Raw genomic sequence first — 54,304 nt, forward strand, 5'->3', positions numbered from 1 at the left:
TTCCACTACCCCGGCCCGACCGTGGCCGAGGACTTCAGCGCGGGGCTTGGGAGATGAGCTTGGCAGCCCTGGGCTTCGCCGTGCGCTCCAAGCTGGCCGGCATCGGCCAGAGCACGCGCCTCTTCCTGCGGCTGGTGGCCTTGTTCGGCCCCACGCTGCGCCGGTTCGGGCTGGTGCGCGACCAGATCCACTTTCTCGGCAACTATTCGCTGGCCATCATCACGGTGTCCGGCCTGTTCGTCGGTTTCGTGCTCGGCCTGCAGGGCTACTACACGCTGCAGCGCTATGGATCGGCAGAAGCGCTGGGCCTGCTGGTGGCGCTCAGCCTGGTGCGTGAGCTGGGCCCGGTGGTCACCGCCTTGCTGTTCGCGGGGCGAGCGGGCACCTCGCTGACGGCGGAGATCGGCTTGATGAAGGCCGGCGAGCAGCTCTCGGCCATGGAGCTGATGGCGGTGGATCCGGTGCAGCGCATCCTGGCGCCGCGCTTCTGGGCCGGCGTCATCACCATGCCGCTGCTGGCGGCGGTGTTCAGCGCGGTCGGCATCATCGGCGGCTGGGTGGTCGGCGTCCTGCTGATCGGCGTCGATCCCGGTGCCTTCTGGAGCCAGATGCAGGGCGGGGTCGACGTGCTGAAGGATGTCGGCAACGGTGTGGTCAAGAGCATGGTGTTCGGCATCACGGTCACGTTCGTCGCGCTGCTGCAGGGTTTCGCGGCGCATCCCACGCCCGAGGGCGTGTCGCGCGCGACCACCCGCACCGTGGTGGTCGCGTCGCTGGCCGTGCTGGGGCTCGACTTCGTGCTCACGGCACTGATGTTCAGTATCTGAAAGAGGCGAGCAAATGGAACACTCCAAGAACGATGTCTGGGTCGGCCTGTTCGTGCTGGTGGGCGCAGCCGCACTCCTGTTCCTGGCGCTGCAGTCGGCGAACCTGTTGAGCTGGAGCTTCCAGTCGAGCTACAAGTTGGGCGCGCGGTTCGACAACATCGGCGGGCTGAAGCCCAAAGCGGCTGTGAAAAGCGCCGGGGTGGTGGTGGGGCGAGTCGAATCCATCGGCTTCGACACCAAGACCTTCCAGGCCAATGTCCAGCTGGCTTTGGACAATCGTTACCAATTCCCGAAGGACAGTTCGCTGAAAATCCTGACAAGCGGGCTCCTGGGCGAGCAGTACATTGGGATCGAAGCGGGCGCCGACGAGAAGGTTCTGGCGCCGGGCGATACCATCACGACCACCCAGTCGGCCGTGGTGCTGGAAAATCTGATCGGCCAGTTCCTCTACAACAAGGCGGCGGAAGGGCCGGCCAACCCAGGGACGTCTCCCAAGAAATGAACACCATTCGCACATTCGCACGGCGTGTCGCCGGCCCGCTGCTCGCCGCAGCCCTGTTGCTCGGACTGGGCGGTTGCGCCACCGTTTCGGGAAAGCTGACGGCGCGCGATCCCTGGGAGCCCCTGAACCGGGGCGTGAGCCAGTTCAACGACGGCCTCGATGCCGTGCTGCTGAAGCCGGTGGCCACGCTGTACAAGCAGGGCGTGCCGCCGCTGGTGCGCACGGGGGTGGCCAACTTCTTCGGCAACCTGAGCGATGCCTGGTCGTTCGTCAACAACCTGTTGCAATTCAAGCTGCTGAACGCCGAGGAGAGCCTTGCCCGCTTCCATATCAACACCATGTTCGGTGTATTCGGCATCTTCGACGTCGCGAGTGAATTGAACATCGACAGGCATACCGAGGACTTCGGCCAGACGCTTGGCCACTGGGGCGTGCCCGCGGGGCCCTACCTGGTGCTGCCGTTTTTCGGGCCCTCGACGCTGCGCGATACCGCGGCCATGCCGATCGACCGCCGGCTCGACCTGGTGCAGCGCATCCATCCGGACAGCACGCGCAACGCCACCTATTTCCTGCGCGCGGTGGACAAGCGGGCCAACCTGCTGCGCGTGGGCGACGTGGTGGAGGAGGCCGCGCTGGACAAATACAGCTTCGTGCGTGATTCGCACCTGCAGCGCCGCCGCGCGCAGGTGTTCGAACGGGAAGACGATCCGCGCGCGATCCCGCCTCCGCTCCCGGAGGAGCAGACGGGGACGCGTCCCGCAACGCCCAATCAACCTCCGGCCACTCCCGCGCGTTGAACGGGAAGCCAGCAAAGGAAATCCATGCAACGACGATTCATCGGCCGCCTGGCCGCCGCCACTTTCGCCTTCAGCCTGTTCGGCGCACTCGTGCCTGCGGTTCACGCGGCCGACGAAGCGCCCGAGGCGATGATCAAGCGCCTCTCCGACGAGACCTTGAACGCCATCAAGGCCGACAAGAGCATCCAGGCGGGTGACATCGCCAAGGTGATCGCGCTGGTGGACAGCAAGATCATGCCGAACGTCAATTTCCAGCGCATGACGTCCGCGGCTGTCGGCCCGGCCTGGCGGCAGGCCACGCCCGAGCAGCAGAAGCGCCTGCAGGAGGAATTCAAGATCCTCCTGGTGCGCACCTACTCCGGCGCGCTGGCGCAGGTGGACGACCAGGTCATCAGCATCAAGCCGATGCGCTCCGCGCCGGCCGACACCGAGGTGGTCGTCCGTTCGGAAATCCGTGGCCGCGGCGAGCCGATCCAGCTGGACTACCGGCTGGAGAAGACCCCGGGCCAGGGGACCGGCTGGAAGATCTACAACCTGAACGTGCTGGGGGTCTGGCTGGTGGAAACCTACCGCAGCCAGTTCGCGCAGGAGATCAACAACAAGGGCATCGACGGCCTGATCGCGTCCCTGGCGGAGCGCAACAAGTCCAATTCCCGCAAGGCTTGAGGGCGCAGGCTTCATGCTCGTCCTGCCGGCGGAACTGACCCACGCCCAGGCGCCCGCCTGCGTGCGCATGCTCGCCGACGCCTTGCGGGCCGAGCCGGGGCCGCTGGCGGTGGCCGATGCCAGCGAACTGAGCTCCTTCGATTCGTCCGCGCTGGCCGTGCTGCTGGAGTGCCGGCGCGAGGCGCTGGCCCTGGGCAAGGGCTTCGCGGTCCAGCGCCTGCCGGCACGCCTGCGCGACCTGGCCTCGCTCTACGGCGTGGCCGAACTCCTGCCTGCCGCGCCGTAGGGCCTCCCGGCGCCCCGCGGCGCGTCCTTGGGGGCCGCTCGCTAAAATCGCGGGTTGCCTTCCATGCCCGCCATCTCGTTCCAGTCGGTCGCCAAGACCTATGCCACCCCGCGCGGGCCCTTCCAGGCACTGGACGGTGTCACCTTCGACATCGAGCCGGGCGAGTTCTTCGGCCTGCTCGGCCCGAACGGTGCCGGCAAGACGACCCTGATCAGCATTCTCGCCGGGCTCACCCGGGCCAGTGCCGGCCAGGTGCTGGTGCACGGCCACCATGTGCAGGACGATTACGCGAAAGCTCGCCGCCAGCTCGGCGTGGTCCCGCAGGAACTTGTCTTCGATCCCTTCTTCACGGTGCGCGAGGCCCTGCGCATCCAGTCCGGCTATTTCGGCGTGCGCAACAACGACGCCTGGATCGACGAGCTGCTGGCCAGCCTGGGGCTGGCCGACAAGGCGCAGTCGAACATGCGGCAGCTCTCCGGCGGCATGAAGCGGCGCGTGCTGGTGGCGCAGGCGCTGGTGCACCGGCCGCCGGTGATCGTGCTGGACGAGCCCACCGCCGGGGTCGACGTCGAGTTGCGCCAGACGCTGTGGCAGTTCATCGCCCGCCTGAACAAGCAGGGGCACACCGTGCTGCTGACGACGCACTATTTGGAAGAAGCCGAGGCGCTGTGCGGCCGCATCGCGATGCTGAAGGCGGGCAAGGTGGTCGCGCTGGAGCGCACCAGCGAGCTGCTGAAGGCAGCGTCGAGCAATGTGCTGCGCTTCAAGCTGGATGGCGCGCTGCCGCGGGAATTCGAAGGCAAGGCGCGCGTCACCGGGCGCATCGTGCAGTTGCCGGCCCACGATGCCCACGAGATCGAGCAGCACCTGGCCGTCATCCGCCAGGCCGGCCTGCGGGTGGAAGACGTCGAGATCCGCAAGGCGGACCTGGAAGACGTGTTCATCGACGTGATGTCGGCCGGGCATGAGGCAGCAGCGGCATGAGCCGCCGGGCCGCCCCAAGGCGAATTCCGCAGCGCGCAGCGCGGAGGACGTTCGAATGACCGGTTGGCAAACACTCCTCTACAAGGAAGTCCTGCGCTTCTGGAAGGTCGGCTTCCAGACGGTCGCCGCGCCGGTGCTCACGGCCTTGCTGTACCTGCTGATCTTCGGCCACGTCCTGTCCGACCACGTGAAGGTCTACGACAGGATCAGCTACACCGCGTTCCTGGTGCCCGGCCTGGTGATGATGAGCGTGCTGCAGAACGCTTTCGCCAACAGCTCGTCGTCGCTGATCCAGAGCAAGATCATGGGCAGCCTGGTGTTCGTGCTCCTGACGCCGCTGTCGCACTGGAGCTGGTTCGTGGCTTACGTCGGCTCGTCGATCGCGCGCGGCCTCGCCGTTGGCACGGGCGTGTTCCTGGTGACCATGTGGTTCGCGGAGGTGCGCTTCGCCGCCCCGCTCTGGATCCTGGTATTCGCCTTGCTGGGCGCCGGCATGCTGGGTGCACTGGGCGTCATCGCCGGCCTGTGGGCCGAGAAGTTCGACCAGATGGCGGCGTTCCAGAATTTCGTGATCATGCCCATGACCTTCCTGTCCGGCGTGTTCTATTCCATCCATTCGCTGCCCGCGTTCTGGCAGGGCGTGAGCCACCTCAACCCGTTCTTCTACATGATCGACGGCTTCCGCTATGGCTTCTTCGGGGTGAGCGACGTGTCGCCCTGGTTGAGCCTGGGGATCGTGGCGACCGCGATGCTGTTCGTGAGCGCCATTGCTGTCCATTTGCTGCGCATCGGCTACAAAATCCGGAGCTGAAACCATGACCGCCGAAGAACTCCGCACCATCATCGCCGCCGGCCTGCCTTGCGACCACCTCGAGGTCGAGGGGGACGGGCGCCACTGGAGTGCGGTGATCGTGTCAGCCGACTTCGCCGGAATGCGTCCGGTCCAGCGGCACCAGCGTGTTTACGCCACCCTGGGTGCGAGAATGCATACCGACGAGGTGCATGCCTTGTCGATGAAGACATTCACGCCCACGGAGTGGGCGGCCCACCCTCACTGACACCTGCCCATGGACAAGCTCTTGATTCGCGGTGGCCGGCCGCTTGCCGGCGAGGTGCGCATTTCCGGTGCCAAGAACGCCGCCCTCCCGGAGCTGTGCGCCGCGCTGTTGACTGACGAGCCGATGACGCTGCAGAACATCCCGCGCCTGCAGGATGTGGCCACCATGCTCAAGCTCATCCGCAACATGGGCGTCACGGCCGAGTTCCGATCCGACAACAGCGTGCTGATCGACTCGAAGGAGCTGCACTTCCCGGAAGCGCCCTACGAAATGGTGAAGACCATGCGCGCCTCGGTGCTGGCACTGGGTCCGCTGCTGGCGCGCTTCGGCGAGGCGACCGTCTCGCTGCCCGGCGGCTGCGCCATCGGCTCGCGGCCGGTGGACCAGCACATCAAGGGCCTGCAGACCATGGGCGCCGAGATCGTCGTCGAACACGGCTACATGATCGCCAAGCTGCCCAAGGGCCGGGAGCGCCTGAAGGGCGCGAGCATCACCACCGACATGATCACGGTCACCGGCACCGAGAACTTCATGATGGCCGCGTCGCTCGCGGAGGGCGAGACGGTGCTGGAGAACGCGGCACAGGAGCCGGAGATCACCGACCTGGGCGAGATGCTGATCGCCATGGGCGCCAAGATCGAGGGCCACGGTACCAGCCGGATCCGCATCCAGGGCGTCGACAAGCTGCACGGTGCCACGCATCGCGTGGTGTCGGATCGCATCGAAGCCGGCACGTTCCTGTGCGCCGTGGCGGCGACCGGTGGTGACGTGTTCGTGCGCGATGCCCGTGCCGATCACCTCGGTGCGGTCATCGATCTGCTGAGGGCCGCCGGCGCCGAGATCCAGGCGGTGGAGGGTGGGATTCGCGTGCGCGCCTCCGGCCGCCTGAAGGCGCAGAGCTTCCGCACCACCGAATACCCCGGCTTCCCGACCGACATGCAGGCGCAGTTCATGGCGCTGAACATCATTTCGGAAGGTCCTGCCGAAGTCACCGAGACGATCTTCGAGAACCGCTTCATGCACGTCAACGAGATGGTGCGCCTGGGCGCGCGCATCCAGGTGGATGGAAAAGTCGCCGTGAGCGAGGGCGTCGAGCGGCTCTCGGGCGCCACCGTCATGGCGACGGATTTGCGGGCTTCGGCCAGCCTCGTCATCGCCGGCCTGGTGGCCGACGGCGAGACGCTGGTGGACCGCATCTACCACCTGGACCGGGGCTACGAGCAGATGGAGCACAAACTGCGACAATTGGGTGCCGACATAGAGCGAATCAAATAGGGCCTGCTAATGCTATTTTTGGCGATGCGAACGTGTCTAAAACCGCGCCAGGCTAGGCGCACGACGACGCCAAGGCTTCTCGCCTTGGCTAGGAGTGGAACGACGCATGGCGCGGTTTTAGGCACGTTCCCTCCGGGTTGCGGCCAAAAAGGCCATGCGCCGCGTTACGAGTCCTTGACGCAGGTCACTGCGTCTGCGGACTCGCGCCTTGCGCATGACCTTTTTGGCGAGCAACGCATCGCTAAAAATAGCACTAGCAGGCCCTAACTTGATCACCCTGGCCCTCTCCAAGGGTCGCATCTTCGACGAAACCCTGCCGCTGCTGCAATCGGCGGGGATCGAGATGCTGGACGACCCCGAAAAATCCCGCAAGTTGATCCTGGCCACCAGCCAGCCGGACTTGCGGGTCGTCGTCGTGCGCGCGACCGACGTGCCCACCTATGTGCAATACGGCGGCGCCGATCTCGGCGTGACCGGCAAGGACACGCTGATCGAACACGGCGGCCAGGGCCTGTACCAGCCGCTGGACCTGCAGATCGCCAAGTGCCGCATCAGCGTGGCCGTGCGCGCCGATTTCGACTACGCCAGCGCGGTCCGCCAGGGTTCACGCCTGCGCGTGGCCACCAAGTACGTGGGCATCGCACGCGAGTTCTTCGCCGCCAAGGGTGTGCACGTGGACCTGATCAAACTGTACGGCAGCATGGAACTGGCGCCACTGACGGGCCTGGCCGACGCCATCGTCGACCTGGTCTCGACCGGCGGGACCCTGAAAGCCAACGACCTGGTCGAGGTCGAGCGCATCATGGACATCAGTTCGCGGCTGGTGGTGAACCAGGCGGCGTTGAAACTGAAGCAGGAGCCGATCCGCAAGCTGATCGACGTGTTCGCCAATACCGTTGCCGCGACGGCTTGAGACGATGACGTTCGCGGCCCGCCCACTGCGTCTTTCCACCGCCGATGCCGGCTTCGACGCCGCGCTGGCGCAGCGCCTGCATTGGTCGGCCGAGGTCAATGCGCAGGTGGAAGACACCGTCACGACCGTGTTGGCCGAAGTGCAGCGGCGCGGCGACGCGGCGGTGCTCGAATTCACGGCCCGCTGGGACCACCTGGAAGCCACCTCCGTGGCCGGGCTGGAGCTCACGCAGGCCGAACTGAAGGCCGCGTTCGACGGATTGCCCGCGGCCCAGCGCGCCGCGCTCGAAGCTGCCGCCGCGCGCGTGCGGACCTACCACGAGGCGCAGAAGAAGGCGAGCGGCGAAAGCTGGAGCTACCGCGACGATGACGGCACGCTGCTCGGCCAGAAGGTGACGCCGCTGGACCGCGTCGGCATCTACGTGCCCGGCGGCAAGGCGGCCTACCCGTCGTCCGTGCTGATGAATGCATTGCCTGCCCACGTGGCCGGCGTCGGCGAGATCATCATGGTCGTGCCCACGCCGCGCGGCGAAAAGAATGCGCTCGTCCTGGCGGCGGCGCACCTGGCGGGCGTGACACGGGCTTTCACGGTGGGTGGCGCCCAGGCTGTTGCCGCCCTGGCCTACGGCACGCAGACCATCCCCGCCGTCGACAAGATCACCGGTCCGGGCCGGGATTACGTGGCCGCCGCCAAGCGCCGGGTCTTCGGCCTGGTCGGCATCGACATGATCGCGGGCCCCAGCGAGATCCTGGTGCTGGCCGACGGCAGCACGCCGCCCGACTGGGTGGCCATGGACCTGTTCTCCCAGGCCGAGCACGACGAACTGGCGCAAAGCATCCTGCTGTGTCCGGACGCCGGCTACATCGCCCAGGTGCAGGCCGCGATCGACCGCCTGCTGCCGGAGATGCCGCGCGCGGAGATCATCGCGGCCTCGCTGAACGGGCGCGGCGCACTGATCCAGACGCGCAGCATGGAAGAAGCCTGCGAGATCAGCAACCGCATCGCGCCGGAGCACTTGGAAGTTGCGAGCGCGGACCCGCACCGCTGGGAACCGCTGCTCAAGCATGCGGGGGCGATCTTCCTGGGCGCCTTCACCAGCGAGTCGCTGGGCGACTACTGCGCCGGCCCCAACCACGTGCTGCCGACCAGCACCACGGCCCGCTTCTCCAGTCCGCTGGGCGTTTACGATTTTCAGAAGCGAAGCAGCATCATCGAAGTCAGCGAAGCGGGCGCTGACAAACTCGGTCGCATCGCGTTCGAGCTGGCCTGTGGCGAAGGTCTGCAGGCGCACGCCCGTGCCGCGGAAATGCGCCTGAAGCGCTGACACGAATTTCGTGTTGCACGAAGTTCGTGTAGCATGGCGGCATGAAGAACGTCACGATCACCGTGGAAGAACCCGTGCTGGAATGGGTGCGGGTCGAGGCTGCCAAGCGCAATTCGAGCGTCTCGCGTCTGGTGGGTGAGATGCTGGCGGAGAAGATGCGGCACGAGGACGCGTACGAGCGGGCGTACCAGGCCTGGCTGAACGACGACCGCACGTGGCGTTCCGACGGTACGCCATATCCCAAGCGCGACGAACTGTACGACCGCGCGTACGGCCGCAAATGACCGGCACCGTATTCGTCGACTCCAATGTGCTGATCTACGGGGAAGATCCGGTCGACAAGGCGAAGCAGGACGCCGCGCTCGCCTGGCTGGATGTTCTGTGGCAGCGGCGCATCGGGCGGCTGAGCACCCAGGTGCTCAACGAGTTCTATGTCAACGTCACGCGGAAGATCTCCCCTCCCATGCCCCGAGGCGATGCCCGCGCCAAGGTGCGCCGCTATGTGGACTGGAATCCCTGGCCGGTGGATGCGGCCACGCTGGAGTCCGCCTGGGCGATCGAAGCGCGCTTTCAACTGCATTTCTGGGACAGCCTGGTCGTCGCCGCCGCGCAGCACATGGGTTGCAGCCTGTTGTTGAGCGAGGACCTGGGTCACGAGCAGCGCTATGGACACGTCCAGGTGATCAATCCTTTTCTCGTCTCGCCAACCTTGCTGGACCCCGCATGACCGACCTCATCGCCCGCCGCATCCGCCAGGACGTGCAGTCCATGCACGCCTACGCCATCCAGGACAGCCGCGGGCTGATCAAGCTCGATGCGATGGAGAACCCGCACACGCTGCCGCCGGAACTGAGGCGCCAACTCGGTGAACGGCTGGCAGAACTCGCACTGAACCGCTACCCGGGCGACCGTGTGAACGATTTGCGCCGCGCGCTGGCTGCCCACGCCGGCATGCCGGACGGCTTCGACATCATGCTGGGCAACGGCTCGGACGAGCTGATCTCGCTGCTGGCCATGGCCTGTGACGTGCCCGGCGCGTCCATCCTGGCGCCGCTGCCCGGCTTCGTGATGTACGGGATGAGCGCCCAGTTGCAGGGCCTGAAGTTCATCGGCGTGGACCTCACGCCCGACTTCGAGCTCGATGAGCGCGCCATGCTGGCCGCGATCGAGCAGCACCGGCCGTCCGTCGTCTACCTGGCCTACCCGAACAACCCCACGGCCAACCTGTGGGACGACGCGGTGATCGAGCGCATCGTCACCGCGGCACCCGGCCTGGTGGTGATCGACGAGGCCTACCAGCCGTTCGCCGGCCGCAGCTACATCGACCGAGTGGCGAAGCATCCGCATGTGCTCCTGATGCGCACCATGAGCAAATTCGGCCTGGCCGGCGTGCGCATCGGCTACATGATGGGTCCGCGCCAGCTGATCGCCGAGGTGGACAAGGTGCGGCCGCCGTACAACATCAGCGTCCTCAACTGCGAGGCGGCGCTGTTCGCCCTGGCGCACCAGGACGAATTCGCCCGGCAGGCCGAAGACATCCGGCGCCAGCGGCAGGTGATCCAGGCCGTGCTGGCGGCCATGCCCCAGGTGAAAGCCTGGCCCAGCGACGCCAACATGATCCTGGTGCGCGTGCCCGACGCCGCGAAGGCCTTCGATGGCATGAAGTCGCGCGGCGTGCTGGTCAAGAACGTTTCTAAAATGCATCCATTGCTGGCGAACTGCCTGCGCCTGACGGTCGGCACCGCCGGCGAGAACGAGCGCATGCTGGCCGCCCTGCAAGCCTCCCTATGACCGAACGCATCGCTACCGTCGCCCGCAACACCGCGGAAACCAAGATCACCGTCCGGGTCAACCTCGACGGCACGGGTGTGGCCAAGCTCGCCACCGGCATCGGTTTCTTCGACCACATGCTCGACCAGATCGCCCGCCACGGGCTGATCGACCTGGACATCCACGCGGACGGGGACCTGCACATCGACGGCCATCACACGGTGGAGGACGTCGGCATCACCTTGGGCCAGGCCGTCCTGCAGGCCGTCGGCGACAAGAAGGGCATCCGCCGCTACGGCCACGCCTACGTGCCGCTGGACGAGGCGCTGTCGCGGGTGGTGATCGACTTTTCCGGCCGCCCGGGGCTCGTCATGAACGTGCCATTCAAGAGCGGGATGATCGGCACCTTCGACACCCAGCTGGCGCACGAATTCTTCCAGGGCTTCTGCAACCACGCTTTCGTGACCTTGCACATCGACAACCTGAAGGGGGAGAACGCCCATCACCAGTGCGAAACGGTGTTCAAGGCCTTTGCCCGGGCGCTGCGTTCGGCGCTGGAATTCGACCCGCGCGCCGTGGGTGTCATTCCTTCGACGAAGGGCAGTCTTTGACCAGAACCGTCGCGGTCGTCGACTACGGCATGGGCAACCTGCGCTCGGTGTCGCAGGCCGTGCAGCACGTGGCGCAGGGCAGCGGCCTGCAGGCCATCGTCACCTCGCGCCCCGAAGAAGTGCGTGCCGCCGAACGGGTGGTGCTGCCGGGGCAGGGCGCCATGCCGGACTGCATGCGGGAGCTGCGCGAGTCCGGCCTGCTCGAATCCGTGCTGGAAGCCGCCGCCGCCAAACCCCTCTTCGGCGTCTGCGTGGGCATGCAGATGCTGCTGGATCGCAGCGACGAGGGCCCGACGGACGGTCTGGGGCTGATCCATGGTGCCGTGCGCAAATTCGAGCTGGCGGGCCGCCTGCAGCCCGATGGCAGCCGGTTCAAGGTGCCGCAAATGGGCTGGAACCCGGTGCATCAGTCCGGGGCGCACGCCCTCTGGGCGGGCGTTCCGGACGCCAGCTACTTCTATTTCGTGCACAGCTTCTACGCGCGGCCGTCTGATGCGCGCCACAGCGTAGGGGAAGCCGAGTACGGGACGCGCTTTACCGCGGCGGTGGCACGCGATAATATTTTCGCGACGCAGTTCCATCCCGAAAAAAGCGCCGACCAGGGACTCACCCTCTACCGCAACTTCCTTCACTGGACCCCCTGACGCCCCTTCCCGGCGCGTCGCCCGGGCGGCGCCGGCTCTTCCCTCTATGCTTCTGATTCCCGCGATTGACCTGAAAGACGGGCACTGCGTGCGCCTGAAACAGGGCGACATGGACCAGGCCACCACCTTCAGCGAGGACCCGGCTTCCATGGCGCGCACCTGGCTGGAACGGGGGGCCCGCCGCCTGCACCTGGTCGACCTGAACGGCGCCTTCGCCGGCAAGCCGCAGAACATGACGGCCATCCGGCAGATCCTGAAGGCGGTGGGCGACGACATCCCGGTCCAGCTGGGCGGGGGCATCCGCGACCTGGACACCATCGAAAAATACATCGACGCCGGCCTGCGCTACGTGATCATCGGGACGGCGGCGGTCAAGAACCCCGGTTTCCTGAAGGATGCCTGCACGGCGTTCGGTGGCCACGTGATCGTCGGTCTCGACGCCAAGGATGGCAAGGTCGCCACCGATGGCTGGAGCAAGCTGACCGGCCACGAAGTGGTCGACCTGGCCCGCAAGTTCCAGGACTGGGGCGTCGAATCCATCGTCTACACCGACATCGGCCGCGACGGCATGCTCACCGGCATCAACATCGAGGCCACGGTCAAGCTCGCGCAGTCGCTGACGATCCCCGTCATCGCCTCCGGCGGGCTGTCCAACATGGCTGACATCGAGAAGCTGTGCGCCGTCGAGGGCGACGGCATCGAGGGCGTCATCTGCGGTCGCGCCGTCTACTCGGGCGACCTGGATTTTGCCCAGGCCCAGGCCCGCGCGGACGAATTGAACGGCTGACGGGCGGAGCGGCCGGGCGTGCTGCGGACCCTGGCCATCGCCAACTACCGCTCGCTGCGGCAGCTGCTGGTGCCGCTCGGGCGGCTCACCCTGGTCACGGGGCCCAACGGCAGCGGAAAATCCAGCGTCTACCGGGCCTTGCGGCTGCTCGCGGAAACGGCACACGGCGGTGTCACGCGTTCCCTGGCGCGGGAAGGCGGGCTGGAATCGGTCCTGTGGGCCGGGCCGGAGCAGATCTCCCCCGCCATGCGCCGCGGCGAAGTGGCGGTCGAGGGCGCACGGCGCCGCCATCCGATCCAGCTGCGAATGGGCTTCGCGGGCGAGGCGGCCGATGACTATGGCTACGCCATCGACATCGGCCTGCCGGTGCCGATTCCCGGCGGCTCGTTGTTCGACCGCGACCCGGAAATCAAGACCGAAGCCGTGTGGAGCGGCCCCTTGCTGCGCCCCGCCACCAGCCTGGTCCGGCGGCACGGTGCCCTGATCGAGACGCGTGGTGACAAGGGTCGCTGGAATGGCGTGGAACGCCTCGTGCCACCCTACGCGAGCATGCTGGCGGAGTTCGCCGACCCGCGCACCGCGCCCGAAATGCTCACCTTGCGCGAACAGATCCGCGGCTGGCGCTTCTACGACCATTTCCGCTCCGATGCGCTGGCGCCCGCCCGTTGGCCGCAGGTCGGCACGCGCACGCCGGTGCTGGGGCACGAGGGGAGCGACCTGGCGGCAGCCTGGGCCACCATCTGCGAGGTCGGCGACGACGACGCACTCGACGCCGCGGTGGACGACGCTTTCGCGGGGGCCCGCATCGAAGTTCGCGTGCTGGAAGGCCAGTTCGAACTGCTGATGCACCAGCCGGGCCTGCTGCGCCCGCTGCGCGCCGCCGAGTTGTCCGACGGCACGCTGCGCTACCTGCTGTGGATCGCCGCCCTCCTGACGCCCCGCCCGCCGCCGCTGCTGGTGCTGAACGAACCCGAGTCCAGCCTGCATCCCGACCTGCTGCCGGCGCTGGCGCGGCTGGTCGCGCGCGCGGCGCGCGAGTCGCAGGTGGTCGTGGTTTCGCACGCGGCCCGCCTGATCGCATCGCTGGAAGACGCCGCGCCGGAAGACTGCCGCTCCATCGTGCTGGAGAAGGAGCTCGGCGAGACGCGGATCCTGAACCTGGAGGACGAGGACGTGCCCCGCTGGGAATGGCCGGCCCGCTAGAGGTGCCGCCTAGAATCCAGACATGCTCGCCAAACGCATCATCCCCTGCCTGGACGTCACCGGCGGCCGCGTCGTCAAGGGCGTCAACTTCGTCGAATTGCGCGATGCCGGCGACCCGGTGGAGATCGCGGCCCGCTACAACCTGCAGGGTGCCGACGAACTCACCTTCCTCGACATCACGGCCACCAGCGACGGCCGCGACCTGATCCTGCCGATCATCGAAGCGGTGGCCTCGCAGGTCTTCATTCCGCTCACTGTCGGCGGTGGCGTTCGCACCGTCGAGGACGTCCGCCGGCTGCTGAACGCCGGCGCCGACAAGACCAGCTTCAATTCCGCCGCCATCGCCAATCCGGACGTGATCGAGGCGGCGTCCGCCAAGTACGGCGCGCAGTGCATCGTGGTCGCCATCGACGCCAAGCGGCGCAGCGACGAAGAGGCGGCGACGCGCGGGCCGGGCTGGGACGTCTACAGCCACGGCGGGCGCCGCAACACCGGGCTGGACGCGGTGGCCTGGGCGACGGAAATGGCGCGCCGCGGCGCCGGCGAGATCCTGCTCACCAGCATGGACCGCGATGGCACGAAGGCGGGATTTGACCTGGCGCTGACGCGCGCGGTCAGTGATGCCGTGCCGGTGCCGGTGATCGCCTCGGGCGGCGTGGGCAACCTCGAGCACCTGGCCGACGGCATCCAGCAGGGCGGCGCAGATGCCGTGCTGGCAGCGAGTATTTTTCATTACGGCGAATTCACCGTGGGCCAGGCCAAGGCCCGGATGGCGGAACGCGGCATCCCAGTGAGAATCTAGGACAATGGGCCATGGAGTGGCTCGACGAGGTCAAGTGGGACAGCCAGGGGCTGGTGCCCGTCATCGCGCAGGAGGCGTCCTCGGGCGATGTGCTCATGTTCGCCTGGATGGACCGCGAGGCGCTGCGGCGCACGGCCGAGACCGGCCAGGCCGTCTACTACAGCCGGTCGCGCGCCAAGCTGTGGTTCAAGGGCGAAGAGTCGGGCCACGTGCAGCAGGTCCATGAAGTCCGGCTGGACTGCGACAACGACGTCGTCCTGCTGAAGGTCACGCAGCATGGCCACGACCCGTCGATCGCCTGCCACACCGGCCGGCACAGCTGCTTCTTCCAGCTTTACCGGGATGGCGCCTGGCAATCCGTGGAGCCGGTCTTGAAAGACCCCGCGGCCATCTACAAGTGAAATCGATGAACGACGTGGATTCCCTGGCCCGCCTGGCCGACGTGATCGAGGCCCGCAAGCCGTCCAACGGGGGCGACCCGGAGGCCAGCTACGTCGCTCGCTTGCTCGCCAAGGGCCCGGATGCCTTCCTGAAGAAGATCGGGGAGGAAGCCACCGAGGTCGTGATGGCGGCCAAGGACGCCGACCATGGCGGCGACCGCGCCAAGCTGGTGGGCGAGGTGGCCGACCTGTGGTTCCATTGCATGATTGCGCTGGCGCACTACGGCTTGCGGCCCGCTGACGTGGTGGCCGAACTGCGCCGCCGCGAGGGGCTGGGCGGGCTGGAAGAAAAGGCGTTGCGCAAGGCGCGCGCGCGTGAAGGCAGCGGGGAATAACTCCCCCCAATGAGGAGCGGACATGTCGGAAACCGATTTCGCGGCGTTCACCACCAAGTCCCCCGAGGACCGCACGATCATGCACGTCCTGTACGGCCTGCACACGATCGCGTGGGTCAGCGGGGGCACCCTGGCGGTCATTGCCCTGATCGTCAATTACATCAAGCGGTCCGACGAAACGGACGCCATCTACGCCAGCCACCACAACTACATGATCAGCACCTTCTGGTGGACCGTCTTGTGGCTGCTGGTGACGATGCCGCTGTGGCTGCTGTTCGTCTTCCCGGGCTTCATCGCCTACGCCATCGTGGGGCTGTGGTATCTCTACCGCTGCATCCGGGGCTGGCTGCGTTTCAATGACAACCGTCCCCCAAGATGAGCCACGATCCCGACTGCATTTTCTGCAAGATCGTCGAGGGCAAGATCCCTTCGCGCAAGGTCTACGAGGACGACGACATCTATGCGTTCCACGACATCCACCCCTGGGCGCCAGTCCATTTCCTGCTGATCCCCAAGCAGCATGTGGAGTCGATGACGCACGTGGATGGCTCCCACGCCGCCATGCTGGGGCGCATGATGAGCCTGGTGCCCCAGCTGGCCGCGCAAGAGGGCTGCCGGCCCTACCCGGAAGGCGGCTTCCGGCTGGTGTGCAACACCGGTGACGACGGCGGCCAGGAGGTCAAGCACCTCCACTTCCATGTGATCGGCGGCCCGCGTCCCTGGCTCAAGGGCTGAAGGCCCCTGGCCCCTGGGGCTGAACTTCCCCCGCCCGACTAGAATCAACCGGTTGTTAGGAGAGATCCATGGGTTCATTTTCCATTTGGCACTGGCTGGTCGTGCTGTTGATCGTGGTGCTGGTTTTCGGCACCAAGAAGCTCAAGAACATCGGGACCGACCTCGGCGGGGCCGTGAAGGGCTTCAAGGACGGCGTGCGCGACGGCAACACCACGGCCGATGCGGCGGTGCCGCCGTCGGGTCAGGTGACAGGCGCGCAGCCGCCGCAGGCCGACAAGACGACCATCGACGTCGAAGCCAGGAACAAGTCCTGATCCGGTTTCCGTGATCGACCTCGGCCTCTCCAAGATGGCGCTGATCGGCGCCGTGGCCCTGATCGTCATCGGGCCGGAGAAACTGCCGCGCGTCGCCCGCACCGTGGGCACGCTGCTGGGCAAGGCGCAGCGCTACGTGGCCGACGTCAAGGCGGAGGTCAACCGCTCCATGGAGCTGGATGAGCTGAAGAAGATGAAGGAGACCGTGGAGAGCGCGGCACGCGACGTCGAATCTTCCGTCTCCACGGCCGCTTCCGACTTCGAGAAGGACTGGCAGGACGCGACGTCGACGGCCAGCACGGCGCTGGCGCCACCGCCTTCGTTTCCCGAGTACAAGCACCCGAAGAAGAAGTGGCGGTTGAAGCAGGGCGCCATGCCCAATTGGTACAAGGCCCGGGCCGGCGTCCGGACCAAGGCGCTTTCCGGCGCCGCTCGTGTGGCAAAGTACCGCCCGCATCAATTGTGAATCCCCCCCGAAGCGCCTGCGGCGCCTCCCCCCTCTGGGGGCGCCACCGGCGGCCCGGCAAAGCCGGTTCCGCGGTGGCCCTCGAAATCTGAAAAATGGCTACTGAACCCGAAGATGAGCTCGCGGGCACCGAACAGCCGTTCGTTGCCCACCTGGTCGAGCTGCGCGACCGGCTCATCAAGGCCGTCATCGCCATCGCCATCGTGGCTGTGGTCCTCGGCGTCTACCCCGGCCCGGGCGCGCTCTACGACATCCTGGCCGCTCCGCTGATCGCCCACCTGCCCAAGGGCGCGACCCTGATCGCCACCTCGGTGATCTCGCCGTTCATCGTGCCGCTGAAGATCCTGCTGATGACGGCTTTCCTGATCGCCCTGCCGGTGGTGCTGTGGCAGGTGTGGGCCTTCGTCGCGCCAGGCCTCTACTCGCACGAGAAGAAGCTGGTGCTGCCGTTGGTGGTCTCCAGCACGCTGCTGTTCTTCATCGGCGTGGCGTTCTGCTACTTCTTCGTGTTCGGGCAGGTGTTCTCGTTCATCCAGAGCTTCGCGCCGAAGAGCATCACGGCGGCGCCCGACATCGAGGCCTACCTCACCTTCGTGCTGACGATGTTCATCGCGTTCGGCTGCGCCTTCGAGGTGCCCATCGTCGTGATCGTCCTGGCCCGCATGAACATCGTGCCGGTGGAGAAGCTGAAGGAATTCCGCGGTTACTTCGTCGTGCTCGCGTTCATCATCGCGGCGGTGATCACGCCGCCGGACGTCGTGTCGCAGCTCGCGCTGGCGATCCCGATGTGCCTGCTCTACGAGGTGGGCATCTGGGCCGCGCAGATTTTCATCAAGCACACCAAGGCGCCGGAAGACAAGGCCGCCGAAGAGGCGAAAACCTGAGCCTTCGCCGTGCCGCTGGACGCGGCTAGCGTTGTGGGGTCTGCTGCTGCCGTGGCTTGGGCCGCTTGCCGGGCGTCACCGTCATCTCGGTGCCTTCATCGCGGCGCTGCACCTTGAACTGCGTCGCCGTCCCGGGCTTCAGCCCGGCCACGGTGCTGAGCAGTTCGGACACGTTCCCGATGTCCTTGCCGCCGACCTGCACGACCACGTCGCCCGGGCGCATGCCGGCCTGGGCCGCCGGGCCGTTCTGCAGCACGCCGGTGATCAGCACGCCCTTGCGCGCCTTCACGCCGAAGGTCTCCATCAGCTCCGGCGACAGGTCGGCCGGCTCGACCCCGATCCAGCCGCGGGTGACGACGCCGTCCTTCACGATGCCTTCCAGCACCAGCTTGGCGGTGGACACGGGAATGGCGAAGCCGATGCCCATGCTGCCGCCCGAGCGCGAGTAGATGGCGGTATTGATGCCCATCAGGTGGCCGTTCACGTCCACCAGGGCGCCGCCCGAGTTGCCGGGATTGATCGCGGCGTCGGTCTGGATGAAGTTCTCGAACGTGTTGATGCCCAGCTGGTTGCGGCCCAGCGCGCTGACGATGCCGCTGGTCACCGTCTGGCCGACGCCGAAGGGGTTGCCGATGGCCAGCACCTGGTCGCCCACTTGCAGCGCGTCCGAGTTGCCGAGGGTGATCACGGGCAGGCGGTCCAGCGTGACCTTGAGGATGGCGAGATCGGTTTCGGGGTCGGTGCCGATCACCTTGGCCTTGACCTTGCGGCTGTCGTTCAGGGCCACCTCGATCTCGGTGGCGCCTTCGACCACGTGGTTGTTGGTGAGGATGAAGCCTTCGGAGCTGATGATCACGCCGCTGCCCAGCCCGGCTTGCGGTGCGCCGCCCTGGTCACCGAAGAAGAAGCGGAACCAGGGGTCGTTGGAATTGCCGCGCTCGGCGCCCTTGCTGGTGTTGATGCTCACCACCGCCTGCGAAGCCTTCTGCGCGGCCTGCCGGAAACTGCCGACAGGCGCCGCCGCGCCGGGGGCGCTCGGTGCGCTGGGGGCTTCGATCAGGGGGACGCCCGCTGCGCCGCTGGCCACGGATCGCGTCGCCACCCAGTCGGGCTTCAGCGTGACGACGACGAAATAGGCCGCCAGCAGCACCGTGACCGCTTGCGAAAAGACCAGCCAGAAGCGACGCATACGCTCGATGTCCAGGGGAAACCCCAAGTGTAGACGGGCCTTGCCCGCCGCGGGCTTCAGCCGGCGGCGCGCCGCAAGGCGGCGTGCGGAATCTCCTTCGCCGGGCGGCCGCGCGGCCCCAGGTCGGCTTGCTCGACCGGGACGGCGTATCCCGTCGCCGGATTCAGGATCGCGGCGCGCGAGCGCATGCCCCGCGCGGCTTCGGCCAGGTGTTCGGCATCGTGCAGCACATCCTCGGCTTCCGCCCGCCCCGGCGGCAGGTGCACCACGCCGACGCCGATGTCCGGGCGGATTTCGACGCGTTCGCCGCCGAGCCCGGTCACTTCGATCGGCCGCCGCAGGCTGGAGGAAACGCGCAGCCCGAGGGTGCGCAGCCAGGCCGGCGAATCGATGGTCTCGACCAGGCAGATGAAGCAGCGGTCCCAGTAGCGCCCGACAGGGTTCACCACGCCCACCTGGCGCTGGATGCGGCCGGCGATGGCGATGTGCATCTCGTGCACGCCGCTCGCGCCCACCTGGGCGGCGATGCGGTCGACGTCGAACACCAGCACGGCGATGACCGCGCCGTCGCGCCGCGTGCGCTGACGGCGGCGCAAGGCTTCGATGAGCCGGTGCACGACGGCTCGCCCGCTCGCCACCCGTGTCACGGGATCCAGCGGCAGGAGGCTGCTGCCGGGCTCGCGGCTGGCCTTCCATTCGTGGCGGTCGCGCCGCCACAGCACGAAGCCGGTGAAGGCGTTGCTCAGGGCCGCGCAGAACGCGAACACCGCCTGGGCGGCGATTCCGACGTGAAGGTGCATGGCCTGCGCGTACAGGCCGGCGATCGCCGGCAGGGTGAGGAGGCAGCCGGCGGCCATCACCGGCGCCAGCCGGTCGCCCATCCCCCAGGCCCGGACGGCGAACCAGAGCATCATGCCGCTGCCCAGCAGGGACAGCCCCGCTGCCGCCGGCAACTGCTGGGCGCGGGGCAGGGTGAACGCGGCCACGGCCGCCAGCGGCAATGCCAACGCCGACAGGCGCAGGCCGACCGACATCAGCCGGTCGCGCTGGCGGGCGCCGAGCCAGCCGCGGATCCAGAAGGTGGAGAGGCCGACGCACAAGGGGCCGGCCAGCACCTGCAGCACGTGCAGGCGGTGCGGATCGGGCCGCAGTGTGGGCGCCAGGACGCCGCTCAGGATGAGCACGAACACGAAGACGATCACGTGGTAGGTGGCGCCCCGCAGCAGCGAAAGGCTGGGGCGGGCCGCGAGGTCCGCCAGCCGGGTCGCCGCCACGGCGGCGATGGCCCCCAGCGACATGCTCCAGATCATCAGTTCCATGGCGCGCATCTGCATCTCCTCGTCTTGCGGACGATTGTTCGATGGCCAGGCGGTGCATTCCAGGGAAGTAGCCGTTGCAAAATGGGTGACTTCCGACCACTCCCCAAGATGACGCAACGCCAAGCCCTGCTGCAAGCCTTCGACGCCCTGCTGGCGCCGGAACGGTTCAAGGACTACGGGCCGAACGGCCTGCAGGTGGAGGGCAAGGACGGCATCGAGCGCATCGTGTCCGGGGTCACGGCAAGCCGCGCCCTCATCGAGCAGGCGATTGCGCAGCGCGCCGACGCGGTGTTCGTGCACCACGGCCTCTTCTGGCGCGGCCACGACGGGCGCGTCACCGGCTGGCTGAAGCAGCGCCTCGCCTTGCTGCTGGCGCACGACATCAACCTGTTCGCCTACCACTTGCCGCTGGACGCCCACCCGGTGCTGGGCAACAACGCCCAGCTGGGCGAGCGCCTGGGCCTGCGTGCGGACGCGCGCTTCGGCGAGCAGGACCTCGGGTTCCTGGGTGGACGCGCCGATGGCGGCAGCTTCGGCGACGGCGCGGCGCTGGCGGCGCATGCCCAACACGTCCTCGGCCGCGCGGTGGTCCTGGTGGCTGGTACCGACCGGCCGATCCGCCGCGTCGCCTGGTGCACCGGCGGCGCGCAGTCCTATTTCGAAGATGCCATCGCGGCCGGCGCGGACGCCTTCCTGACCGGCGAGATCTCGGAGCCGCAGGCGCACTACGCGCGCGAGTGCGGAGTGAGCTTCCTGGCCTGCGGCCACCACGCCACCGAGCGCTATGGCGCACCGGCCGTCGCCGCGCACGTGGCTGCGCAGCTGGGCCTCGCGCACAGCTTCATCGACATCGACAACCCCGCATGACTCGCCCGATCGCCATCACGATGGGCGATCCGGCGGGGATCGGGCCGGAGATCATTGCCAAGGCATTTGCCGAAGCGCCCGAGTTGCTGCAAGGCTGCTTCGTGGCCGGCGATGTCGAGTGCATGCGGCGCGGCGCCGCGCTGGCCGCGATGGGGCGGATCGCGCTGCCGGTCGCGGCAATCGCCGCCTCGGCGGAATGTCCGGCCGTGCCGCCGGGCTGCATCCCGGTCCTGCCGGTGGAGGCTGGCCGCCGGCCGCTGCCGCCGCTGGGCCGGGTCGACCCCGCAGCCGGGCGCGCCGCGGCGCAGGCCGTGCAATGGGCGGCGCGGGCCGCGCTGCGCGGTGAGATCGCGGCGCTGGTGACGGCTCCATTGAACAAGGAGGCCCTGGCGGCCGCGGGCCTGGCGTTCCCCGGCCATACCGAATTGCTCCAGGCGGAGGCCGCGGCGCACCGCGGCATGACGGCGGCGCAGATGCCGGTGCGCATGATGCTGGCCAACCGCGAGCTGCGCACGGTCCTCGTGAGCATCCACGTTTCGCTGCGGGAGGCGATCGAGGCGGTCACTTTCGACAACGTGCTGGTCACCTTGCGTATTGCCCATCAAGCCCTTTCCGCGGCTCTTGGCCGGTCCCCCAGGCTGGGGGTTGCCGGCCTCAATCCTCACGCGGGCGAGGGGGGCCTGTTCGGGCGCGAGGAGCTGGAGATCATTGCGCCCGCGATCGCTGCGGCACGGGGCGAAGGGATGGATGCCCACGGCCCGTTCGCGCCGGACACGGTGTTCATGCGCGCCCGCACGGGCGAATTCGACGCGGTGATCGCGATGTACCACGACCAGGGCCTGATCCCGGTCAAATACCTGGGCGTGGAGCAGGGCGTGAACGTCACCCTGGGCCTGCCGCTGGTGCGGACCAGCCCCGACCACGGCACGGCCTTCGACATCGCCGGCACCGGCCGGGCCAGCGCGGCCAGCCTGATCGAGGCCATCCGCGTGGCCCGCCAGCTGTCCGGCTCGGCTTCCTAAGGCTTGCGCAGGCTGTCGCGGATCTCACGCAGCAGCAGCACGTCCTCCGGCGGCGGCGCCGGTTCCGCCGCCTTTTCGGCATGCGCGTGTTCCCGGCGCAACCGGTTGATCTGCTGGACCATCAGGAAGATCACGAACGCCAGGATCATGAAGTTGACGACAACGGTGATGAAGTTCCCCCACGCGAACACCGGCACACCCGCCTTCTTCAGCGCGTCCAGCGTCATCGCCGTGCCCGGCGGCACCGAGCCCAGCACGAAGAAGAAGTTGGAGAAATCCAGTTTGCCGACGACGGCGCCGATGCTGGGCATGACCAGATCGTTGACCAGCGAGTCGACGATCTTGCCGAATGCCGCCCCGATGATGACGCCGACGGCAAGGTCGACCACGTTGCCCTTGACGGCAAATTCCCGGAATTCCTGCAGCATGCCCATGTAGCCCTCCTGGTTTGCAACCTGGCGCGCAGTATGGGGCAGGCGCGGGCGGGTGGAACCAGGCCGAAACGCTCCGCTACAATCGCGGGTTGACCCCAATTCAGCGAAGATCCTCGAGGACCCCATGAGCAATTCCACGGTGGACGCCAGCAAACGGACGTGGCTGATCGCGTCCGGTTGCGCTGGCGCGATCGGCGGCGCTTTCACGGCCGTGCCGTTCGTCAGCAGCTTCCAGCCCTCCGAACGCGCCAAGGCTGCCGGCGCCCCGGTCGAAGTGGACATTTCCGCGCTCAAGCCCGGCGAAAAGATGACGGTCGAGTGGCGCGGCAAGCCGGTGTGGATCATGCGCCGCACGCCGGAGCAGGTGGCCGCCCTGCCGAAGCTCGATGGCCAGCTGGCCGACCCGAAGTCGGACCGGACCGCCTACCCGACGCCCGAGTACGCCAAGAACGAAGCCCGTTCGATCAAGCCGGAAATCTTCGTTGCCGTGGGCATCTGTTCGCACCTGGGCTGCTCACCCACCGACAAGCTGCAGGCCGGCCCCCAGCCCTCGCTGCCCGACGACTGGCAAGGTGGCTTCCTGTGCCCGTGCCACGGCTCGACCTTCGACCTGGCCGGCCGCGTCTACAAGAACAAGCCCGCGCCCGACAACCTCGAGGTGCCGCCGCACATGTACCTGTCGGATACCCGCCTGCTGGTCGGCGAAGACAAGAAGGCCTGACCACCATGGCTGAATTCAAGGAAATCTCCCCCAACGCCAGCGCGGTCGACAAGGTGGAGAACTGGTTCCACAACCGGTTCCCGTTCGCCTTCGACTTCTACCGCGACCACATGTCGGCGTACTACGCGCCGAAGAACTTCAACTTCTGGTACTTCTTCGGCTCGCTGTCGCTGCTGGTGCTGGTGATCCAGATCGTCACCGGCATCTTCCTGGTGATGCACTACAAGCCGGACGCCGGCATGGCCTTCGCCTCGGTCGAATACATCATGCGCGACGTGCCCTGGGGCTGGCTGGTGCGCTACATGCACTCCACCGGCGCCTCGGCCTTCTTCGTCGTCGTGTACCTGCACATGTACCGCGGCCTCATCTACGGCAGCTACCGCAAGCCGCGCGAGCTGGTGTGGGTGTTCGGCTGCGCGATCTTCCTGCTGCTGATGGGCGAGGCCTTCTTCGGCTACCTGCTGCCCTGGGGCCAGATGTCCTACTGGGGCGCGCAGGTGATCGTGAACCTGTTCGCCGCCATTCCTTTCATCGGTCCGGATCTGGCCCTGCTGATCCGCGGCGACTACGTGGTGAGCGACGCCACGCTGAACCGCTTCTTCAGCTTCCACGTGATCGCCATCCCGCTGGTGCTGCTCGGCCTGGTCGCCGCGCACATCCTGGCGCTGCATGACGTCGGCTCCAACAACCCCGACGGCGTCGAGATCAAGGGCCCGAAGGCGCCCAAGGACGAGAACGGCAAGCCGCTGGACGGCATTCCCTTCCATCCGTACTACACGGTCCACGACATCTTCGGCGTGGCCGTGTTCCTGATGGTGTTCAGCGCCATCATCTTCTTCGCCCCGGAAATGGGCGGCTACTTCCTGGAGTTCAACAACTTCATCCCGGCCGACCCGCTGAAGACGCCGCCGCACATCGCGCCGGTCTGGTACTTCACGCCTTACTACTCCATGTTGCGCGCGACCACCGACGTGATGATCGACGTGCTGTGCGTCATCGCCGCGCTGGGCGCGCTGCTGGCGGTCTGGAAGGTGCGCATGCCGGGCATGGCGAAGGTCGCCGTCGTCGTGTTTGCGCTCGTCGCCATCGGCCTGCTGAAGGTGTTCGACGCCAAGTTCTGGGGCGTGGTCGTGATGGGCGCCTCCACCATGATCCTGTTCGCCCTGCCATGGCTCGACCGCAGCCCGGCCAAATCGATTCGCTACCGCCCGACGTGGCACAAGTGGATGTACGGGGTCTTCGTGGTCAACTTCATCGTTCTCGGCTACCTCGGCATCCAGCCGCCGTCCGACCTCGGCACGATCGTGGCGCAGGCCGGCACCCTCTACTACTTCGGCTTCTTCCTGCTGATGCCGTGGTGGAGCCAGCTCGGCACCTTCAAGCCCGTGCCCGAGCGCATCACCTATGCGGCGCATTGAAGCGGGAGCGACCGGAATGAAGCAACTGATCCTCTCCCTCATGCTCGCCTGCGGCCTGCTGGCCGGGGCGCACGCGGCCGGCGGCGAAGGCGTGGCCTGGGACAAGGCGCCCAGCCGCGTGAACGACCTGCCGGCGCTGCAGAACGGCGCCAAGCTGTTCGTCAACTACTGCCTGAACTGCCACTCGGCCGCCTACATGCGGTTCAACCGCCTGCAGGACATCGGCATTTCCGAGCAGCAGATCAAGGACAACCTGCTGCAGGGCACCGACAAGGTCGGCGACGTCATGAAGGCGACGATCGACCCGAAGGACGCCAAGGACTGGTTCGGCGGGACCCCGCCCGACCTGACGCTGATCGCCCGCTCGCGCGCCGGCCACGGCGGCACCGGCGCGGACTACCTGTACACCTACATGCGCACGTTCTACCGGGATCCGGAGAAGGCGACCGGCTGGAACAACCTGGCTTTCCCCAACGTCGCCATGCCGCACGCGCTGTGGGAACTGCAGGGCGAGCGCCAGCCGCAGTTCGACACCATGAAGAGCCATGGCCACGACGTGAAGGTGTTCAAGGGCTGGAAGCAGGTGAGCCCCGGCACCATGACGCCGTTGCAGTACGACGAAGCCGTGGGTGACCTCGTGGGCTACCTGCAGTGGATGGCCGAACCCAGCCAGAACACGCGTGTGCGCGTTGGCGTGTGGGTGCTGCTCTTCCTCGGGGTCTTCACCGTGATCGCCTGGCGCCTGAACGCGGCGTTCTGGAAAAATATATAGGTAACGGACGAAAACGCGGTCCGGCGTTGCCGGACACGCGGACTTGTCGGAGTGGGCTCCTTCTTTGGACCCACTCTTTTTAGCTTTAAAGGACACACAAAATGATGGTGCTTTACTCGGGAACCACCTGCCCCTTCTCCCACCGCTGCCGTTTCGTGCTGTTCGAAAAAGGCATGGATTTCGAGATCCGCGACGTCGACCTGTACAACAAGCCGGAAGACATCAACGTGATGAACCCGTACGGCCAGGTGCCGATCCTGGTCGAGCGCGACCTGATCCTGTACGAGTCGAACATCATCAACGAGTACATCGACGAGCGCTTCCCGCATCCGCAGCTGATGCCCGGCGACCCGGTCGATCGCGCCCGCGTGCGCCTGTTCCTGCTCAATTTCGAGAAGGAACTGTTCGTGCACGTGTCCACGCTCGAGTCGCGCGCGGCCAAGTCGAACGAGAAGGCGCTGGAGAAGGCCCGCTCGCACATCCGCGACCGCCTCACGCAGCTGGCGCCCGTGTTCCTGAAGAACAAGTACATGCTGGGCGAGAACTTCTCGATGCTCGACGTCGCCATCGCGCCCCTGCTGTGGCGCCTCGATTACTATGGCATCGAGTTGTCCAAGAACGCCGCGCCCCTGCTCAAGTACGCCGAGCGCATCTTCTCCCGGCCGGCCTACATCGAGGCCCTGACGCCGTCCGAGAAGGTGATGCGCAAGTAAACCTGGGCGTGCCGCGGCCACCGAGCATGAACGCCCTGGAATCCACGTCGACCCGCCCGTACCTGATCCGCGCCCTGTACGACTGGTGCACGGACAACGGCTTCACGCCCTATGTCGCGGTGCTGGTCGACGACACCGTGCAGGTGCCGCGCGAGTACGTGAAGAACGGCGAGATCGTCCTGAACATCAGCTTCGACGCGACCAGTTCGCTGAAGCTGGGCAACGACTTCATCGAGTTCAAGGCCCGGTTTGCCGGCTCCGCGCGCGAAATCATGGTGCCCGTCAACCGGGTGATCGCGATCTACGCGCGCGAGAACGGGCAGGGCATGGCCTTTCCGGTGCCCGTCCCGTCGGCCGGCGGCGAGGAACCCCCCAAGCAGCCCTCGCCGCTCACCAGCGTCCCGGCCGCGGGCACGGCGCAGGACGAGGGCAAGGTCGTCCAGCTCGTGACGCCGGAGGCCAGTGCGCCTCCTGATGACGAACCGCCGCGTCCCCCAACCGGACCGCGCCCCGCTCTGAAGCGCGTGAAGTAGGTTTTAAACCCCGCAGGGGCACCCGGACCGACCGTAGCATCGCGCAGGGCGGTCCCTCCATGACGAAGGCCGGATTCACTCCGGCCTTCGTCATCTGATCTAATTAGCCACTCTGAAAACGCGCAGCGTTTTCAGAGTGAAGCGAAGCCGATTTAGCTCAGTTGGTAGAGCAACCGCCTTGTAAGCGGTAGGTCGTCCGTTCGATTCGGACAATCGGCACCAATCTCCCTGCCTCCCAGGACCCGAACTGCGCCGTTGGTCGCACGCCACCGAAGCTCTTGCTTACTTTCGGGGGCTTTCCAGTTTCAGGCGAATTGAGGTAACCTCCCATCCCCGGCTGTTGAGCTGGCTTTGCAGGATCGGCAGGATCTGGCGGAGCTTGGCGGCCGCGGCGCTGCCTTCGACCAGCAGGCACCAGGAGGTCCCCTCGATGGGCCCCGGCCGGATGCTGGCACGCAGCGAAGCAGGGATGGATGGTTCGATCGCCTTGAATCGCTCGCCGGATTCGCGCGCCAGCTGCGTGAGCCGGGCCAGCGTTGGCGATGCCTCGGCCGCCTCGTGCACGGGCACGGCTGGAAGGCGTCGGTTCATGGGCAGTGTCGCAAAAAGATGAGGGGACTTCGGTGCATTTCATTATCACGGATGCGTGGCTCGCCAAAAGCCGCGCGGTCCACCTGAGCGGAACGAAACTCGTCCTCGCGCTTTTCACCCTGTCGCTGGCCCTCATGATGTTGGCCGCGGGTCTCTACCACTGGGTGTTCCTGAAGGGCGCGCGGGAAGGCTGGCCGGTCATCGGCACGCTGGTGAAACTGGTCGTCAAGGACGAATTCGAGCAGCGCGACCGCTTCATGCGCGAGAACCTCGACGCCATGGCGCGCAAGCTGGGCGAGATGCAGGCCAAGATGGCCCAGCTCGAGGCGCTCGGCGTCCGGGTGTCCGGCCTGGCGGGCGTGAACCCCGAGGAGATCAAGAGCGCTCCGGGCCGTGGCGGCGTGCTGGTCGAAGGCCGGTCGCTCACGATGGAGGAGCTGCAGGCCACCCTGTCCGACCTGGACCAGCTCTCCAACCAGCGCAACGACCTGTTCACGGTCATGGAATCGCGCCTGTTCGACCAGCGCATCAAGAAGATGATGATCCCGACCCAGCAGCCGGTCCAGGCCGGCAATCTGGGTTCGGCGTTCGGCTGGCGCATCGATCCTTTCACGGGGCGTTCGGCGCTCCACACCGGGCTCGACTTCCAGGCTGACCCCGGCACCCCGATCCTGGCCGCGGCCGGCGGCGTGGTGGTCACGGCCGAGGTGCACCCCGCCTACGGCAACATGGTCGAGGTGGACCATGGCAACGACCTGATCACGCGCTATGCGCATGCGTCCCGCCTGCACGTGAAGAAGGGCGATCTCGTCAAACGGGGCCAGAAGATCGCCGAAGTCGGCTCTTCGGGCCGCTCGACCGGCCCCCACCTGCACTTCGAAGTGATGGTGCAGGGCGTCTACCAGGACCCGAACAAGTTCCTGACCGCCGGGCGGGCCCTGCCTGCCTTGGCGGCGGTGGCCCCGGCCGCGGTCGCACCGGCGCCGGCCCTCCAGATGCCCTCCCGCAGGTAAAATCCCTGGCTTTGCCGCCACAGCCCAGCCTTGCAAAGGCGCTGCGGCGGCTCCATTTCACCTGCACCGACAACTAGAGGATGGCGCCGTCCGCCGGGCTTGAGCCCGCCGGATCGGCCGCGTTCATGGCCAACAACTTCCTGACCAAAATCTTCGGCTCCCGCAACGACCGGCTGCTCAAGCAGTTCCGCAAGTCGGTGACGGCCATCAATGCGCTGGAGCCCCAGTTCGAGCAGCTGAGCGACGAGCAGCTGCGCGCCAAGACCCAGGAGTTCCGCGATCGCGTCGCCGGCGGCGAGGCGCTCGACGCGATCCTGCCCGAAGCTTTCGCCGTCGTCCGCGAAGGGTCGAAGCGGGTCATGAAGATGCGCCACTTCGACGTCCAGCTGATGGGCGGGGTGGCGCTGCACCAGGGCAAGATCGCCGAGATGCGGACCGGCGAGGGCAAGACCCTCACCGCGACCCTGCCGGTGTACCTGAACGCGCTCACCGGCAAGGGCGTGCACGTGGTCACGGTGAACGACTACCTGGCCAATCGCGACGCCCAGTGGATGGGCAAGCTGTACAACTTCCTGGGGCTCACCGTGGGCGTGAACCTGCCGCAGATGCCGCGCGAGCAGAAGCAGGCGGCCTACCGCTGCGACATCACCTACGGCACCAACAACGAGTACGGCTTCGACTACCTGCGCGACAACATGGTCTACGAGTCCAACGACCGCGTGCAGCGGGCGCTGAACTACGCGATCGTCGACGAGGTGGACTCGATCCTGATCGACGAGGCGCGCACGCCCCTGATCATCAGCGGCCAGGCCGAGGACCACACGGACCTCTATGTCGCCATCAACAAGGTGGTGCCGCTGCTCACGAAGCAGGAAGGCGAGGCCGACCCGCGCACCGGCGAGGGCGTCACCAAGCCCGGCGATTTCACGGTGGACGAGAAGACCCACCAGGTGTTCCTGACCGAGGCCGGCCACGAGAACGCCGAACGCATCCTGTTCAACCTGGGCCTCATTCCCGAGGGCGCGACGCTGTACGACCCGGCGAACATCTCGCTGATGCACCACCTGAACGCGGCGCTGCGGGCCAACAAGCTCTACCACCGCGACCAGCACTACGTCGTGCAGGAAGGCGAGGTCGTCATCGTCGACGAGTTCACCGGCCGGCTGATGAGCGGGCGCCGCTGGAGCGACGGCCTGCATCAGGCCGTGGAAGCCAAGGAGGGCGTGCAGATCCAGCCCGAGAACCAGACGCTCGCTTCGATCACGTTCCAGAACTACTTCCGCCTCTACGGCAAGCTCGCCGGCATGACGGGCACGGCCGACACCGAAGCCTACGAATTCCAGGAGATCTACGGCCTGGAAACCGTCGTGATCCCGCCGAACAAGCCGAGCCGCCGCGACGACCAGCTCGATCGCGTGTACAAGACCGCGCGCGAGAAGTACGAAGCCGCCATCATCGACATCCGCGAGTGCCACGAGCGCGGCCAGCCGGTGCTGGTGGGCACCACGTCGATCGAGAACTCGGAAATCATCGCCCAGCTGCTCGAGAAGGCGAAGCTGCCGCACCAGGTGCTCAACGCCAAGCAGCACGCGCGCGAAGCCGACATCGTGGCGCAGGCCGGCCGCCCGAAGATGATCACCATCGCCACCAACATGGCGGGCCGCGGCACCGACATCGTGCTGGGCGGCAACGTCGAGAAGGCGATCGAGGCACTGGAGGCCGACGAGACGGTGGAAGCCGCCGGCAAGCAGGAACGCATCGCGCAGATGCGCGCCGAGTGGCAGAAGGAACACGAATTCGTGGTGGCCCAGGGCGGGCTGCGCATCATCGCGACCGAGCGGCATGAAAGCCGCCGCATCGACAACCAGCTGCGCGGCCGGTCCGGGCGCCAGGGCGACCCGGGCTCGTCGCGGTTCTACCTGAGCCTGGACGATCCGCTGATGCGCATCTTCGCGGGCGACCGCGTGCGCGCCATCATGGAACGCCTGAAGATGCCCGATGGCGAAGCCATCGAAGCCGGCATCGTCACGCGCAGCATCGAGAGCGCGCAGCGCAAGGTCGAAGGCCGCAACTTCGACATCCGCAAGCAATTGCTGGAGTACGACGACGTCTCCAACGACCAGCGCAAGGTCATCTACCAGCAGCGCAACGACATCCTCGACGCCAAGGAGCTCGGCGACCAGATCGCGGGGCTGCGCGAAGGCTGCTTCACCGACCTGGCCCACCAGTACGTGCCACCGGAATCGGTCGAGGAACAGTGGGACCTGCCGGGCCTGGAAAAAGTGCTGGCCGAGGAATGGGAGATCCAGCTGGCGCTCCGGCAGGAAGTCGAGGCCTCCAGCACGATCACCGACGACGAGATCGCCGAAAAAGTGGTGGCCGCGGCCAATGCCGCCTTCGACGCCAAGGTGGCGCAGATCGGCGCCGAGAACTTCACCCAGTTCGAGCGCATGGTGCTGCTGCAAAGCATCGATACCCATTGGCGTGAGCACCTGTCCGCCCTCGACTACCTGCGCCAGGGCATCCACCTGCGCGGCTACGCCCAGAAGCAGCCGAAGCAGGAATACAAGCGCGAGGCGTTCGAGCTGTTCGGCCAGATGCTGGACGCGGTGAAGAACGAGGTGACCAAGATCCTGATGACGGTCAAGGTGCAGTCCGGCGAACAGCTGGAGCAGGCGGCTGATGAGCTGGAGAACCGCGCCGAGCGCATCGCGAACGTGACCTACACCGCGCCGACCGAGACGGGCGAGGTCGAAAGCATCGTCGACGAAGGGACTGCTCGTGCGCCGGCCTCGGCCATGGCGCGCGTCGGCCGCAACGACCCCTGCCCGTGCGGCAGCGGCAAGAAGTACAAGCACTGCCACGGGCAATTGACCTGATACAGATGCTTGCAGGTCTTGGTTGCCGGCGGGGTGCGCGGGGCGTGAAAACGTTTATATAGTCGAGCCATGACGGACGACCCCGACCAGACGGCATCGCTCATGACGCCTGCGCGCCTCGCGCAGCTGCGCATGAAGCCCGCCAAGCCGGCCGGCACGCCCACCGCGTACCTGGACCAGCTCGCGGCGGACGCGGGCAGCGGCCACGTGCGCCGCCTGGTCGATCTGCGCAAGCAACTCGAGGTGCAGGCGCGCGAGCGCAACTACAACGGCGTGGCGACGGCGCTGGAGTCACTATCGGCCGAACTCCCCAAGCTGGACTTCGAACTGCTGCAGCCCAAGGGCTGGCTGGCGCGCGCCACCGGCAAGGGCAAGGAAGAGGGCGCGGGCTTCGTGGCGCAGTACGAGCGCATCGGCCGCGCCATCGAGGACCTGGCCGACGAAGTCAAGGAGGCGCACAAGAAGCACCAGGCGCTGACACCGGTGACGGAGCGTTCGCTCGTCGAATTCGAGGTGGAGGAGCGCGCGATCGACAAGATCGTCGGCCAGGGCAGCCGCTGGCTGCAGGACATGCGCGCCCAGTTGAAGACCCGCCAGTTCAGCGGGCCCGACGTCGAAGCGCAGAAGCTGATCGACGAAGACACCAAGCGCTGTGAACTGCTGGTGGGCCGGCTCAAGCACCTCGGCTTCGCGCGGTCGGCGGCGCAACACACCAAGGAGCGCGTGAACACCACGGCCGGCAAGCGCGAGGGCGCCCTGGGCGCGTTGCAGTCCATGCTCGATGGCGAGGTGAAAGCCTGGCGCTCCCGCTTGCGGCTGGTCGCCGAGGCTGTCGCCGAAGGCGGCCCCGGCGTCGACCTCGAGCCGGCGCGGACGGCGCACGACGAGCTCATGAAGGCGCTCAAGCGGGCCAGCCGCGACTGCAACCAGCTGCAGTTCTACGAGAAGGATCTCGTCGACGAGCTGGCCGCGCTCGAAAAGCCGCTGCAGGAAGCCGTCTAGGACGGGCTCGCCCCTGACATGCCACTGCTGGCGATCGACATTGGCAACACGCGCCTGAAGTGGGCGCTCTACGCCACGACGGAGCCAGGTGCCGCGCCGCTGGCGCAGGGCGCGGAATTCCTCGAAAACATCGACAAGCTCGCCGACGGCGCCTGGGCGCAACTGGCCCCGCCCGACCGCATGCTGGGATGCTGCGTCGCCGCCGACGCCGTCAAGCGCCGGGTCGAAGAGCAGATGGAAGAACTATGGGACATCCCCGCCCACTGGGTGGTGTCCAGCGGTGCCGAGGCCGGGGTCTCGAATGGTTACGACCATCCGACACGCCTGGGCGCCGACCGCTGGGTGGCGATGATCGGCGCGCGCCAGCGCGTGCTGGTGGCGGGTGCCGCCCGGCCCGCGGTCGTGGTGATGGTGGGCACGGCCGTGACGGTCGAGGCCCTCGATGCCGACGGCCACTTCCTCGGCGGCCTCATCCTGCCCGGCCACGGCATCATGCTGCGCGCGCTGGAGAGCGGCACCGCGGGCCTGCACGTGCCGACTGGCGAGGTGCGCGAATTCCCGACCAACACCAGTGATGCGCTCACCAGCGGCGGCACGTTTGCCATCGCCGGCGCGATCGAACGCATGGTGCAGCACCTGCGCCGGCGGTCCGGCACCGACCCGGTCTGCATCATGACCGGCGGCGCGGGCTGGAAGATGGCGCCCCACTTGCTGGAGGGCTTCGAACTGGTGGAGAGCCTGATCTTCGACGGGCTGCTGGTCATCGCCCGCAGCCGCGCCGCCGCGCAATGAATCGACCTGGAAGGAACCTGTCGTGACCCAATCCATCCCTCGCCGAGCCCTCCTGCTGCTGGCCCTGGCCGCCGCCGGGGTGCAGGCCCAGGCGCCCACGCCTTCGCGCCCCGCGCGCCCTGCGGCCGCCACGCCCGGCAAGCCCTGGCCCACCCAGCCCGTCAAGATCATGGTGGGCTTCCCGGGCGGCTCCACCCCCGATCTCGTCGCCCGCACGATCGCCGAGCCGCTTTCGCGCGCGCTGGGCCAGCCCGTGGTCGTGGAAAACCGGCCCGGTGCCGGCGGGAACATCGCCGCCGACATCGTGGCGAAGGCCACCGACGAGCACACCATCGGCGTGATGATCAACGGCAACCTGACCATCGCCAGGATGCTCAACCCGGCGACGCCGTACGACCCGGCGCGGGACCTGGCGCCCATCAGCCTGATCGGCACGGCGCCGCTGCTGCTCACCGCGCCGGCGAGCCTGCCGTTCACCAACGCCCAGGAGTTCTTCCTGGCCGCGCGCAACGGTGGCGACAAGTGGAGCTACGGCACGCCCGGCGTCGGCACCGTCGGCCACATCGGCATGGAGTTGCTCAAGACGAAGACCAACATTTCTCCGGTGCACGTTCCCTACCCCGGCAACCCGCAGGTCATCAACGCGATGATCGGCGGGCAGATCCAGCTCTCGCTGCTGCCCCCGGGGCTGGCGGCCGCGCAGATCCGCGCGGGCAAGCTCAAGGCCGTGGGTGTCACCTCGGTCAACCGCAGCCCGCTGGTCCCTGAATACCCAAGCCTCGACGAAGGCGGTATCCGCGGCTTCCAGCTCGAGATCTGGACGGCGGCCGCTGCGCCGGCCTCCATGCCGAAGCCGGTCGTGGCCAGGCTGTCGGCGCTGATCAGCGAGATCGCCCGCTCGCCGGACGTGCGGCAGAAGCTGTTTCAGCAGGGCTGGCAGGTGGCCGGTACTTCGGCGGAGGGCCTGGCCAACCGCATGAAGTCCGACACCAACCTGCTGGGTGGCGTCATCGCCATGCGGAACATCAAAGTCGAGTGACGGGCTAGGCCGAGAGGCCTGCGATCGCCTGCTCCAGCGATTCGCGGGCCTGCGCCACGATCTGCTCCCGCCACTCGTCGGTGTCGGTGTAGAACGCATCCAGCATCTTCTGCTTGATCGCCTTGGCGAGCTCGGGCGGGGCTTCAGGGTGCTGCTCCAGCCAGTGCTCGCCGCGCAGGGCCTGCAAGGTTTCCAGCACCGGGACGGTGCCGTACTCCATCGCGATGCCGGTGTATTCCGCCTGCGGGCATTCCTCGTACACCGCGCCCCACATCAGGCCCGTGAGGAAGGCTGACGTCGAGGAGCCGTCGTAGATGGACGTCACCGGCGTGCGGCCGCCGCCGCTCCACCACGCCCGCGCGCGTGCGACGGAAGCAGCGTCGTCGCGGCCGGCGTAGATGCGCTCGCCCTTGCCGCTCGGGCCCAGGCCGGTGTGGATGTCGATCCAGCCGATGCGCGCCGCGCGCCGCCCGTGCGCACGAAGCACCTCGCGCAGCGCCAGGTTGCTCCACGTCGGCGCCTGGCCGCCGAAGAACAGGCCCTCCGGGTGCGCGTGCTGGCCGCCGCTCACGGCGGCCTGGAAGGCGGCCTCGCCGCGTGTCGCGAGGTATTGCCCGGTGGCTTGCAGGTTCGCGGCGTCCGGCGGCCACACGTCGGGCAGCAGCAATGGATGGATCTCGCTGTACGCCGGGTTCACGGGCAGGGGCTTCTCGAAATCGTGGAAGTTGCGGTTCAGGTCGACGTTCTCGTGCGTCGTGCGGCGGATGTGCGAGAAGCCGTACGGGTTGAGCGCGTGGATGTAGAGCACCGCCACGCCCTTGTCCGCCGCGGCTTGGCGCCAGGCCTGGTTGCGAAGTGCATCGACTTGCACGCCGCTGCCGCAATAGCCCTCCACGCCGTGGCAGGCGCTGGTCAGGATCAGCAGCTTGGCTGCATCGGGCGAACCATCTCGCGCGACGTCCATGGCAAGTTGCTCGCCATCGCGGCCGGGCAGGGGATGCGGCTTCGATTCGACGCTCAGGCCCGCGTCGGCGGCGGCCTGCAGGAACTTCTGGCGGGCTTCGGCGTAGCTGGTCGAGAACGCGTCACTCGCCGTCATGCACGGTCCTTCGCCAGCCAGGCCTCGGCCAGCCGCACCCAGTAGGTGGCGCCCAGCGGGATCAGGTCGTCGTTGAAGTCGTAGCTCGGGTTGTGCAGCATGCAGGGCCCGCCGCCGTGTCCCATCTCGCGGTGGCTGCCGTCGCCATTGGCGATGAAGCAGTAGGCGCCCGGCTTGGCCTGCAGCATGTAGGCGAAGTCTTCCGCCCCCATGGTGGGCTCCTGCAGTTCGACGTTGTCCGGGCCGACGATGGACGCCATCACGCCGCGCGCGAACTCGGCTTCGGCCGCCGAATTGATCGTCGGCGGATAGTTGCGAACGAACTCGAATTCGCATTGCGCGTCGTGCGCCGCGCACACGTGCTCGGCGATCTGCTGCATGCGCTTCTCGATCAGGTCCAGCACCTCCAGCGTGAAGGTGCGCACCGTGCCCTGCAGCTCGCAGCTGTCGGGCACGACGTTGGTGGCTTCGCCCGCATGGATCATCGTCACCGAGATCACGCCGGCGTCGATGGGCTTCTTGTTGCGGCTGATGATGGTCTGGAAGGCCTGCACCATCTGGCAGGCGACCGGCACCGGGTCGATGCCGTTGTGCGGCAGCGCGGCGTGGCTGCCCTTGCCGCGGATCACGATCTTGAACTCGTTGGAGGACGCCATCACCGGCCCGGCGCTGACCGCGAACTTGCCCACCTGGTTGCCTGGCCAGTTGTGCATGCCGAACACGGCTTCCATCGGGAACTTCTCGAACAGGCCGTCCTTGATCATCTCGCGCGCGCCGCCGCCGCCTTCTTCGGCCGGCTGGAAGATCAGGTACACGGTGCCGTCGAAGTTGCGGTTCTTCGCGAAGTGCTTGCCCGCGGCCAGCAGCATGGCGGTGTGGCCGTCATGGCCGCACGCGTGCATCTTGCCGGCGTGCTTGCTGGCGTGCGCGAAGGTGTTGAATTCCTGCATGGGCAATGCGTCCATGTCGGCGCGCAGGCCGACGGCGCGCGTGGACGTGCCGTTCTTCAGGATGCCGACGACCCCGGTGGTGCCGAGTCCGCGCACGATCGGGATGCCCCATTCGGTGAGCTTGGCCGCCACCAGGTCGGAGGTGCGCGCCTCTTCGAAACACAGTTCGGGGTGCGCGTGGATGTCACGGCGCACGGCGGCGATGGACGCGGCCTCGGTGACGATGGAATCCAGTAACTTCATGGGATGAATCGTTTTCTCAGGGCAAGACCGCCAGTCTAAGCCGCCCCGTCCCGTGGCGCATCGGGGATATTCCGCGACAATGGCCGCATGGCACCTTCCCTGGCCCCGCGCGCCCTCGCACTCGCGCAACAGCTGGTGCGGTTCAACACCGTCAGCGCCAACTCCAACCTCGACCTGATCCACTGCATCCGCGACGAGCTGAAGCGCCTCGGGGTGGCCAGCCGGCTGACGTACAACGCGGAAAAGACGAAAGCCAATCTTTTCGCCACGCTGGGCGAGGGCAAGCCCGCGGGCTTGATACTTTCCGGTCACACTGACACCGTGCCCTGGGACGGCCAGGCCTGGAGCATGGACCCCTTGTCCGCCGAAGTGCGTGACGGCCGCCTCTACGGCCGCGGCTCGGCCGACATGAAGAGCTTCATCGCGATCGCGCTGGCGCACGCGGAAACCTTCCTGAACAGCCGGGCGCCGTTCGCGCTGCACTTCGCCTTCAGCTACGACGAGGAGGTCGGCTGCTTCGGCGTGAAGGAGCTCATCGCGGACATGCGCGACGCGGGCGTCGCGCCGCTGGCCTGCATCGTCGGCGAGCCGACCAGCATGGTCCCCGCCATCGCGCACAAGGGGGTCTACCGCTACAAATGCTGCGTGCGCGGGAAAGAAGCGCACTCCTCGCTGACGCCGCATTCGGTGAACGCCATCGAAATGGCCGCGAAACTGGTCGGCCAGGTGCGCGGCATGGCCGAAGGCTTCGAACGCGACGAGCCGCGCTACGAGGGCTTCGACGTGCCGTTCTCCACGGCCAGCGTGGGCCAGTTCCACGGCGGCATCGCCGACAACGTGGTGCCGCGCGACGCCGAGTTCCGCTACGAATTCCGCGACCTGCCGACGGCCTATGCGCGCGCCATGCAGGCGCAGGTGGTGGCCTATGCGCGCTCGCTCGAGCCCGCGATGCAGGCCGTCGCGCCCGACACCGGGTTCAGTTTCGAAACCATCTGCGAGATCCCCAGCTTCCTGGGTGCGGAGGGCGATGCGGTCACGCAGCTGGCCCTGCGCCTGGCCGGCGAGCAGCGCGTGACGCAAGTGGCCTTCGGCACCGAAGCCGGCATCTTCAAGAATGCCGGCATCCCGACGGTGGTCTGCGGCCCGGGCAGCATCCAGCAGGCGCACCAGCCCGACGAGTATGTGGGCCTGGACCAGCTGGCGCGCTGCCAGGCGTTCATGGAAGGCCTGGCGCGGGTGGAAACGCTCGAGCCTTAAGTCCGGACGCGGCCGTCGCCGGTGAGCATTGACAGCTCGACGAAGCTCGACGCCACGTGGTCGGTCGGCGAGAAGCTCACCGTGAAACCGCCCAGGCTCTGGCTGCCGGTGGATTCCAGCGCGGTGATCAGGCCTTCGCGCGTGACTTTCGCGGGGCCGCGGCGCAGGGCGTCGGTGATGACCTTGGCGGCCAGGTAGCCTTCCATGCTGGAGAAGTTGGCCGTGTGTTCGCCGCCGACCTTCTTGACCGCGTCGACGAATTCGCGCGCGATGGGCCGCGCGGCGTTGTACGGCGAGGGCATCACCTGCGACACCACGATGCCGGCGCCGTCCTTGCCGAGCTCGTCGGCCAGGGCCTGGGTGCCCACGAATGACACGTTGTAGAAAGTGCCACCGTAGCCGGCCGCCTTGGCAGCGCGGATGAACGCCGCGCAGGCCTTGTAGGCGCCGATCTGCACGATGGCGTCGGGCCCGGCGGCGACCAGGGTCTTGACCGCCGCGGCGACGTCCACCGAGTTGCGCTCCACCGTGGCCTTGGCCACCGGCTTCATGTTCTGGGCGCCGAGCGCGAGCTCCACGCCGTCGAGGCCGGCCTTGCCGTAGGCATCGTTCTGGTGGAAAACCGCGATCTTCTTCAGGCCCAGCCCGGTGAGCTGGCGCACGATCACGCCGGTCTCGTCGTTGTACGACGCCCGCAAGTGGAAGGCATACCGGTTGAACGGCTGGCGCAGGGCCATCGCGCCGGTGAAGGGCGCGAAGAACGGTGCCTTCGCAGACGTCGCCAGGGGCAGGGCGGCGACGCTGGTCGGCGTGCCGATGTAGCCGAACAGCGAAACGGGGTCGTCCGCCAGGAGCTTGCGCGTGTTCTCCGCGCAGCGGTCCGGCTCGTAGCCGTCGTCGAGATGCACCAGTTCGACCGGGCGCTTGTGGATGCCGCCCTGGGCATTGACCTGGTCGAAATAGAGCTTCGCGCCCAGGCGGAACTGGATGCCCAGCTGCGCGGCGGGGCCGGTGAAGGGGGCGGATTGGCCGAGGAGGATGCGGTCGCCCTGGGCGCGGATCGCGGGAGCCCCGAGAAAGGCCAGGGCGCCGGCGGCGCGGGTGAAGGTTCGACGAGTTAGCATGCCACAATTTTCGCAGATCGGGGCTTGCGGAAGGCTGTCGTGGAACGCGCGCTTGTGGATTACTCCCGCACCCGCCCCTGCGAGTCGATCAGGCTCAGCTGCACCATTTTCGAGGCCACGCGCTCTTCCGCGAAGTGGATCCGGAAGCCGCCGACGCTGACATCGTCCAGGCCCTCCATGGCCTTCCTGAACTTCAGCCGGGTGACGTCCCCCTTGGGGATGCGGCGCAGGGCCTCGGCGTACACCCAGGCGGCGATGTAGCCCTCCAGCATGTACACGTTGGTCTTGCCGGCCTTGGCCGCCAGGGCGTCCGCCATCAGTTCGCGCACCACCGGCACCTTGGCCGTGTCGCTCTTGGGAACGACCCGCACCACCACCACGCCGGCACCGTCCTTGCCCAGTTCCTCGGCCAGCAGGCTTTCGCCGGTGTTCGAGAAGCCGTAGACCGGCCCCCGGAAGCCCTTGGCCCGCAGGTCGCGCACCGCATTGGCGGCGGTGTTCGAATCGCTGATCACCAGCACGGAATCGGGCTTGGCCGCCATGGTCTTGTCGACGCTGTTGGCGACGCTGCCGCTGGCCAGCGACGCGTTCACCACCACGTTGCCGCCCATGCTGGGGATGGTGCGGGTGGCGGAGTCGAGCGCCGCCATGGATTCGCCGTCCGCGGCATGCAGGATGCCCATCTTGCGGGCACCCATGGTTTCCGCGTGGCGGGCGATCGCGGCAGCTTCCTCGGCATAGCCGGGCCGGATCGAATAGACATTCGCATAGAGGGCGCCCCGGAACTCATCTGCCGCCGCCATCGGTGCGAACAGCATCACGTCGCCCTCCTTGATGAGCGGGTACGAGGCCGTGACCTGGGGGGAACCGTAGTAGCCGAAGAGGGAGAACACCCCCTGCTCCAGCAGCTTCTTGGTGTTCTCGGCGCTGGTTTTCGGGTTGCCGCGGTCGTCGATGGTGACCAGGTCGATCTTGCGGCCGCCAATGCCCCCGGCGGCGTTGAGCCGGTCAAAGTAGAGCTTGGCGCCGGTGTGGAAGGCCGATGCGAGCGTGGAACCGGGGCCGGTGAGGGCGATGGACTGCCCCAGCACGATGCTGGTCTTGGTCACGCCCTCCTGGGCATGGGCGGCCCACCCGGCCAGGGCCAGGGCGGCTACCATCGTGAACCGGGCCAGCTTGGGGACGAAGCTCATTTGATCTCTCCAAAAGGCCCTTCGCTTGTGGCGACGGCCAAACGACGACTTTCCTGATGGACGACATGGGTGACACATCTGCCATTGCTGCGGGCCGCACCCCGGCACCCGGGCTTTCCCAGGTGCGAGGGGCCTGCCCGCACGACTGCCCGGACACCTGCGCCCTGCTCACGACAGTACAGGACGGAGTAGCGCTTAAGGTTCAGGGGAATCCCGCGCATGCGCCGACGGACGGTGTCCTGTGCACCAAGGTTTCGCACTACACCGAGCGCACCTACCACCCCGACCGCCTCCTGCGGCCACTGAGGCGCAGCGGCCCCAAGGGCTCGGGGCAGTTCGAGCCGGTCGGCTGGGACGAGGCTCTCACCGACATTGCAAGCCGACTGTCAGCAATCGCGGCGCGCGCGCCACAGGCGGTCGTGCCGTACAGCTACGCCGGCACCATGGGCCTGGTGCAGGGCGAGAGCATCGCGGCGCGCTTCTTCCACCGGCTGGGCGCCTCCTTGCTGGACCGCACGATCTGCGCATCCGCGGGCGGCGAAGCGCTGATGTACACGCTCGGCGGCAAGGTCGGCATGAAGGTGGAGTTCTTCGCCGAGGCCAAGCTGATCCTGATCTGGGGCAGCAACTCCATCGCGAGCAACCTGCACTTCTGGCGGCTCGCGCAGCAGGCCAAGCGCAACGGTGCACGCCTGGTCTGCATCGACCCGCGCCGCACCGAAACCGCCGAGAAGTGCCACGAGCACGTGCAGTTGCTGCCCGGTACCGATGCGGCGCTGGCCTTCGCGCTCATGCATGAATTGATCGTGAATGAGTGGCTGGACCACGACTACATCGCGCGCCACACCCTGGGCTGGGAAGGCCTGCGCGAACGCGCGCTGCAATGGACGCCCGAACGGGCCGCCGAGGTCTGCGGCGTGCCTGCCGCGCAAATCCGCGCGCTGGCTCGCGACTACGCGACGACCCGGCCGGCAGCCATCCGCCTGAACTACGGCATGCAACGCGTGCGCGGCGGCGGCAATGCCGTCCGCGCGATCGCCTGCCTGCCCGCCCTCACCGGCGCCTGGCGCGAGCGGGCCGGCGGCCTGCTGCTTTCCAGTTCGGGGATGTTCCCGGTCGACAAGGCGGCGCTGCAGCGGCCGGACCTCCTGGCCGGCCGCATGCCGCGGACCATCAACATGAGCACCATCGGCGACGACTTGCTGCGGCCCTCGTCGCCGGACTTCGGCCCGGCCATCGAAGCCCTCGTTGTCTACAACAGCAACCCGGTGGCGGTCGCGCCGGAGTCCGGCAAGGTGGTGCAGGGCTTCGCGCGCGAGGATCTCTTCACCGTGGTGCTGGAGCACTTCCAGACCGACACGGCGGACTACGCCGATTACGTGCTGCCGGCGACGACGCAGCTGGAGCACTGGGACATCCACCTGGCCTACGGCCACACGGACATCATGCTGAACCGCCCGGCCATCGCGCCGGTGGGCGGGGCCCGGACCAACACGGACATCTTCCGCGCGCTGGCCTCACGCATGGGCCTGGACGAGCCCTGCCTGCAGGAGGACGACTTCAGCCTGTGCCGGACCGCCTTCGGCGACCGGGTCGATTTCTCGCTGCTGATGGACCAGGGCTTCGCGCCGCTGGCGGTGCCGGACGCGCCGTTCGCCGAAGGTGGCTTCCCGACGCCGTCCGGCCGCTGCGAATTCTTCAGTGAACGGCTGCAACGCCTGGGGCAGGACGGCTTGCCGGACCACGTTCCGAACTACGAGGTGCCTGGTTCGTCGACGCGTTATCCGCTGGCGATGATCTCCCCGCCGGCCCGCAACTTCCTGAACTCCACCTTCGTGAACGTGCACAGCCTGCGCGACGCCGAGGGCGAGCCGCTGCTGGAAATCCACGCGGGCGATGCGGCGGCGCGCGGCATCGCCGACGGCGCCGTGGTGCGCGTGTTCAACGACCGCGGCGAATACGTGGTGCGTGCCAAGGTCTCGCCGCGCGCGCGGCCGGGCGTGGTTCATGGCCTGGGCATCTGGTGGCGCAAGCTGGGGCTGGCCGGCACCAACGTCAACCAGCTGACCAGCCAGCGGCTGACGGACATCGGGCGGGCGCCGGTCTTCTACGACTGCCTGGTCGACGTCCTGCCCGCGTGAAGAAGGGCCGGCTGCTCATGGGATTGGCATCGGTGGCGGCATTGGCGGTGGCGGCGACGGTCTGCCTCTCGGGCTGCGCCAACCTGGGCTACTACTGGCAGTCGGTCACGGGCCACCTGAAGGTGATGAACGCGGCCAAGCCGGTCGGCGATTGGCTGGCGGACGAGGGCACACCCGAGCGCATCCGGCAGAAGCTGGCCCTGTCGCAGCGCATCCGCGACTACGCGGTGCGCGAACTGCACCTGCCCGACAACCCGAGCTACCGCCGCTACGCCGACCTGCATCGCACTGCCGCGGTCTGGAACGTGGTGGCGGCGCCCATCTACTCGCTGGAGCTGAAGACCTGGTGCTTCCCCGTGACGGGCTGCGTCGGCTATCGCGGCTACTACGATGAAGCCGCGGCCCGCGCCGAAGCCGAAATCCAGCGGCGGCTGGGCTACGAGGCCAACGTGTACCCGGTACCCGCCTATTCCACCTTGGGCCTGATGAATTGGGCCGGTGGCGACCCGCTGCTCAACACCTTCATCCACTACCCCGAAGGCGAGCTCGCGCGCCTGCTGTTCCACGAACTGGCGCACCAGGTGGTCTACGCGAAGAACGACACCATGTTCAACGAGTCGTTCGCCACCGCCGTCGAACGCCTGGGCGGCGCGCGCTGGCTGGCGACGGAGGCCAGCGAGCAGGCGCGCGCGGACTACGCGGCTTTCGACGACCGCCGCCGTGCGTTTCGCGCGCTTTCGCGGGCGACCCGCGACCGCCTGAAGCTTGTCTACGAGACCCCCGGCACCAGTGACGAGCAGAAGGAAGCCGGCAAGCGCGCCGCCATGGAACAATTCCGCGCCGACTATGCGAAGCTCCGGTCCGGCTGGACGGGCGACCCAGCGTTGTGGCGCGGTTACGACCGCTGGGTCGAGCGAGCCAACAATGCCTTCTTCGGCACGCAGGCCGCGTACGACGAACTCGTCCCCGGATTCGAGGCGCTGTTCCACGAGGCCGGCGGGGACTGGAAGCGGTTTTACGATGCGGCGCGCGCGCTCGCGGCGCTGCCCAAGCCAGAGCGGCACAAGAAATTGAAGGAGACCCCAGGTGCCTGACATCCACATCACGCGGGAACATTCCCTGGGCCTGGCGCAGGCGCGCGAGCTCGCCTTCCGCTGGGCCGAGACGGCCGAGGCCAAGCTCGACATGGAGTGCACTTACGAGGAGGGCAAGACCTCCGACCTGGTGAGCTTCAAGCGCCCCGGGGCGAGCGGTGAGCTCAAGGTGACCAAGGACAGCTTCGTGCTGGACGCCCGGCTGGGCCTGCTGCTCGGCATCTTCAAGGACAAGATCGAATCCGCCATCGTCGAGAACCTGGACGCCTTGCTGCAGGAGAAGGAGCCGCTGAAGGCGTTCGACAAGGGGCTCGCCAAGCACGAGGCGAAGCACGACAAGCCCGCCAGGAAGGCGGCGGCGAAGCCCGTGGCGAAATCGCCGGCCAAGGCGCCGGCAGCGAAGAAGAAATAGCGGGGCCTCATGGAAATGACAGCCGCCGCCGGGCCCCTGGCGGGCCTGAAGGTGCTGGAACTCGGCCAACTGATCGCCGGGCCCTTCGCGGCCAAGACCCTGGCGGATTTCGGGGCCGACGTCGTCAAGATCGAACCGCCGCTCCAGGGCGATCCGCTGCGCAACTGGCGGCTGATGAAGGACGGTACATCGGTCTGGTGGCAGGTGCAGTCGCGCAACAAGCGCAGCGTCGCCCTCGACCTCAAAGTCGCGGAGGCGCAGGACATCGTGCGGCGGCTGGCCGGGGAGGCCGACGTGCTGATCGAGAATTTCCGTCCTGGCGCCATGGAAGGCTGGGGCCTGGGCCCCGACACCCTGCTGGCCCGGAACCCGCGCCTGATCATGCTGCGCGTGAGCGGCTATGGGCAGACCGGTCCTTACCGCGACCGCGCCGGCTTCGGCGTGGTGGGCGAGGCGATGGGCGGGCTGCGCCACCTCACGGCGGAGCCGGGGCGCGTGCCTGTGCGCGTGGGCGTGAGCATCGGCGACACGCTCGCTTCGCTGCACGGCGTCATCGGCATCCTGCTGGCGCTGCAGCACCGGCATTCGTCCGGCGTAGGCCAGGTGGTGGACGTGGCCCTCTACGAAGCGGTGTTCAACTGCATGGAAAGCCTCCTGCCCGAATACAGCGCCTTCGGCGCCGTGCGCGGCCCCGGGGGCAGCGCGCTGCCGGGCATCGCGCCCAGCAACGCCTACCTGTGCCGCGAAGGCGCGTACGCGCTCGTCGCGGGCAACGGCGACAGCATCTTCAAGCGCCTGATGGGCGTCATCGGCCGCCCCGACCTGGCGGCGGACCCCGCCCTCGCCGACAACGCGGGCCGCGTGAAGCGGGTCGGGGAGATCGACGCAGCCATCGGCGCGTGGACCAGCTCGCGCAGCGTGGACGACGTGCTGGCGGCGCTCGACGCGGCGGGCGTGCCGGCGGGCCGCATCTATACGGTGGCCGACATCGCCGCCGACCCGCACTACCAGGCACGGGGCATGCTGCAGCAGGTGCGCATGAGCGATGGCAGCACGCTCACCGTTCCAGGCATCGTGCCCAAACTGTCGCTCACGCCGGGAGGCCAGCACCGGAACGCTCCCGAGCTCGGGCAGGACACCGACGCGGTGTTGCGCGAGATCGGCCTGGACGAGGAGCAGGTCGCCGCCTTGCGGGCGCGTGGCATCGTCAGATGAGCCCCACCTATACTTTGCCGATGAATGAGAAGTTGCGGCAAGTCTTCGCCACCGCGCTCGCGCTGGAGCCCGCGCAGGTCGGCGATTCGCTGAAGTACGCCGAGTCGCCCGCCTGGGACTCGGTGGCCCACATGGCGTTGGTGGCGGCGATCGAGGAAGCGTTCGGCATCATGATCGACGCCGAGGACGTGATCGACATGAGCAGCTTCGCCGAAGCGAAGCGGATCGTCGCGAAGTACCTCTGAGCATCGATGGCCGCGCGCGTCGTCTTCGTCACCGGCGCCTCGCGCGGCATCGGCCGGGCCTGCGCGCTGGCATTCGCCGGCGCCGGCGAGCAACTGGTGCTGCATGCGCGCAGCGACGCGAACCTCCAGCCCGTGCTGGATGAACTGCAAACGCTGGGCGCCCCTACGCCGCTACTTTGCGCCTACCCGCTGGAGCAACCGGAGCCGGCTCGCGAGGCCTTCCAGCGCATCTTCAAGCAGTTCGGGCGGCTCGATGTCCTGGTGAACAACGCCGGCGTCATGGAGGCGGCTGCCCTCGGGACGCTGACGCATGCGGCGCTCACGCGAACACTGGAGATCAACCTGACCGCGGCCGTGCTGCACCTGCAGGCCGCCGGGCGGCTGATGGCGCGCAACGGGAGCGGCGCCATCGTGAACATCAGTTCCATCGTCGGCCGCTACGGCTTCGAAGGGCAGGTCGCCTATGCCTCGGCGAAGGCCGGGTTGATCGGGGCGACGCTGGCGGCGGCGAAGGAGCTGGCGAAGTCCCAGGTCCGCGTGAACGCCGTGGCGCCGGGCTACATCGAATCCGACCTGCATGCCGGCGAGAGCGAGTCGACGCGCTTGGACGCGCTGGGCCGCATCCGCATGGGCCGGCCGGGGCGGCCCGAGGAGGTGGCGGCACTGGTGCAGTTCCTCGCGAGCGATGCCGCGGCCTATGTGACCGGGCAGGTGGTCGGGATCGACGGAGGCATGAGCTTGTGAGCTTCTGGCAGCTCGCGCATGACGCCCGCACGGTGGCGGCCATCGACGAGCGCGGAACGGCGGTCAGCTACGGCGAACTGGCGCAACGCGCCGGCGACGTCGCGACGGCGTTGCGGCCGGCCGGCGGGCGGCGGCTGGGCTTCATCGCGATGCGCAACACGCTGCCGGCGCTTGCCCACTACCTGGGTTGCCTGCGCGCGGGACACGTGCCGCTGCTGCTGGCGCCAGAGCTCCCCGCGCCGCTGTTGCAGGCGCTGGTCGAACGTTACGACCCCGCGTGGATCTTCGATGCGTCCGGTGGCCTGCGGTGGCGTGACACGGACGGGCCGCCGCTGCATGCCGATCTGGCGTTGCTGCTCACGACGTCGGGCACCACCGGCAGCCCGCGCCTCGTGCGGCTCTCGCACAGCGCCCTGCACGCCAACGCGGAATCGATCGCGCGTTTCCTGGGGATCGGCGCTGGGGAGCGCGCGGTCACGACACTGCCGCTGCACTACTCCTACGGCCTGTCGGTGCTGCACAGCCACCTGCACGCGGGCGCGTCCGTGGTGCTCACGGACGCGAGCATCATCCAACGCCCGTTCTGGGAGACGGTGGACGCGCACGGCGTCACGTCCTTGTCGGGCGTGCCCTACCTCTACCAGTTGCTGCAGCGCACCGGCTTCGAGCAGCGGGCCTTGCCATCGCTGAGGACGCTCACGCAGGCCGGCGGGCCGCTGGGCGAATCGCTGACTCGCCATTTCCAGTCCTTGGCCGCGGCGCGGAGCTGGCGCTTCTTCGTCATGTATGGCCAGACGGAAGCCACGGCGCGCATCAGCTACGTTCCGCCTGAGCACCTGGCGCGCAAGGTGGGCGCCATCGGCATCCCCGTCCCCGGTGGTGCTCTGGCGCTCGACGGGGGTGAGTTGGTCTATCGGGGCCCGAACGTGATGATGGGCTACGCCGAAACCGCCGCCGACCTGGCCATGGGGGATGTGCTGCGTGGTGTCCTGCGCACCGGCGACCGCGGCCGGATGGATGAAGACGGGTTCTTCTACGTCACGGGGCGCTTGGGCCGCTTCGTGAAGCTGGCTGGGCACCGCGTCGGGCTGGACGAGGTCGAAGCCATCCTGGCGCGAGCGCTGGGGGTGGCGGTGGCGGTGACCGGGCGCGACGACCGGTTGCTGGCCGCGATCGAAGCACCGGACGCCTCCGCCGCGAAGGACGTGCTGGTGCAGCAGCTGCGCCTGCATCCCTCGATGTTCCAGGTGACCGCGCTGCAGGCCCTGCCGCGCCTGCCCAATGGCAAGCCCGACTACGCGGCGCTGCAGCAGCAAGCGGGGGCCGCATGAGTGTGCCCCTGCCATTCGACCTGGCGCGCATGTACGACGTGCCCGCGGCGGTCAAGCGCGCCGGGATGCTCGCCACGCTGAACGCGCTGGGTGACTGGCATGCGCAACGCTGCGCGCCTTACCGTGCCGCGCGCGAGACGTTGTTCCCGGCAGGGCCGGCCGGCACGATCGAGGCGTTGCCGTACCTGCCGGTGCGGCTGTTCAAGTCGCTCGACCTCCTCAGCGTGCCGCGCGAAGCCATCGTCAAGACGCTGGTGTCGAGCGGCACGACCGGTCACACGCCTTCGCGCATCCACCTGGACCGCGAAACGTCGGTGCGGCAAGGCCGGGTGCTGACGGCCATCATGACCGCGTTCCTCGGGCGCCAGCGCCTGCCGATGGTGGTGGCCGACAGCGCCGCGCTGCTGCGGGACCGCACCCGCTTCAATGCGCGAGCCGCGGCGCTCCTCGGCTTTTCGGTGCTGGGCCGCGACCACTTCCATGCGCTCGACGAGCTGCTGCTGCTGGACACCGAGGGCCTGGATGCCTGGCTCGCCGCCCATGCGGACCAGCCCGTGCTGCTCTTCGGCTTCACGGCGCTGGTGTGGCAGCACCTCGTGCAGGCATTGCGCCGGCAGGGCCGTGCGTTGCGTTTCCCTGAGGGCAGCTGGCTGCTGCATGGCGGCGGCTGGAAACGCCTGGCCGACCAGCAGGTCAGCCATCAGGAATTCAAGGCCGCGGTGCGCGAGACGCTGGGCATCACGCGCGTCGCCAACTACTACGGCATGGTCGAACAGACCGGCACCATCTTCATGGAATGCGAGCAGGGCCACCTGCACAGCCCCGTGTTCGCGGATGTCGTGGTGCGCGATGCCCGCACTTTGCAGCCGCTCGGGGCCGGGCAACCCGGCGTGCTGCAGGTGCTCAGTGCCCTCCCTCTCAGTTACCCGGGCCATTCGCTGCTGACGGAAGACCTGGGCGTGCTGCACGGCGAGGACGATTGCGCCTGCGGCCGCCTGGGCCGCTACTTCTCGGTGCTGGGCCGGATGCCGGAAGCGGAATTGCGCGGCTGCAGCGACACGCGGGTGCTGCCGTGACCGCGCAGGCCACGCTGCTGCTGGGCGCGTTGCCAGGCGAGACGCTGGACGCGGCCGTCGGCCGGATGGCGGCGCTGCCGGCCTGGCGGCCCTTCGACGATCGGGCCATGTGCTTCGTCGCTGCGTTTTCGCGGCGCCTCGCAATGGACACGGCCGCCCGCCCCTACCCCGAATTGCTGGCGCTGGCCCATTGGTTCCGTGGCGCCCGGTTGCGCGAGCTCGCGGCGCGCCAGCAGGCCGGTGACGCTGCCAGTTTCGCCGTGGGACGCGGCCTGGCGTTCCATCTCGCGCCGGCGAACGTCGACTCGATCTTCATGTACTCCTGGCTGCTCTCGGCGCTGGCCGGCAACGCCAACATCGTGCGGGTCTCGCAGAAGCCGAGTCCGCAGGTCGACCGGTTCGTCGCCGCGCTGCACGCCACGCTCGCGGACCCGGCTGTGGGCCATGCGATGACCGGGCGCCTCCTCCTGCTGACGTATCCCCATGAGGCGGAGGTCACCCGGGCGATCTCGCAGGCCGCGCAGTTGCGCGTGGTCTGGGGCGGCGATGCCACGGTGGCCGCCATCCGCGCGATCCCCTTGCGTCCCACGGCGGCAGAGCTGGTGTTCCCGGATCGTTTTTCCGCGGCGGCCTTCGACGCGGCTGCGGTGCTGGCAGCGGACGATGCGGGCCTGGTGAAGCTGGCCGGCGCCTTCTACAACGATGCCTTCTGGTTCGCCCAGCAGGCGTGCTCGTCGCCGCGCGTGCTGCACTGGGTCGGCAGCGCGGCGGACATCGACGCCGCCAAAGCGCGCTTCTGGTCCGCGCTCGGCGCCGAGCTGACGCGCCGCGCACCCGACAACACCGCTGCGATGACCATGGCGCGCGTGGTCGCGGCTTTCGACTATGCGGCCCGCGGCGCTGTCACGGTGAATGAGGCCCCCACGGGCTTTCCGCTGCGGCTGCACTTGCAGCGGCCGCCGGACCGGGAACTGCGGGACCTGCACTGCGGCAACGGGTTGTTCCTGGAGCAATCGCTCGCCTCATTGGCCACGCTGGCGCCGCAACTGGACGACCGCGACCAGACTCTGGCGGTGTTCGGGTTCGGTCCGGCGGAACTGCAGGCATTCGCCGCGGCGTTGCCGCCGCGCGCGCTGGACCGCATCGTGCCGGTGGGAAAGGCGCTGGAATTCGACGCCGTGTGGGACGGCGTCGACCTGCTGGCGGCTTTCAGCCGCCGCGTGCGAATCAGCTCAGCGACTTGATCAGGTCGACGTACTGCTGCATGGCGTCGTTGTTCGACGTCCCCTTCATGCCGTTCCAGGCGTCCCACTTGGCGCGGCCGACCATGTCGCCGAAGCCCGGCTTCTTCTCGGTGTTGTCACCCGCGGTGGCCTGCTTGTACAGCGCGTAGATCTTCAGCAGCGTGGCGTTGTCCGGGCGCTCGGTGAGGCTCTTGGAGCCGGCGACGGCGGCTTCGAATTCGGCTTTGAGGTCGGCCATGGGAAGGAGGTCTCCTGCGGTTCGTTGGGATGGAACTCTACCCGGCCAGCTCGACTGCGGGTAACTTCGCGCTATCTTAAGGTCCGGCGCCCCACCAGAATAGGGGCCACCTCCCAAACCCACCAAATCAGACAACACAACGGATGGAGCAAGCATGGTGACCCGCATCGTCGCGCAGGAAGTGGCCAGCCAGGCCACGCAATCGGCCCGCCGGGCGGCCAAGGCGGTGCGCAAGAACGCCAGCCGCGCCGCCAGCGGCATGCTGGGGCTCACCGGCGAGCGCATGACCAAGGTGGACACCGCCTGGCTGCGCATGGATTCGCCCAGCAACCTGATGATGATCGTCGGCGTGTGGACGCTCACGCCGGGCATCAAGTACGCCGACCTGTGCCAGCGGGTCGAGGACCGCCTGCTGAAGTACGGCCGCTTCCGCCAGCGGGTGGTGGAAGACGCGGCCGGGGCCACCTGGGTCGAGCACAAGGTGAACGTCGCGGAACACATCATCCGCGAGAAGCTGCCGAAGACGAAACCGGGCATGGCGCAGGCGGCGCTGCAGAAGCGCGTGGGCGAACTCGCCATGGAGCCGCTCGACCACAAGCGCCCCCTGTGGCAGTTTCACCTGGTCGAGGACTACGAAGGCGGCAGCGCGCTCCTCGTGCGCATCCACCACTGCATCGCCGACGGCATCGCGCTCATCTCCGTCACCATGTCGCTGGTCGATGGCGGCCTGCCGCCGCCGGAGCGCAAGCGCAAGCAGGCGCCGGCCGGCGCCGAGGATTGGATCGCCGACACGCTGATCAAGCCGCTCACCGATCTCACCGTGCGCGCGCTGGGCGCGGCGGGCGACGGCGCCGTCAAGGGGCTGGGCATGCTGCGCGACCCACAGAAAGGCATGTCCGGCTCGCTGGACATGGCACGGCTGGCCTACCAGGTGGTGAGCGACGCGGCGGCACTGGCGCTGATGCCGGACGACTCCAAGACCAGGCTGAAGGGCAAGCCGGGCGCCGCCAAGCGCGTCGCGTGGTGCGAGCCGCTGCCGCTCGATGAAGTGAAGGCGGTGGGCAAGGCGCTCAACTGCTCCGTGAACGACGTCCTGCTGTCCTGCGTGGCGGGTGCCATCGGTGAGTACCTGAAGAACAAGGGCGACGACGTCGAGGGCCAGGAGATCCGCGCGATGATCCCGGTGAACCTGCGTCCGCTGGACCAGGCCTACAAGCTGGGCAACCGTTTCGGCCTGGTGCCGCTGGTGCTGCCGATCGGCATGGCGAACCCGATCGAGCGGGTCTACGAAGTGCGGCGGCGCATGAACGCGCTGAAGGGCAGCACGCAGCCGTTGCTGGCCTTCGGGCTGCTGGCGGTGGCCGGCTTGTTGATCAAGCCCGCGCAGGACGCCATGCTGAACCTGTTCGGCCGCAAGACCACGGCGGTGATGACCAACGTGCCGGGCCCGCGCGAGAAGCTCAAGCTGCTGGGCTCCACGCTGCAGCAAAGCATGTTTTGGGTCCCACAGTCGGGCGACATCGGCCTGGGCGTGTCGATCCTCAGCTACGGGGGCGGCGTGCAGTTCGGCGTGATCACCGACACGCTGCTGTGCCCCGAGCCGCAGGAGATCATCGACGAGTTCGAGCCTGAGTTCGCGAAGCTCTCGCTCGTCACGCTGATGCTCCCCTGGGGGGAGTAGGCTGGGGTGAGCGGCGCAGCCCGAACCCCAGCGCTCGCGCCTGAATCGCTGGGGTTCGCTTCGCTCACCGTCAGCCTACGCTTGGGGAAATAGCGCCTCAGGACTCCGCGGAACTCACCGGCGTCTTCAGCAGCCGGAACTTCGCGTATTCCTCTTCGTAGGCTTTCGCCAGCGAAATCTTCTGCGCCTCGTTCAGCACCTTGCCGGCCAGCTGGAAGATCGCGCTTTCCTCGTCGTCGAGGTGGTGGAACACCTTGTGGTGCAGTTTCTTGAAATGCGCCAGCCAGCCGGACGAGGCGAAGTCCATCTTGTTCAACTCGTCGACGAGTTCGTCCATCTCATGGTGTTCGGCCATGCCGTGGCGCGACTGGCCCATGCTGGAGTCGTGCTCGATCAGGGGCAGGTAGAAGCAGCGCTCCTCCGCCGCGGCATGCGCGGCAAGTTCGTGCTTCAGCTCGGTGTAGAGGTGATTGCGTTCGGGGCTGTCGCCCTGGGTCTCCAGGATCTGGGCCGCGAGGGCGCGCTGGATTTCGTGGCTGAGGCGCAGGGCTTCGAAGATGTTCATGGAGCGCGATTCTGGGCGCCGCGCCGCCGGCGGGCTGTAGGCCCCCGGCTCATCCGTGCGTAGTGCCCGGTCAGTCCTGCAACTCGACCTTGGCGAGCTCGACGTCGAGGCGTTCCATGGCATCGAAGGGCTTGGTGGCGGCGGCCTGCTCGTAAAGCTTCGTCGCCTCCTTCATGCGCTTGTCACCTTCGAGCATCACCAGGCCGTTGGCGTATTCGATCATGGCGATCGCCGAGCCCGGATGGATCTTGATCGCCTCCTGGAACAGCTTCAGCCCGGTGTCTTTCTTCGCGCCATAGGTCATGCCCCCGATCAGCGAGCCGACCTTGTCGATGACCTCGGCATGGAAGGCGCCCAGCGCGATGTGGGCGTCGGCATGCCGCGGCTCCAGCTTGATGGCCTTTTCAAGTGCATCCTTCACCTTGCTGCCCAGCCCCTGCGCCAGCGCCTTGGCGACGCTGATGCCCTGGCTGTAGCGGCCCAGCGCATAGGCCTGCCAGTACCAGGCGGAGGCGTTCTTCGGGTCGGCGGCGGCAGCGGCCTCGGCGCGCTGGGCCGCTTCCATGAAGAGGTCGAGCTTGGTCTTCTCTTTTTTCTCGAGATAGTTGGCGTAGATGCAGGTGGCCTTGTTGGCCACGGACAAGCCGGCACCGCCCGCCTTCAGGCCGGCTTCGGCCGCCTTCTGGAATTCGCCGTTGTGGAACAGGGCCCAGGCCTCCAGCACCGCCGTGTCGGCGGGCAGGGGTTCGGCATCGCCGGTGTGCAGGCGGGCCCAGTGCTTCTTCACGCTCTTCGCGTCGAAGGTGTACTCACCCAGGTGCGGGAAGGCAGTCCACTTGGCCATCGGTTTGTCTCCTACCTGTTTCTCGCGCGGTCTTCAGCCGCTATTCACCGGGATTGCCGTGGCCTCCATAGGCCCCCGCCAGCTGCAGCAGGTGCATGCGCTGGCCGGTTTCCAGATAGGGTACCAGCAGATTGAGCACGTGGTGGGCGCCGCGCAGCAAGGCGAACTGCGCACTCTCGGGTTCCAGGGCCCGGCGCGGGTCCCGCACGTATTCGTAGCTCAACCAGTAAGTCAGCACCACGACCATGCTGGTGGCCGTGGCTTCGACCTCGCGCGAATCGATGCGGACGGCGCCGGCGCGGCTCATGCCGTCCAGCAGCGCCTTGATCGAGCGCGTCTTGTTCTTCAGCACCCACTGGAAGTGCGTCTCCAGCCGGCGGTTCTTCGACAGCAGGTCGTTCAGGTCGCGGTACAGGAAGCGGTATTGCCAGATCAGCTCGAACAGCGTGTGCATGAAGAACCAGGCGTCCTCGACGTCGCGCACACCGTCGCTGGCATTCAGCAGTTCGGACAGCGCACGTTCATAGCGGTCGAACAGCGAGTTGATCAGCTCGTCCTTGGCCGGGTAGTGGTAATACAGGTTGCCCGGGCTGATGCCCAGCTCGGCCGAGATCAGCGTCGTGGAGACGTTGGGCTCACCGAAGCGGTTGAACAGGTCCAGCGTCACCTCCAGGATGCGTTCTGCGGTCCGGCGGGGCGCTTTCTTGGCCATCGGGCTCAGGCCGCCTCGCGAGTGGTGTGCAGCGCGTGGCCGAGGTCGTCCACGACTTCCTGCAGCGTGGCCACTGCCTGCCCGATGCGGGTGCGTGGCAACGGCGGCGCGACCAGGTGGCGCCGCGGGTCGTCCAGCACCGCGCCGTCGAGGACGATGCCGTGCCGGGCCAGCTTGGGCGCGAGTGTCGTCCGGCGCGAACGCAGCATGCTGCGCGTCTGCTGGTAGGCGTGCTCGGCCAGCTGGCGCCGCTGGCCATAGCTGAAGGTGTTGGCCAGGTACAGCTCGGGGTCGCGCTGGTCGGGCTCGATCAGCACGATGTCGGTGTCGGGGTAGGCGCGCTCGTACTGCTTCATGCCGAGTTCCATGCGCGAATGGATCATCGAGCGGAAGGTCTGGCTCAGCACCGCAGGCAGGCCGCCGTCGACGATACGCGGGATGCGGCGCTTCTCGGCCGGCAGGTTGCGCTGCATCACGGCGTCGCGCGGCTCGACCGAATTGAATGGCACCAGCGGGTTGAGGCACAGCATCAGGTCGATGCCGTCTTCCAGCGCCACCGAAGCATGCATTGTCTTTTTCAGCGCGCCGTCCACGAAGTAGTGCGCGTCGATCTCCACCGGCGGGAACAGCCCGGGCAGTGCCGAACTCGCCTGGACAGCCTTGGAGATGGGCACGTGGTCCCAGCCAGGGCGGCCGAAGGGCGCGGCGTCGCCGCTGTCGAGATTGGTCGCCACCAGGGTGAGGCGGCTGCGCAGTTCGCGGAAGTCGTTGGTGCGGCCGTCGCGCGTGAACAGACTGGCCAGGCGCGTGTGCACCTCCTCGTTGGAGAAGATGCCGGTCGGCAGGGCGGGGCCCAGACGTTCCAGGGCGTGCGTCACGGACTTGCGGCCCCAGGTGGCACGCCAGAGGGCGGAGGCGAGCAGGCCCGGGAACATGATCCCGCGCCGGGCGAATTCGCCGTAGGCGGGC

General features: G+C 67.7%; 63 protein-coding genes and 1 tRNA gene (2 of these 64 only partly in view). 51 read left to right on the plus strand and 13 right to left on the minus strand.

The window, feature by feature from the left end; genetic code table 11:
- The 27 genes from FN976_RS24770 to tatC form a co-directional block, all read left to right on the plus strand.
- On the plus strand, window positions 1–57 hold the final stretch of the coding sequence (locus FN976_RS24770) for an ABC transporter ATP-binding protein (RefSeq protein ID WP_145895985.1). 762 nt of this gene lie to the left of the window's left edge; 57 of the gene's 819 nt are visible here — the last part of the coding sequence; its start codon lies beyond the left edge, outside the window; it ends in the stop codon at window positions 55–57.
- Window positions 54–827 (plus strand): lipid asymmetry maintenance ABC transporter permease subunit MlaE, encoded by a 774-nt coding sequence (gene mlaE, locus FN976_RS24775; RefSeq protein ID WP_145895986.1) that lies wholly within the window; start codon window positions 54–56, stop codon window positions 825–827. The genes FN976_RS24770 and mlaE overlap by 4 nt, the downstream gene beginning before the upstream one ends.
- A 13-nt stretch (window positions 828–840) precedes the next feature.
- Window positions 841–1,329, plus strand: a complete 489-nt coding sequence (gene mlaD / locus FN976_RS24780) for an outer membrane lipid asymmetry maintenance protein MlaD (protein ID WP_145895987.1) — start codon at window positions 841–843, stop codon at window positions 1,327–1,329.
- On the plus strand, window positions 1,326–2,126 hold the full coding sequence (locus FN976_RS24785; RefSeq protein ID WP_145895988.1) for an MlaA family lipoprotein: 801 nt from the start codon (window positions 1,326–1,328) through the stop codon (window positions 2,124–2,126). The genes mlaD and FN976_RS24785 overlap by 4 nt, the downstream gene beginning before the upstream one ends.
- A 24-nt stretch (window positions 2,127–2,150) precedes the next feature.
- Window positions 2,151–2,792 carry an MlaC/ttg2D family ABC transporter substrate-binding protein gene (locus FN976_RS24790; RefSeq protein ID WP_145895989.1) on the plus strand — a complete coding sequence of 214 codons (642 nt, stop codon included), beginning with the start codon at window positions 2,151–2,153 and terminating at the stop codon, window positions 2,790–2,792.
- Window positions 2,776–3,078, plus strand: coding sequence for an STAS domain-containing protein (locus FN976_RS24795; RefSeq protein ID WP_489885986.1), 303 nt, complete (start codon window positions 2,776–2,778; stop codon window positions 3,076–3,078). Before FN976_RS24790 ends, FN976_RS24795 begins: the two co-directional genes overlap by 17 nt.
- 63 nt (window positions 3,079–3,141) lie before the next feature.
- On the plus strand, window positions 3,142–4,062 hold the full coding sequence (locus tag FN976_RS24800) for an ABC transporter ATP-binding protein (protein WP_145896132.1): 921 nt from the start codon (window positions 3,142–3,144) through the stop codon (window positions 4,060–4,062).
- A gap of 55 nt (window positions 4,063–4,117) precedes the next feature.
- Entirely contained in the window at window positions 4,118–4,873 is a 756-nt protein-coding gene (locus tag FN976_RS24805; RefSeq protein WP_145895991.1) for an ABC transporter permease, read from the plus strand.
- Between the two features lie 4 nt (window positions 4,874–4,877).
- On the plus strand, window positions 4,878–5,120 hold the full coding sequence (locus FN976_RS24810) for a BolA family protein (RefSeq protein WP_145895992.1): 243 nt from the start codon (window positions 4,878–4,880) through the stop codon (window positions 5,118–5,120).
- A gap of 9 nt (window positions 5,121–5,129) precedes the next feature.
- Window positions 5,130–6,395, plus strand: a complete 1,266-nt coding sequence (gene murA, locus FN976_RS24815; RefSeq protein WP_145895993.1) for a UDP-N-acetylglucosamine 1-carboxyvinyltransferase — start codon at window positions 5,130–5,132, stop codon at window positions 6,393–6,395.
- Between the two features lie 214 nt (window positions 6,396–6,609).
- Complete coding sequence (hisG, locus tag FN976_RS24820) at window positions 6,610–7,308, plus strand: ATP phosphoribosyltransferase (protein WP_145895994.1); 699 nt, start codon at window positions 6,610–6,612, stop codon at window positions 7,306–7,308.
- A gap of 4 nt (window positions 7,309–7,312) precedes the next feature.
- The gene (gene hisD, locus FN976_RS24825; protein WP_145895995.1) at window positions 7,313–8,632 is read left to right on the plus strand and encodes a histidinol dehydrogenase; all 1,320 of its coding nucleotides are present in this window, start codon (window positions 7,313–7,315) and stop codon (window positions 8,630–8,632) included.
- A gap of 41 nt (window positions 8,633–8,673) precedes the next feature.
- Window positions 8,674–8,916 (plus strand): CopG family transcriptional regulator, encoded by a 243-nt coding sequence (locus FN976_RS24830; RefSeq protein WP_145895997.1) that lies wholly within the window; start codon window positions 8,674–8,676, stop codon window positions 8,914–8,916.
- Window positions 8,913–9,359: a PIN domain-containing protein gene (locus FN976_RS24835; protein WP_145895999.1), complete on the plus strand. Its 447-nt coding sequence runs from the start codon at window positions 8,913–8,915 to the stop codon at window positions 9,357–9,359. Before FN976_RS24830 ends, FN976_RS24835 begins: the two co-directional genes overlap by 4 nt.
- Window positions 9,356–10,423: a histidinol-phosphate transaminase gene (gene hisC / locus FN976_RS24840; RefSeq protein ID WP_145896001.1), complete on the plus strand. Its 1,068-nt coding sequence runs from the start codon at window positions 9,356–9,358 to the stop codon at window positions 10,421–10,423. The genes FN976_RS24835 and hisC overlap by 4 nt, the downstream gene beginning before the upstream one ends.
- Window positions 10,420–11,013 (plus strand): imidazoleglycerol-phosphate dehydratase HisB, encoded by a 594-nt coding sequence (gene hisB, locus FN976_RS24845; protein ID WP_145896003.1) that lies wholly within the window; start codon window positions 10,420–10,422, stop codon window positions 11,011–11,013. The genes hisC and hisB overlap by 4 nt, the downstream gene beginning before the upstream one ends.
- The gene (hisH, locus tag FN976_RS24850) at window positions 11,010–11,657 is read left to right on the plus strand and encodes an imidazole glycerol phosphate synthase subunit HisH (RefSeq protein ID WP_255440831.1); all 648 of its coding nucleotides are present in this window, start codon (window positions 11,010–11,012) and stop codon (window positions 11,655–11,657) included. The genes hisB and hisH overlap by 4 nt, the downstream gene beginning before the upstream one ends.
- Before the next feature lie 46 nt (window positions 11,658–11,703).
- Complete coding sequence (gene hisA / locus FN976_RS24855) at window positions 11,704–12,444, plus strand: 1-(5-phosphoribosyl)-5-[(5-phosphoribosylamino)methylideneamino]imidazole-4-carboxamide isomerase (RefSeq protein WP_145896007.1); 741 nt, start codon at window positions 11,704–11,706, stop codon at window positions 12,442–12,444.
- Between the two features lie 18 nt (window positions 12,445–12,462).
- A complete protein-coding gene (locus FN976_RS24860) occupies window positions 12,463–13,647 on the plus strand; it encodes an AAA family ATPase (protein WP_145896009.1) in 1,185 nt (394 codons plus the stop codon).
- 22 nt (window positions 13,648–13,669) lie between these two features.
- Complete coding sequence (hisF, locus tag FN976_RS24865; RefSeq protein WP_145896011.1) at window positions 13,670–14,449, plus strand: imidazole glycerol phosphate synthase subunit HisF; 780 nt, start codon at window positions 13,670–13,672, stop codon at window positions 14,447–14,449.
- An 11-nt stretch (window positions 14,450–14,460) separates the two neighbouring features.
- Window positions 14,461–14,850 carry a phosphoribosyl-AMP cyclohydrolase gene (hisI, locus tag FN976_RS24870; protein ID WP_145896013.1) on the plus strand — a complete coding sequence of 130 codons (390 nt, stop codon included), beginning with the start codon at window positions 14,461–14,463 and terminating at the stop codon, window positions 14,848–14,850.
- A 5-nt stretch (window positions 14,851–14,855) separates the two neighbouring features.
- Complete coding sequence (locus tag FN976_RS24875; protein WP_145896016.1) at window positions 14,856–15,224, plus strand: phosphoribosyl-ATP diphosphatase; 369 nt, start codon at window positions 14,856–14,858, stop codon at window positions 15,222–15,224.
- Window positions 15,225–15,246: 22 nt separating this feature from the next.
- Window positions 15,247–15,603 carry a DUF4870 family protein gene (locus tag FN976_RS24880; protein WP_145896018.1) on the plus strand — a complete coding sequence of 119 codons (357 nt, stop codon included), beginning with the start codon at window positions 15,247–15,249 and terminating at the stop codon, window positions 15,601–15,603.
- The gene (locus FN976_RS24885) at window positions 15,600–15,959 is read left to right on the plus strand and encodes a histidine triad nucleotide-binding protein (RefSeq protein ID WP_145896020.1); all 360 of its coding nucleotides are present in this window, start codon (window positions 15,600–15,602) and stop codon (window positions 15,957–15,959) included. The genes FN976_RS24880 and FN976_RS24885 overlap by 4 nt, the downstream gene beginning before the upstream one ends.
- Window positions 15,960–16,027: 68 nt before the next feature.
- Window positions 16,028–16,273 (plus strand): Sec-independent protein translocase subunit TatA, encoded by a 246-nt coding sequence (tatA, locus tag FN976_RS24890; RefSeq protein ID WP_145896022.1) that lies wholly within the window; start codon window positions 16,028–16,030, stop codon window positions 16,271–16,273.
- A 10-nt stretch (window positions 16,274–16,283) separates the two neighbouring features.
- Window positions 16,284–16,739 (plus strand): Sec-independent protein translocase protein TatB, encoded by a 456-nt coding sequence (gene tatB / locus FN976_RS24895; protein WP_145896024.1) that lies wholly within the window; start codon window positions 16,284–16,286, stop codon window positions 16,737–16,739.
- Window positions 16,740–16,834: 95 nt separating this feature from the next.
- Window positions 16,835–17,623 carry a twin-arginine translocase subunit TatC gene (tatC, locus tag FN976_RS24900; protein WP_145896026.1) on the plus strand — a complete coding sequence of 263 codons (789 nt, stop codon included), beginning with the start codon at window positions 16,835–16,837 and terminating at the stop codon, window positions 17,621–17,623.
- Window positions 17,624–17,648: 25 nt separating this feature from the next.
- Here the strand turns inward: tatC and FN976_RS24905 are convergent, their stop codons facing one another.
- The gene (locus FN976_RS24905; RefSeq protein ID WP_145896028.1) at window positions 17,649–18,812 is read right to left on the minus strand and encodes a trypsin-like peptidase domain-containing protein; all 1,164 of its coding nucleotides are present in this window, start codon (window positions 18,810–18,812) and stop codon (window positions 17,649–17,651) included.
- Window positions 18,813–18,868: 56 nt separating this feature from the next.
- Complete coding sequence (locus tag FN976_RS24910) at window positions 18,869–20,140, minus strand: 7TM diverse intracellular signaling domain-containing protein (protein WP_186511174.1); 1,272 nt, start codon at window positions 20,138–20,140, stop codon at window positions 18,869–18,871.
- Between the two features lie 99 nt (window positions 20,141–20,239).
- Here FN976_RS24910 and FN976_RS24915 point away from each other — a divergent pair, with 99 nt between their 5' ends.
- On the plus strand, window positions 20,240–20,998 hold the full coding sequence (locus FN976_RS24915; RefSeq protein ID WP_145896032.1) for a Nif3-like dinuclear metal center hexameric protein: 759 nt from the start codon (window positions 20,240–20,242) through the stop codon (window positions 20,996–20,998).
- Window positions 20,995–22,020: a 4-hydroxythreonine-4-phosphate dehydrogenase PdxA gene (gene pdxA / locus FN976_RS24920; RefSeq protein ID WP_145896034.1), complete on the plus strand. Its 1,026-nt coding sequence runs from the start codon at window positions 20,995–20,997 to the stop codon at window positions 22,018–22,020. Before FN976_RS24915 ends, pdxA begins: the two co-directional genes overlap by 4 nt.
- Here the strand turns inward: pdxA and mscL are convergent.
- Window positions 22,017–22,454 carry a large conductance mechanosensitive channel protein MscL gene (gene mscL / locus FN976_RS24925; RefSeq protein WP_145896036.1) on the minus strand — a complete coding sequence of 146 codons (438 nt, stop codon included), beginning with the start codon at window positions 22,452–22,454 and terminating at the stop codon, window positions 22,017–22,019. The genes pdxA and mscL overlap by 4 nt on opposite strands.
- A gap of 124 nt (window positions 22,455–22,578) precedes the next feature.
- On the opposite strand from mscL, the gene petA reads away from it, so the two are divergent.
- From petA to FN976_RS24955, 6 genes are all read left to right on the plus strand, one after another.
- Entirely contained in the window at window positions 22,579–23,175 is a 597-nt protein-coding gene (gene petA, locus FN976_RS24930; protein WP_145896038.1) for a ubiquinol-cytochrome c reductase iron-sulfur subunit, read from the plus strand.
- Window positions 23,176–23,180: 5 nt separating this feature from the next.
- Window positions 23,181–24,593 carry a cytochrome b gene (locus tag FN976_RS24935; protein WP_145896039.1) on the plus strand — a complete coding sequence of 471 codons (1,413 nt, stop codon included), beginning with the start codon at window positions 23,181–23,183 and terminating at the stop codon, window positions 24,591–24,593.
- Window positions 24,594–24,609: 16 nt separating this feature from the next.
- Window positions 24,610–25,365, plus strand: coding sequence for a cytochrome c1 (locus FN976_RS24940; RefSeq protein ID WP_145896041.1), 756 nt, complete (start codon window positions 24,610–24,612; stop codon window positions 25,363–25,365).
- A 101-nt stretch (window positions 25,366–25,466) separates the two neighbouring features.
- Window positions 25,467–26,078 carry a glutathione S-transferase N-terminal domain-containing protein gene (locus tag FN976_RS24945; RefSeq protein WP_061500777.1) on the plus strand — a complete coding sequence of 204 codons (612 nt, stop codon included), beginning with the start codon at window positions 25,467–25,469 and terminating at the stop codon, window positions 26,076–26,078.
- Between the two features lie 26 nt (window positions 26,079–26,104).
- Window positions 26,105–26,611, plus strand: a complete 507-nt coding sequence (locus FN976_RS24950) for a ClpXP protease specificity-enhancing factor (RefSeq protein ID WP_145896043.1) — start codon at window positions 26,105–26,107, stop codon at window positions 26,609–26,611.
- A gap of 146 nt (window positions 26,612–26,757) precedes the next feature.
- Window positions 26,758–26,833, plus strand: a tRNA-Thr gene (locus FN976_RS24955).
- Between the two features lie 60 nt (window positions 26,834–26,893).
- Here FN976_RS24955 and FN976_RS24960 read toward each other — a convergent pair.
- Window positions 26,894–27,202: a hypothetical protein gene (locus FN976_RS24960; RefSeq protein ID WP_145896045.1), complete on the minus strand. Its 309-nt coding sequence runs from the start codon at window positions 27,200–27,202 to the stop codon at window positions 26,894–26,896.
- A gap of 32 nt (window positions 27,203–27,234) precedes the next feature.
- Between FN976_RS24960 and FN976_RS24965 the strand changes: the two genes are divergently transcribed.
- The 5 genes from FN976_RS24965 to FN976_RS24985 all read left to right on the plus strand — a co-directional run bounded on the left by FN976_RS24965 (window position 27,235) and on the right by FN976_RS24985 (window position 33,927).
- Entirely contained in the window at window positions 27,235–28,215 is a 981-nt protein-coding gene (locus tag FN976_RS24965) for a M23 family metallopeptidase (protein ID WP_186511176.1), read from the plus strand.
- Between the two features lie 125 nt (window positions 28,216–28,340).
- Entirely contained in the window at window positions 28,341–31,094 is a 2,754-nt protein-coding gene (secA, locus tag FN976_RS24970; protein WP_145896049.1) for a preprotein translocase subunit SecA, read from the plus strand.
- 69 nt (window positions 31,095–31,163) lie between these two features.
- Complete coding sequence (locus tag FN976_RS24975) at window positions 31,164–32,096, plus strand: hypothetical protein (protein WP_145896051.1); 933 nt, start codon at window positions 31,164–31,166, stop codon at window positions 32,094–32,096.
- An 18-nt stretch (window positions 32,097–32,114) separates the two neighbouring features.
- Window positions 32,115–32,888 carry a type III pantothenate kinase gene (locus tag FN976_RS24980; protein WP_145896053.1) on the plus strand — a complete coding sequence of 258 codons (774 nt, stop codon included), beginning with the start codon at window positions 32,115–32,117 and terminating at the stop codon, window positions 32,886–32,888.
- Between the two features lie 22 nt (window positions 32,889–32,910).
- The gene (locus FN976_RS24985) at window positions 32,911–33,927 is read left to right on the plus strand and encodes a Bug family tripartite tricarboxylate transporter substrate binding protein (protein WP_186511178.1); all 1,017 of its coding nucleotides are present in this window, start codon (window positions 32,911–32,913) and stop codon (window positions 33,925–33,927) included.
- 4 nt (window positions 33,928–33,931) lie between these two features.
- On the opposite strand, the gene FN976_RS24990 is transcribed toward FN976_RS24985, so the two are convergent.
- Together FN976_RS24990 and FN976_RS24995 are read right to left on the minus strand one after the other, a co-directional pair.
- Window positions 33,932–35,026, minus strand: a complete 1,095-nt coding sequence (locus FN976_RS24990; protein WP_145896055.1) for a M14 family metallopeptidase — start codon at window positions 35,024–35,026, stop codon at window positions 33,932–33,934.
- Entirely contained in the window at window positions 35,023–36,219 is a 1,197-nt protein-coding gene (locus FN976_RS24995; RefSeq protein ID WP_145896057.1) for a M20 aminoacylase family protein, read from the minus strand. The genes FN976_RS24990 and FN976_RS24995 overlap by 4 nt, the downstream gene beginning before the upstream one ends.
- Window positions 36,220–36,306: 87 nt before the next feature.
- On the opposite strand from FN976_RS24995, the gene argE reads away from it, so the two are divergent.
- On the plus strand, window positions 36,307–37,476 hold the full coding sequence (argE, locus tag FN976_RS25000) for an acetylornithine deacetylase (protein ID WP_145896059.1): 1,170 nt from the start codon (window positions 36,307–36,309) through the stop codon (window positions 37,474–37,476).
- On the opposite strand, the gene FN976_RS25005 is transcribed toward argE, so the two are convergent.
- Window positions 37,473–38,600, minus strand: coding sequence for an ABC transporter substrate-binding protein (locus tag FN976_RS25005; RefSeq protein WP_145896061.1), 1,128 nt, complete (start codon window positions 38,598–38,600; stop codon window positions 37,473–37,475). The genes argE and FN976_RS25005 overlap by 4 nt on opposite strands.
- Window positions 38,601–38,659: 59 nt before the next feature.
- Window positions 38,660–39,793, minus strand: coding sequence for an ABC transporter substrate-binding protein (locus FN976_RS25010; protein WP_145896063.1), 1,134 nt, complete (start codon window positions 39,791–39,793; stop codon window positions 38,660–38,662).
- Window positions 39,794–39,858: 65 nt separating this feature from the next.
- Here FN976_RS25010 and FN976_RS25015 point away from each other — a divergent pair, with 65 nt between their 5' ends.
- Genes FN976_RS25015 through FN976_RS25055 form a run of 9 tightly spaced genes read left to right on the plus strand, consistent with a single transcriptional unit; the run spans window position 39,859 to window position 49,295 of the window.
- Window positions 39,859–41,934, plus strand: coding sequence for a molybdopterin-containing oxidoreductase family protein (locus tag FN976_RS25015; protein WP_145896065.1), 2,076 nt, complete (start codon window positions 39,859–39,861; stop codon window positions 41,932–41,934).
- A 17-nt stretch (window positions 41,935–41,951) separates the two neighbouring features.
- Window positions 41,952–43,028, plus strand: coding sequence for an aminopeptidase (locus FN976_RS25020; protein ID WP_145896136.1), 1,077 nt, complete (start codon window positions 41,952–41,954; stop codon window positions 43,026–43,028).
- On the plus strand, window positions 43,021–43,440 hold the full coding sequence (locus tag FN976_RS25025) for a polyhydroxyalkanoic acid system family protein (RefSeq protein WP_145896067.1): 420 nt from the start codon (window positions 43,021–43,023) through the stop codon (window positions 43,438–43,440). The genes FN976_RS25020 and FN976_RS25025 overlap by 8 nt, the downstream gene beginning before the upstream one ends.
- 9 nt (window positions 43,441–43,449) lie before the next feature.
- Window positions 43,450–44,655, plus strand: a complete 1,206-nt coding sequence (locus FN976_RS25030) for a CaiB/BaiF CoA transferase family protein (protein WP_145896069.1) — start codon at window positions 43,450–43,452, stop codon at window positions 44,653–44,655.
- Window positions 44,656–44,675: 20 nt separating this feature from the next.
- On the plus strand, window positions 44,676–44,900 hold the full coding sequence (locus tag FN976_RS25035; RefSeq protein WP_145896071.1) for an acyl carrier protein: 225 nt from the start codon (window positions 44,676–44,678) through the stop codon (window positions 44,898–44,900).
- Between the two features lie 6 nt (window positions 44,901–44,906).
- Window positions 44,907–45,644: an SDR family NAD(P)-dependent oxidoreductase gene (locus FN976_RS25040; protein ID WP_145896074.1), complete on the plus strand. Its 738-nt coding sequence runs from the start codon at window positions 44,907–44,909 to the stop codon at window positions 45,642–45,644.
- A complete protein-coding gene (locus FN976_RS25045) occupies window positions 45,641–46,975 on the plus strand; it encodes an AMP-binding protein (protein WP_145896076.1) in 1,335 nt (444 codons plus the stop codon). The genes FN976_RS25040 and FN976_RS25045 overlap by 4 nt, the downstream gene beginning before the upstream one ends.
- Entirely contained in the window at window positions 46,972–48,051 is a 1,080-nt protein-coding gene (locus FN976_RS25050; RefSeq protein WP_145896078.1) for a LuxE/PaaK family acyltransferase, read from the plus strand. Before FN976_RS25045 ends, FN976_RS25050 begins: the two co-directional genes overlap by 4 nt.
- Window positions 48,048–49,295, plus strand: coding sequence for an acyl-CoA reductase (locus FN976_RS25055; RefSeq protein WP_145896080.1), 1,248 nt, complete (start codon window positions 48,048–48,050; stop codon window positions 49,293–49,295). Before FN976_RS25050 ends, FN976_RS25055 begins: the two co-directional genes overlap by 4 nt.
- Here FN976_RS25055 and FN976_RS25060 read toward each other — a convergent pair.
- Window positions 49,279–49,533 carry an acyl-CoA-binding protein gene (locus tag FN976_RS25060; RefSeq protein WP_145896082.1) on the minus strand — a complete coding sequence of 85 codons (255 nt, stop codon included), beginning with the start codon at window positions 49,531–49,533 and terminating at the stop codon, window positions 49,279–49,281. The genes FN976_RS25055 and FN976_RS25060 overlap by 17 nt on opposite strands.
- Window positions 49,534–49,687: 154 nt before the next feature.
- On the opposite strand from FN976_RS25060, the gene FN976_RS25065 reads away from it, so the two are divergent.
- Window positions 49,688–51,214 (plus strand): wax ester/triacylglycerol synthase family O-acyltransferase, encoded by a 1,527-nt coding sequence (locus tag FN976_RS25065; protein ID WP_145896084.1) that lies wholly within the window; start codon window positions 49,688–49,690, stop codon window positions 51,212–51,214.
- 97 nt (window positions 51,215–51,311) lie between these two features.
- Here FN976_RS25065 and FN976_RS25070 read toward each other — a convergent pair whose 3' ends face one another.
- From FN976_RS25070 to FN976_RS25085, 4 genes are all read right to left on the minus strand, one after another.
- Window positions 51,312–51,779 carry a hemerythrin domain-containing protein gene (locus FN976_RS25070; RefSeq protein WP_145896086.1) on the minus strand — a complete coding sequence of 156 codons (468 nt, stop codon included), beginning with the start codon at window positions 51,777–51,779 and terminating at the stop codon, window positions 51,312–51,314.
- Between the two features lie 70 nt (window positions 51,780–51,849).
- The gene (locus tag FN976_RS25075; protein ID WP_145896088.1) at window positions 51,850–52,623 is read right to left on the minus strand and encodes a hypothetical protein; all 774 of its coding nucleotides are present in this window, start codon (window positions 52,621–52,623) and stop codon (window positions 51,850–51,852) included.
- A gap of 40 nt (window positions 52,624–52,663) precedes the next feature.
- A complete protein-coding gene (locus FN976_RS25080; RefSeq protein WP_145896090.1) occupies window positions 52,664–53,335 on the minus strand; it encodes a TetR/AcrR family transcriptional regulator in 672 nt (223 codons plus the stop codon).
- 5 nt (window positions 53,336–53,340) lie between these two features.
- Window positions 53,341–54,304, minus strand: partial view of a patatin-like phospholipase family protein gene (locus tag FN976_RS25085; RefSeq protein ID WP_145896092.1) — the 3' portion only. The gene runs 272 nt beyond the window's last position; 964 of the gene's 1,236 nt are visible here — the last part of the coding sequence; its start codon lies off the right edge, out of view; the stop codon is at window positions 53,341–53,343.

Origin of the sequence: Caenimonas sedimenti (assembly GCF_007833165.1) — a bacterium.
Taxonomy (GTDB): Bacteria; Pseudomonadota; Gammaproteobacteria; order Burkholderiales; family Burkholderiaceae_C; genus Ramlibacter; species Ramlibacter sedimenti.

Coding starts and splice junctions, on each gene's coding strand:
- mlaE (WP_145895986.1), top strand. CDS start 54: ATGAGCTTGGCAGCCCTGGGCTTCGCCGTGCGCTCCAAGCTGGCCGGC.
- mlaD (WP_145895987.1), top strand. CDS start 841: ATGGAACACTCCAAGAACGATGTCTGGGTCGGCCTGTTCGTGCTGGTG.
- FN976_RS24785 (WP_145895988.1), top strand. CDS start 1,326: ATGAACACCATTCGCACATTCGCACGGCGTGTCGCCGGCCCGCTGCTC.
- FN976_RS24790 (WP_145895989.1), top strand. CDS start 2,151: ATGCAACGACGATTCATCGGCCGCCTGGCCGCCGCCACTTTCGCCTTC.
- FN976_RS24800 (WP_145896132.1), top strand. CDS start 3,142: ATGCCCGCCATCTCGTTCCAGTCGGTCGCCAAGACCTATGCCACCCCG.
- FN976_RS24805 (WP_145895991.1), top strand. CDS start 4,118: ATGACCGGTTGGCAAACACTCCTCTACAAGGAAGTCCTGCGCTTCTGG.
- FN976_RS24810 (WP_145895992.1), top strand. CDS start 4,878: ATGACCGCCGAAGAACTCCGCACCATCATCGCCGCCGGCCTGCCTTGC.
- murA (WP_145895993.1), top strand. CDS start 5,130: ATGGACAAGCTCTTGATTCGCGGTGGCCGGCCGCTTGCCGGCGAGGTG.
- hisG (WP_145895994.1), top strand. CDS start 6,610: ATGACCTTTTTGGCGAGCAACGCATCGCTAAAAATAGCACTAGCAGGC.
- hisD (WP_145895995.1), top strand. CDS start 7,313: ATGACGTTCGCGGCCCGCCCACTGCGTCTTTCCACCGCCGATGCCGGC.
- FN976_RS24830 (WP_145895997.1), top strand. CDS start 8,674: ATGAAGAACGTCACGATCACCGTGGAAGAACCCGTGCTGGAATGGGTG.
- FN976_RS24835 (WP_145895999.1), top strand. CDS start 8,913: ATGACCGGCACCGTATTCGTCGACTCCAATGTGCTGATCTACGGGGAA.
- hisC (WP_145896001.1), top strand. CDS start 9,356: ATGACCGACCTCATCGCCCGCCGCATCCGCCAGGACGTGCAGTCCATG.
- hisB (WP_145896003.1), top strand. CDS start 10,420: ATGACCGAACGCATCGCTACCGTCGCCCGCAACACCGCGGAAACCAAG.
- hisA (WP_145896007.1), top strand. CDS start 11,704: ATGCTTCTGATTCCCGCGATTGACCTGAAAGACGGGCACTGCGTGCGC.
- hisF (WP_145896011.1), top strand. CDS start 13,670: ATGCTCGCCAAACGCATCATCCCCTGCCTGGACGTCACCGGCGGCCGC.
- hisI (WP_145896013.1), top strand. CDS start 14,461: ATGGAGTGGCTCGACGAGGTCAAGTGGGACAGCCAGGGGCTGGTGCCC.
- FN976_RS24875 (WP_145896016.1), top strand. CDS start 14,856: ATGAACGACGTGGATTCCCTGGCCCGCCTGGCCGACGTGATCGAGGCC.
- FN976_RS24880 (WP_145896018.1), top strand. CDS start 15,247: ATGTCGGAAACCGATTTCGCGGCGTTCACCACCAAGTCCCCCGAGGAC.
- FN976_RS24885 (WP_145896020.1), top strand. CDS start 15,600: ATGAGCCACGATCCCGACTGCATTTTCTGCAAGATCGTCGAGGGCAAG.
- tatA (WP_145896022.1), top strand. CDS start 16,028: ATGGGTTCATTTTCCATTTGGCACTGGCTGGTCGTGCTGTTGATCGTG.
- tatC (WP_145896026.1), top strand. CDS start 16,835: ATGGCTACTGAACCCGAAGATGAGCTCGCGGGCACCGAACAGCCGTTC.
- FN976_RS24905 (WP_145896028.1), bottom strand. CDS start 18,812: ATGCGTCGCTTCTGGCTGGTCTTTTCGCAAGCGGTCACGGTGCTGCTG.
- FN976_RS24910 (WP_186511174.1), bottom strand. CDS start 20,140: ATGCGCGCCATGGAACTGATGATCTGGAGCATGTCGCTGGGGGCCATC.
- FN976_RS24915 (WP_145896032.1), top strand. CDS start 20,240: ATGACGCAACGCCAAGCCCTGCTGCAAGCCTTCGACGCCCTGCTGGCG.
- pdxA (WP_145896034.1), top strand. CDS start 20,995: ATGACTCGCCCGATCGCCATCACGATGGGCGATCCGGCGGGGATCGGG.
- mscL (WP_145896036.1), bottom strand. CDS start 22,454: ATGGGCATGCTGCAGGAATTCCGGGAATTTGCCGTCAAGGGCAACGTG.
- petA (WP_145896038.1), top strand. CDS start 22,579: ATGAGCAATTCCACGGTGGACGCCAGCAAACGGACGTGGCTGATCGCG.
- FN976_RS24935 (WP_145896039.1), top strand. CDS start 23,181: ATGGCTGAATTCAAGGAAATCTCCCCCAACGCCAGCGCGGTCGACAAG.
- FN976_RS24940 (WP_145896041.1), top strand. CDS start 24,610: ATGAAGCAACTGATCCTCTCCCTCATGCTCGCCTGCGGCCTGCTGGCC.
- FN976_RS24945 (WP_061500777.1), top strand. CDS start 25,467: ATGATGGTGCTTTACTCGGGAACCACCTGCCCCTTCTCCCACCGCTGC.
- FN976_RS24950 (WP_145896043.1), top strand. CDS start 26,105: ATGAACGCCCTGGAATCCACGTCGACCCGCCCGTACCTGATCCGCGCC.
- FN976_RS24960 (WP_145896045.1), bottom strand. CDS start 27,202: ATGAACCGACGCCTTCCAGCCGTGCCCGTGCACGAGGCGGCCGAGGCA.
- secA (WP_145896049.1), top strand. CDS start 28,341: ATGGCCAACAACTTCCTGACCAAAATCTTCGGCTCCCGCAACGACCGG.
- FN976_RS24975 (WP_145896051.1), top strand. CDS start 31,164: ATGACGGACGACCCCGACCAGACGGCATCGCTCATGACGCCTGCGCGC.
- FN976_RS24980 (WP_145896053.1), top strand. CDS start 32,115: ATGCCACTGCTGGCGATCGACATTGGCAACACGCGCCTGAAGTGGGCG.
- FN976_RS24990 (WP_145896055.1), bottom strand. CDS start 35,026: ATGACGGCGAGTGACGCGTTCTCGACCAGCTACGCCGAAGCCCGCCAG.
- FN976_RS24995 (WP_145896057.1), bottom strand. CDS start 36,219: ATGAAGTTACTGGATTCCATCGTCACCGAGGCCGCGTCCATCGCCGCC.
- argE (WP_145896059.1), top strand. CDS start 36,307: ATGGCACCTTCCCTGGCCCCGCGCGCCCTCGCACTCGCGCAACAGCTG.
- FN976_RS25005 (WP_145896061.1), bottom strand. CDS start 38,600: ATGCTAACTCGTCGAACCTTCACCCGCGCCGCCGGCGCCCTGGCCTTT.
- FN976_RS25010 (WP_145896063.1), bottom strand. CDS start 39,793: ATGAGCTTCGTCCCCAAGCTGGCCCGGTTCACGATGGTAGCCGCCCTG.
- FN976_RS25015 (WP_145896065.1), top strand. CDS start 39,859: ATGGGTGACACATCTGCCATTGCTGCGGGCCGCACCCCGGCACCCGGG.
- FN976_RS25020 (WP_145896136.1), top strand. CDS start 41,952: ATGGGATTGGCATCGGTGGCGGCATTGGCGGTGGCGGCGACGGTCTGC.
- FN976_RS25030 (WP_145896069.1), top strand. CDS start 43,450: ATGGAAATGACAGCCGCCGCCGGGCCCCTGGCGGGCCTGAAGGTGCTG.
- FN976_RS25035 (WP_145896071.1), top strand. CDS start 44,676: ATGAATGAGAAGTTGCGGCAAGTCTTCGCCACCGCGCTCGCGCTGGAG.
- FN976_RS25040 (WP_145896074.1), top strand. CDS start 44,907: ATGGCCGCGCGCGTCGTCTTCGTCACCGGCGCCTCGCGCGGCATCGGC.
- FN976_RS25050 (WP_145896078.1), top strand. CDS start 46,972: ATGAGTGTGCCCCTGCCATTCGACCTGGCGCGCATGTACGACGTGCCC.
- FN976_RS25060 (WP_145896082.1), bottom strand. CDS start 49,533: ATGGCCGACCTCAAAGCCGAATTCGAAGCCGCCGTCGCCGGCTCCAAG.
- FN976_RS25065 (WP_145896084.1), top strand. CDS start 49,688: ATGGTGACCCGCATCGTCGCGCAGGAAGTGGCCAGCCAGGCCACGCAA.
- FN976_RS25070 (WP_145896086.1), bottom strand. CDS start 51,779: ATGAACATCTTCGAAGCCCTGCGCCTCAGCCACGAAATCCAGCGCGCC.
- FN976_RS25075 (WP_145896088.1), bottom strand. CDS start 52,623: ATGGCCAAGTGGACTGCCTTCCCGCACCTGGGTGAGTACACCTTCGAC.
- FN976_RS25080 (WP_145896090.1), bottom strand. CDS start 53,335: ATGGCCAAGAAAGCGCCCCGCCGGACCGCAGAACGCATCCTGGAGGTG.